This window comes from Aeromonas sp. 603404 (assembly GCF_049171775.1).
Classification (GTDB): domain Bacteria; phylum Pseudomonadota; class Gammaproteobacteria; order Enterobacterales; family Aeromonadaceae; genus Aeromonas; species Aeromonas veronii_A.
Map to the genome: position 1 here is coordinate 113357 of NZ_JAAKPE010000010.1, position 43438 is coordinate 156794.

Annotated in this window: 45 protein-coding genes and 1 pseudogene (1 of these 46 only partly in view); 29 read left to right on the forward strand and 17 right to left on the reverse strand. The window is 59.7% G+C overall.

The genetic code is table 11. The features are described 5' to 3' along the window. From G5306_RS14195 to G5306_RS14210, 4 genes are all read left to right on the forward strand, one after another. Positions 1-461 carry the 3' portion of an MIP/aquaporin family protein gene (locus tag G5306_RS14195; protein WP_005350866.1) on the forward strand. 388 nt of this gene lie to the left of the window's left edge, so the window shows 461 of its 849 coding nt (coding positions 389-849); the start codon falls outside the window, past its left edge; it ends in the stop codon at positions 459-461. A 54-nt stretch (positions 462-515) separates the two neighbouring features. Further along, entirely contained in the window at positions 516-2018 is a 1503-nt protein-coding gene (gene glpK / locus G5306_RS14200; RefSeq protein ID WP_421313034.1) for a glycerol kinase GlpK, read from the forward strand. Between the two features lie 217 nt (positions 2019-2235). Further along, entirely contained in the window at positions 2236-4212 is a 1977-nt protein-coding gene (locus G5306_RS14205; RefSeq protein WP_421313035.1) for a methyl-accepting chemotaxis protein, read from the forward strand. Between the two features lie 193 nt (positions 4213-4405). Continuing rightward, a complete protein-coding gene (locus G5306_RS14210; RefSeq protein ID WP_421249557.1) occupies positions 4406-4639 on the forward strand; it encodes a hypothetical protein in 234 nt (77 codons plus the stop codon). A gap of 170 nt (positions 4640-4809) precedes the next feature. Here G5306_RS14210 and G5306_RS14215 read toward each other — a convergent pair whose 3' ends face one another. Further along, on the reverse strand, positions 4810-5712 hold the full coding sequence (locus G5306_RS14215; protein ID WP_421313036.1) for a LysR substrate-binding domain-containing protein: 903 nt from the start codon (positions 5710-5712) through the stop codon (positions 4810-4812). Positions 5713-5907: 195 nt separating this feature from the next. On the opposite strand from G5306_RS14215, the gene G5306_RS14220 reads away from it, so the two are divergent. The 7 genes from G5306_RS14220 (at position 5908) to G5306_RS14250 (ending at position 11443) form a co-directional block, all read left to right on the forward strand. After that, positions 5908-6306: a DUF6404 family protein gene (locus tag G5306_RS14220; RefSeq protein ID WP_421313037.1), complete on the forward strand. Its 399-nt coding sequence runs from the start codon at positions 5908-5910 to the stop codon at positions 6304-6306. Further along, complete coding sequence (locus tag G5306_RS14225; RefSeq protein WP_227342406.1) at positions 6293-6655, forward strand: VOC family protein; 363 nt, start codon at positions 6293-6295, stop codon at positions 6653-6655. The genes G5306_RS14220 and G5306_RS14225 overlap by 14 nt, the downstream gene beginning before the upstream one ends. Positions 6656-6920: 265 nt before the next feature. Beyond that, complete coding sequence (locus tag G5306_RS14230) at positions 6921-7511, forward strand: HEPN domain-containing protein (protein WP_082044030.1); 591 nt, start codon at positions 6921-6923, stop codon at positions 7509-7511. 210 nt (positions 7512-7721) lie between these two features. After that, a complete protein-coding gene (locus G5306_RS14235) occupies positions 7722-8018 on the forward strand; it encodes a putative quinol monooxygenase (RefSeq protein WP_064336428.1) in 297 nt (98 codons plus the stop codon). A 65-nt stretch (positions 8019-8083) separates the two neighbouring features. Beyond that, positions 8084-8887 carry a 2,5-didehydrogluconate reductase DkgB gene (gene dkgB / locus G5306_RS14240; RefSeq protein ID WP_421313038.1) on the forward strand — a complete coding sequence of 268 codons (804 nt, stop codon included), beginning with the start codon at positions 8084-8086 and terminating at the stop codon, positions 8885-8887. A 550-nt stretch (positions 8888-9437) separates the two neighbouring features. Further along, positions 9438-10616 (forward strand): MFS transporter, encoded by a 1179-nt coding sequence (locus G5306_RS14245; protein ID WP_319919893.1) that lies wholly within the window; start codon positions 9438-9440, stop codon positions 10614-10616. A 155-nt stretch (positions 10617-10771) separates the two neighbouring features. Beyond that, the gene (locus G5306_RS14250) at positions 10772-11443 is read left to right on the forward strand and encodes an NAD(P)H-dependent oxidoreductase (protein ID WP_144715507.1); all 672 of its coding nucleotides are present in this window, start codon (positions 10772-10774) and stop codon (positions 11441-11443) included. Between the two features lie 116 nt (positions 11444-11559). On the opposite strand, the gene G5306_RS14255 is transcribed toward G5306_RS14250, so the two are convergent. From G5306_RS14255 to G5306_RS14290, 8 genes are all read right to left on the reverse strand, one after another. Beyond that, positions 11560-12168, reverse strand: a complete 609-nt coding sequence (locus tag G5306_RS14255) for a DoxX family protein (RefSeq protein WP_005337566.1) — start codon at positions 12166-12168, stop codon at positions 11560-11562. Further along, positions 12165-12959: a putative DNA-binding domain-containing protein gene (locus G5306_RS14260; RefSeq protein WP_421313039.1), complete on the reverse strand. Its 795-nt coding sequence runs from the start codon at positions 12957-12959 to the stop codon at positions 12165-12167. The genes G5306_RS14255 and G5306_RS14260 overlap by 4 nt, the downstream gene beginning before the upstream one ends. Beyond that, positions 12952-13809 carry a DUF692 domain-containing protein gene (locus tag G5306_RS14265; RefSeq protein WP_421313040.1) on the reverse strand — a complete coding sequence of 286 codons (858 nt, stop codon included), beginning with the start codon at positions 13807-13809 and terminating at the stop codon, positions 12952-12954. The genes G5306_RS14260 and G5306_RS14265 overlap by 8 nt, the downstream gene beginning before the upstream one ends. Continuing rightward, on the reverse strand, positions 13797-14126 hold the full coding sequence (locus G5306_RS14270) for a hypothetical protein (RefSeq protein WP_236367004.1): 330 nt from the start codon (positions 14124-14126) through the stop codon (positions 13797-13799). Before G5306_RS14270 ends, G5306_RS14265 begins: the two co-directional genes overlap by 13 nt. Next, positions 14119-15078 carry an MBL fold metallo-hydrolase gene (locus tag G5306_RS14275; RefSeq protein ID WP_042081514.1) on the reverse strand — a complete coding sequence of 320 codons (960 nt, stop codon included), beginning with the start codon at positions 15076-15078 and terminating at the stop codon, positions 14119-14121. The genes G5306_RS14270 and G5306_RS14275 overlap by 8 nt, the downstream gene beginning before the upstream one ends. Before the next feature lie 120 nt (positions 15079-15198). Beyond that, positions 15199-15309 carry a cytochrome bd-I oxidase subunit CydX gene (gene cydX / locus G5306_RS14280; protein ID WP_005337572.1) on the reverse strand — a complete coding sequence of 37 codons (111 nt, stop codon included), beginning with the start codon at positions 15307-15309 and terminating at the stop codon, positions 15199-15201. Positions 15310-15325: 16 nt separating this feature from the next. Beyond that, positions 15326-16465 carry a cytochrome d ubiquinol oxidase subunit II gene (cydB, locus tag G5306_RS14285; protein ID WP_421313041.1) on the reverse strand — a complete coding sequence of 380 codons (1140 nt, stop codon included), beginning with the start codon at positions 16463-16465 and terminating at the stop codon, positions 15326-15328. Next, a complete protein-coding gene (locus G5306_RS14290; protein ID WP_216978458.1) occupies positions 16465-18036 on the reverse strand; it encodes a cytochrome ubiquinol oxidase subunit I in 1572 nt (523 codons plus the stop codon). The genes cydB and G5306_RS14290 overlap by 1 nt, the downstream gene beginning before the upstream one ends. A 122-nt stretch (positions 18037-18158) precedes the next feature. Here G5306_RS14290 and G5306_RS14295 point away from each other — a divergent pair, with 122 nt between their 5' ends. Beyond that, positions 18159-19574 (forward strand): PLP-dependent aminotransferase family protein, encoded by a 1416-nt coding sequence (locus G5306_RS14295; RefSeq protein WP_337072757.1) that lies wholly within the window; start codon positions 18159-18161, stop codon positions 19572-19574. A 93-nt stretch (positions 19575-19667) separates the two neighbouring features. On the opposite strand, the gene G5306_RS14300 is transcribed toward G5306_RS14295, so the two are convergent. Beyond that, complete coding sequence (locus tag G5306_RS14300) at positions 19668-20126, reverse strand: GNAT family N-acetyltransferase (RefSeq protein ID WP_204379966.1); 459 nt, start codon at positions 20124-20126, stop codon at positions 19668-19670. Between the two features lie 154 nt (positions 20127-20280). Continuing rightward, positions 20281-20919, reverse strand: coding sequence for a tellurite resistance TerB family protein (locus G5306_RS14305; protein WP_421313042.1), 639 nt, complete (start codon positions 20917-20919; stop codon positions 20281-20283). 141 nt (positions 20920-21060) lie between these two features. Here G5306_RS14305 and G5306_RS14310 point away from each other — a divergent pair, with 141 nt between their 5' ends. The 3 genes from G5306_RS14310 (at position 21061) to rsmS (ending at position 22104) form a co-directional block, all read left to right on the forward strand. Then, positions 21061-21363: a hypothetical protein gene (locus tag G5306_RS14310; RefSeq protein ID WP_337072758.1), complete on the forward strand. Its 303-nt coding sequence runs from the start codon at positions 21061-21063 to the stop codon at positions 21361-21363. Positions 21364-21383: 20 nt separating this feature from the next. After that, entirely contained in the window at positions 21384-21854 is a 471-nt protein-coding gene (locus tag G5306_RS14315) for an acyl-CoA thioesterase (protein WP_421208725.1), read from the forward strand. A gap of 94 nt (positions 21855-21948) precedes the next feature. Continuing rightward, the gene (gene rsmS / locus G5306_RS14320) at positions 21949-22104 is read left to right on the forward strand and encodes a pleiotropic regulatory protein RsmS (RefSeq protein ID WP_005337582.1); all 156 of its coding nucleotides are present in this window, start codon (positions 21949-21951) and stop codon (positions 22102-22104) included. 77 nt (positions 22105-22181) lie between these two features. Here the strand turns inward: rsmS and G5306_RS14325 are convergent, their stop codons facing one another. Continuing rightward, complete coding sequence (locus tag G5306_RS14325) at positions 22182-23024, reverse strand: LysR family transcriptional regulator (protein ID WP_421313043.1); 843 nt, start codon at positions 23022-23024, stop codon at positions 22182-22184. Between the two features lie 109 nt (positions 23025-23133). Here G5306_RS14325 and G5306_RS14330 point away from each other — a divergent pair. Together G5306_RS14330 and G5306_RS14335 are read left to right on the forward strand one after the other, a co-directional pair. Then, positions 23134-23642 (forward strand): annotated as a pseudogene (locus G5306_RS14330) (nucleoside deaminase). Next, positions 23635-24912 (forward strand): cyanate transporter, encoded by a 1278-nt coding sequence (locus tag G5306_RS14335; protein WP_421313044.1) that lies wholly within the window; start codon positions 23635-23637, stop codon positions 24910-24912. Before G5306_RS14330 ends, G5306_RS14335 begins: the two are co-directional and overlap by 8 nt. A 65-nt stretch (positions 24913-24977) precedes the next feature. On the opposite strand, the gene rluF is transcribed toward G5306_RS14335, so the two are convergent. Together rluF and G5306_RS14345 are read right to left on the reverse strand one after the other, a co-directional pair. Beyond that, positions 24978-25997, reverse strand: a complete 1020-nt coding sequence (gene rluF / locus G5306_RS14340; protein ID WP_421313045.1) for a 23S rRNA pseudouridine(2604) synthase RluF — start codon at positions 25995-25997, stop codon at positions 24978-24980. Continuing rightward, a complete protein-coding gene (locus G5306_RS14345) occupies positions 25987-26109 on the reverse strand; it encodes a hypothetical protein (RefSeq protein WP_265783689.1) in 123 nt (40 codons plus the stop codon). Before G5306_RS14345 ends, rluF begins: the two co-directional genes overlap by 11 nt. 345 nt (positions 26110-26454) lie before the next feature. Here G5306_RS14345 and G5306_RS14350 point away from each other — a divergent pair, with 345 nt between their 5' ends. Then, positions 26455-28035 (forward strand): alpha/beta hydrolase, encoded by a 1581-nt coding sequence (locus G5306_RS14350; protein ID WP_279502453.1) that lies wholly within the window; start codon positions 26455-26457, stop codon positions 28033-28035. A 122-nt stretch (positions 28036-28157) separates the two neighbouring features. Here G5306_RS14350 and G5306_RS14355 read toward each other — a convergent pair whose 3' ends face one another. From G5306_RS14355 to G5306_RS14365, 3 genes are all read right to left on the reverse strand, one after another. Beyond that, on the reverse strand, positions 28158-28526 hold the full coding sequence (locus G5306_RS14355; RefSeq protein WP_279464708.1) for a VOC family protein: 369 nt from the start codon (positions 28524-28526) through the stop codon (positions 28158-28160). A gap of 163 nt (positions 28527-28689) precedes the next feature. Then, positions 28690-29157 (reverse strand): hypothetical protein, encoded by a 468-nt coding sequence (locus tag G5306_RS14360; RefSeq protein ID WP_421313046.1) that lies wholly within the window; start codon positions 29155-29157, stop codon positions 28690-28692. A gap of 153 nt (positions 29158-29310) precedes the next feature. Then, positions 29311-29805, reverse strand: coding sequence for a very short patch repair endonuclease (locus G5306_RS14365; protein WP_026035008.1), 495 nt, complete (start codon positions 29803-29805; stop codon positions 29311-29313). A 111-nt stretch (positions 29806-29916) separates the two neighbouring features. On the opposite strand from G5306_RS14365, the gene dcm reads away from it, so the two are divergent. The 11 genes from dcm to gloA all read left to right on the forward strand — a co-directional run bounded on the left by dcm (position 29917) and on the right by gloA (position 43201). Further along, entirely contained in the window at positions 29917-31140 is a 1224-nt protein-coding gene (gene dcm / locus G5306_RS14370; RefSeq protein WP_201998049.1) for a DNA (cytosine-5-)-methyltransferase, read from the forward strand. Next, positions 31137-33215: an McrB family protein gene (locus G5306_RS14375; protein WP_421313047.1), complete on the forward strand. Its 2079-nt coding sequence runs from the start codon at positions 31137-31139 to the stop codon at positions 33213-33215. Before dcm ends, G5306_RS14375 begins: the two co-directional genes overlap by 4 nt. 10 nt (positions 33216-33225) lie before the next feature. After that, positions 33226-35658, forward strand: coding sequence for a DUF2357 domain-containing protein (locus G5306_RS14380; protein WP_421313048.1), 2433 nt, complete (start codon positions 33226-33228; stop codon positions 35656-35658). 225 nt (positions 35659-35883) lie between these two features. Continuing rightward, positions 35884-36465, forward strand: a complete 582-nt coding sequence (gene rsxA / locus G5306_RS14385; RefSeq protein ID WP_005337600.1) for an electron transport complex subunit RsxA — start codon at positions 35884-35886, stop codon at positions 36463-36465. Between the two features lie 2 nt (positions 36466-36467). Then, complete coding sequence (gene rsxB, locus G5306_RS14390; RefSeq protein WP_335836789.1) at positions 36468-37046, forward strand: electron transport complex subunit RsxB; 579 nt, start codon at positions 36468-36470, stop codon at positions 37044-37046. 14 nt (positions 37047-37060) lie between these two features. Continuing rightward, positions 37061-39559: an electron transport complex subunit RsxC gene (gene rsxC, locus G5306_RS14395; RefSeq protein ID WP_421313049.1), complete on the forward strand. Its 2499-nt coding sequence runs from the start codon at positions 37061-37063 to the stop codon at positions 39557-39559. 11 nt (positions 39560-39570) lie between these two features. Then, positions 39571-40623 (forward strand): electron transport complex subunit RsxD, encoded by a 1053-nt coding sequence (gene rsxD / locus G5306_RS14400; RefSeq protein WP_005337606.1) that lies wholly within the window; start codon positions 39571-39573, stop codon positions 40621-40623. Positions 40624-40666: 43 nt separating this feature from the next. Then, positions 40667-41299, forward strand: a complete 633-nt coding sequence (gene rsxG, locus G5306_RS14405) for an electron transport complex subunit RsxG (protein ID WP_335862891.1) — start codon at positions 40667-40669, stop codon at positions 41297-41299. A gap of 15 nt (positions 41300-41314) precedes the next feature. Further along, positions 41315-42076, forward strand: a complete 762-nt coding sequence (locus G5306_RS14410; protein ID WP_407704662.1) for an electron transport complex subunit E — start codon at positions 41315-41317, stop codon at positions 42074-42076. Between the two features lie 13 nt (positions 42077-42089). Next, positions 42090-42731, forward strand: coding sequence for an endonuclease III (nth, locus tag G5306_RS14415; protein ID WP_005350790.1), 642 nt, complete (start codon positions 42090-42092; stop codon positions 42729-42731). Between the two features lie 56 nt (positions 42732-42787). After that, on the forward strand, positions 42788-43201 hold the full coding sequence (gene gloA, locus G5306_RS14420; protein ID WP_005337610.1) for a lactoylglutathione lyase: 414 nt from the start codon (positions 42788-42790) through the stop codon (positions 43199-43201). The last annotated feature ends 237 nt before the right edge of the window (positions 43202-43438 follow it).

Here is a 43438-nt window from a genome sequence, read left to right on the forward strand (position 1 = left end):
GCCTCGGCACCGCCGGGATCTTCTCCACCTACCCCAATGCCCTGCTGACCAACATGCAAGCTTTTGCCGTCGAGCTGGTGATCACCGCCGTCCTGATGCTGGGCATCATGGCGCTGGGTGACAACAACAACGGCGCCCCCAAGGGTTTCGCTGCCGCCCTGCTGATCGGTATCCTGATCGCGGTGATCGGTGCCTCCCTTGGCCCGTTAACCGGTTTTGCCATGAACCCGGCCCGTGACTTTGGTCCGAAACTGTTCGCGTTCTTTGCTGGCTGGGGTGATGTTGCCCTGACCGGTGGTCGTGACAACCCCTACTTCTGGGTTCCGATCCTTGGCCCCATCGTTGGCGCCCAGATTGGTACCGCTCTGTATGTCAAAGTGCTGGCTCCCTGCGTCCCGGGCAACCGTGTCGTCACCACCGAGCAAGCGACCCAAACCGCCAAAGAAGAGGCTGCCGCATAAGAGCGGCCCCCTCCAACGTATAAAAACGTGGAAAATAGAAACGTGGAGAACATCATGTCTGCTGAAAAGAAATATGTCGTCGCTCTGGACCAGGGAACCACCTCTTCCCGCGCCATCGTGTTTGATCAGGATGCCAATATTGTCGGTACCTCCCAGCGCGAATTCACCCAGCACTACCCGAAAGCGGGCTGGGTAGAGCACGACCCGATGGAGATCTGGGCGACCCAATCCTCCGTCTTTACCGAAGTGCTGGCCAAGACCGGCCTTCGCAGCGAAGAGATCGCCGCCATCGGTATCACCAACCAGCGTGAAACCACAGTGGTATGGGAAAAGGCCACCGGCAAGCCCATCTACAACGCCATCGTCTGGCAGTGCCGCCGCACCGCCGCCATCTGCGAAGAGCTGAAAGTACGCGGTCTGGAAGAGTATGTTCGCGAGAACACCGGCCTGGTGCTGGATGCCTACTTCTCCGGTACCAAGGTGAAGTGGATCCTCGACAACGTGGAAGGTGCCCGCGAGAAGGCGATGAACGGCGAGCTGCTGTTCGGCACCATCGACACCTGGCTGGTCTGGAAGATGACCAATGGCGAAGTGCACGTCACCGACCCGACCAACGCCTCCCGTACCATGCTCTACAACATCCGCGAGCTGAAGTGGGATCAGAAGATGCTGGACGAGCTGGGCATCCCCATGTCCATGCTGCCGGAAGTGAAACCCTCTTCCGAAGTGTACGGCTACACCACCCGTGGTGGCGGCTCCCGCATCCCCATCGCCGGTATCGCCGGTGACCAGCAGTCTGCCCTGTTCGGCCAGCTCTGCTTTGAAAAAGGGATGGCCAAGAACACCTACGGCACCGGCTGCTTCATGCTGATGAACACCGGCACCGAGCCGGTTCGCTCCAGCAACGGCCTGCTGACTACCGTTGCCATCGGCCCGAAAGGGGAAGTGAACTACGCGCTGGAAGGTGCGGTGTTTATGGGCGGCGCCACCATCCAGTGGCTGCGTGACGAGCTGAAGATCATTCACGATGCCCGCGATACCGACTACTTCGCCTCCAAGGTGGGTGACACCAACGGCGTTTATCTGGTACCGGCCTTCGTCGGCCTAGGCGCGCCCTACTGGGATCCCTATGCTCGCGGCACCATGGTCGGCCTGACCCGTGGCGCCAACCGCAACCACATCATCCGTGCCGCGCTGGAATCCATCGCCTATCAGAGCCGCGATGTGCTGGATGCCATGCAGCAAGACTCCGGCATCAAGCTGGCAGCGCTGAAAGTAGACGGCGGCGCCGTGGCCAACGACTTCCTGATGCAGTTCCAGGCTGACATGATGCACACCCCTGTGGTGCGTCCGACCCGCATCGAGACCACCGCCATGGGCGCCGCCTTCCTAGCGGGTCTGGCAGTCGGCTTCTGGAAGAGCTCCGACGAGCTGGAAGACAAGTTCAGCGTGGACCGCGAGTTCATCCCGCAGATGGACAGAGACGATCGCGCCAAGCGCTACAACGGCTGGAAAAAAGCGGTTGAGCGTTCACGCCGTTGGGCTGAAGAGGATTGATCGGGCTCCCGACATTCCGTTGAGATAAACACCAAGGAGGCCGACCATCACGTCGGCCTCTTTTTGTCTACCCCTTGCCGGCCCTCCCCTCCCGTTTCTCCCCCTGTTTTTATCTGGTGAATCTTGTTCTCACCAACCGTCACAACACAATTGAGTTCTCTATCTATAATCATCATCTGGGTCGCATATGCGGCCTTTCTTTATGGAGGAGAGAAATATGGAGAGGGCGATACACCGTTTTACACTGCACTCACTCTGGTCAGGGCTCGGGATCCGCACCCGGATCCTCTCCGGCGTAGCGATACTGATGGTTATCGCCATCAGTTGCATCACCCTGATCCTCGAGCAGATATCCCACACGCAGGCACAGCAGCGGGTCGAACGCTATGAGCTGCCAAGCAGTGTGGACCGCATTGCCAACCAGCTGACCGCCCAGCTGACCCAGCACCTGACCGAGGCGCAAGCGCTCGCCAGCAACAGCTTCGTCATCGACTGGCTGACCGCTGGCATGCCAGAAGCTGAGTGGCCCGAGATGGAGCGCTACTTTCAGGCTCTGCAACGACGTCTCGGCGGTAACGTCTTTATTGCCCCTCGCCAGACCAACACCTTGCTCAACTTCAGTGACGGCCCCACCGCCCAGAAAGCGCTGAGCGAGTCAGACCCGAAAGATGAGTGGTTTTACGGTTTTCTCCAGCGCAATCAACCTTACGAACTGAACCTCGACATCTCCGATTTCAACCAGCGTGCCTCCCTCTATATCAATACCGCCGTCACCCACGAGGGCAATACCCTGGCGGTGGCCGGTACCTCCATCGACATGAGCACCCTGAGCAAGCTCATCAGCAGCTATCGGATCGGCAAGAGCGGTCAGGTCTATCTGGCGGACATGGAAGGCAATATCGAGATCCACCCCGCACTGGAGCAAAAAGATGCCGCTCACCATCAACAATCCTTTCTCGATACCGTCAAACGGCTTATCCCCAAGGCTGGGGAACAGGTGGCAGTTGAGGCACTGACGCTGGAGGGAGAAACCTACCTTCTTGCTGTACGCTACATCCCCACCCTCAACCGGCTGCTGATTGGCGAGATCAACAGCGCCGAGTTGGAAGAGGGATTACATGAGTCACGCCAGCTCATCATCATGGTGTCGCTCGCCATCGGCACTCTGGCGATGCTGGCCTCCGCCTGGTTGGCTCACTCCATCAGTCGCCCGATTCGTCAGGCTGCCGATGGCATGCACCACATCACCGCCGATCGGGATCTGGCGACCCGCCTCGACTTCTCCGACGAGTCGGAGCTGGGCCAGATGGCCCAGAGCTTCAACCGGCTGATCCAGAGTCTTAACCAGAGCTTCTCCCGCTTCCAACAATCGGGGAGTGCCCTCTCCGCCCAATCCTCGCAAACCCTTCATCAGGCGCAGGCACTGGCGGGAGAAGCGTGCCAGCAGGCAAGGAGCATCCAAGAACTGACCAATGTAGTCGCTGCCATCGGCAGCAATGCCGAGCAGATCGCCAGCCGTTCCGAGGGGGTCAGCGACGTGACCCGGCGCATCGCTGACCACATGCTCAGTGTCGAACAGGATGTGATCCAGAGTGCCGATCGTCTCGATACTTTGCGCAGCAGCATCGGCACCTCGTCCGCGCTGCTTGAAGAGGTGGTCAGGGACAGCAACAACATCACCCAGATCATGAACCTCATCCGCGATGTCTCGAACCAGACCAACCTGCTGGCCCTCAATGCGGCTATCGAAGCGGCCCGTGCGGGGGATATGGGGCGGGGCTTTGCGGTGGTGGCCGACGAGGTGCGCCAACTGGCGGTGCGCACCCAGACCGCCACCAAGGATGTGCAGGATCTTATCTTGCGTCTGCAGGAGGGTACCCGGCAGGCCAGCAGCTCGATGGCAGGCTCCCACACCCTGAGCGAAGAGGGCTATAGCCGGATGAATCAGGCCAGAGAGGTGCTGGTCGATGCCACCAGCCAAATTAACCAGACAGCAAGGGAACTCAACGAAATCAGCGCGCTGGCACAAGCTCAGGATCAACAGATGGGGCAAGCCAGAGCTGCGCTTGACGAGCTCGCCATGGTGGCCGAGCATCAGCGTGAACACGCAGAGGAGAGCAATGCCGCCAGCCGCGAACTGTTCGAATTGGCCAAAGCCATCGACGAGCAGATCCGCCAATACCGGATTGGCTAGGCCCGGCGCTTCCCCCTCCTCTTCTCAATAACCAAGACGCCACCTCAGGGTGGCGTTTTCATTTTGCAAATCATTTTGCCTGCGCTCTCGAAACGGGAATGACGAGCAAGAGCACAACACATTGATTATTAACATGAAAAAATGTGGAACAGCCATTGCTTAGTGATATCAGACTCAACAGAGGGATATCGCCATGAAACCCACCACCACTCAAGCGCCCGTAGCTCACGTCGCCACTCAAAAAGAGACCCTGACCCCCCGCGAAGGCACCTTCCTGATGATGGTGGCCCAACTGGTGGTGCTCACCAGCATCGTACTGGCCGCCACCGTCGGCGGCCTCTCCTGGCAGTGGACCCTGCTGCTGGCCATTCCGCCGGTGATCGGCGGCGCCTTGCTCAGCAGGGTATGGGGCAAACTACCCCGCTAACTGCGCTTCACCTCACACACCTTCCCGAACCGGTAGCCAACTCTCAAGTCGGCCGTCTGTGTATCTGCCGCCTGGCTAATGCTGATTGACCGCAACGAAGGCGCACTTGTTCTTCAATCAGCAAACCGCAGCGACGAACCGTTCAAACAAACCGCACAAACCAACCTGCACTAAAGGGTATGGTTGCCCAGCTGCTCTTTGAGAAAATCGAGCCAGACCCGCAGCCGGATATCCCGCTGGGCATCGGAGTAGAAGACCGCATTGATGGGGCGCGAGGCGCCACTGTTGCTGCGGGCCAGCACCTCCACCAGCGCGCCGCTCTCCCGATCCGGCCCGGTCATGAAATCCGACAGACAGACGATCCCCTGCCCCGCCAGCGCCAGCTGACGCAAGGTTTCACCGCTGCTGGCACGCAGGCTGGGGGTGATGGCAAAACGATCCCCCTGCTCGGCACTTAGCAGCGGCCAGTGGTTGAGGTGATCGGGATGCAAAAAGCCGAGCAGCTCGTGACCGCTCAGCAGATCCGCCGGTTGGCGCGGGGTGCCGCGCTCGCTCAAATAAGCGGGAGAGGCCAGCAGCCGCAGCCGCGAACGGCCCAGCGGCAGCGCGCGCAGGGAGGAGTCGGTCAGCTCGCCGATGCGGATAGCCATGTCCACCCGCCGCTCCATCAGATTGATAAAGCCCTCCGAGCTGTGCAGCTGTAGCTCGATGGCGGGGTAGCGGTGGCGAAACTCGCCGATGAGCGGCACCAGCCGGTGCAGAATAAAGGGGGTAGCGGCATCGACTCTCAACACCCCTTCGGGTTGTTCCCGGCGCATCAGCAGATGCCCCTCCGCCTCGCTCATCTCGGTCAGGATCTTCACCGCCCGCTGATAGAACCAGCTCCCCTCCTCGGTCAGGCTGACACGGCGGGTGGTGCGATTGAGCAACACGGTGGAGAGCTTCTCCTCCAGCCGCTTGATGCCACGGCTCACCACCGAGTTATCCATGCCGAGGTTCTCCGCCGCTTGGCGAAAACTGCCCGCCTCCACCACCGCCACAAACAGGGTCAGTTCATCAGAATGGGTCTTCATTGCTGTTATCCGGACAAGAGTAATGAGTCTTTATAGGCGTAGCTGCTGTGGATTGGCAAGCGTGCGGTGAGGCCAGTTCTTTTTTTCTACAGAGAAAGAACGTGACCACGAGCCCACATCATGCTCGCGATTTGTCAGTACAATGCAGCCTAAAAAGCACCGTATGGCACCTTTAATTTCACAAGGATGAATAACATGACATTTGAAGAACGGCTGGCCGCCGCCCATCAGGAGCTGGCTAACAAGGGGGTATGGCATGCCAACTACAATCCCCCCTTGTTCTGGTTGTTGCGCCAACTGGGTTGGTCTGTCAAACCGCCTCAGTACGAGGGCTGGCTAACCAACTTTCTGGTATTTGGCATCGGCCTTGGCCTGATCTGGAGCATTCTGTTGTGGTTTTTCAGCTGGCAACCCATGGGGATGGATCTGCTATTTGCTCTACGTCAAACCGCCATTTTTGCGGGATTAATCGGCCTCATTATGGCGAGTGTCCTCTGGCTACGGCACAAGCAGCTTACACTGACCCCGTGGGAACAACTTGCTGAGCCCAGCGATGCTGATGATGAGGGAGACGAACTGAATGAAAGCCCATGAAAAACTGAACTATGTGGAGTTTGCTGCGCGAGATCTTGCCGCTACCAAGGCATTCTTTCAGGCCGTATTTGGCTGGCAATTTGTCGATTACGGCCCCGACTACTGCGCCTTTGCCGATGAGGGGCTGGATGGCGGCTTCTATCGGGCGGATCAGTGCAACCTGACAGATCAGGGCGGCGCCCTGCTGGTCTTCTACAGCGCAGATATTGAAGCGACCCAAGCCAAGGTGAGCCAACACGGAGGCATCATCAACCGCCCTCTTTTCGATTTTCCCGGTGGCCGTCGTTTCCACTTCGTTGAGCCCAGCGGCAATGAGTTTGCCGTCTGGGCTGAACCGGCTTGTGCGTGATGGGTTAGTGGGAGAAGCATCCACACGATGCGCCCCAACAATATCCATAATCAGCCGTGATCTCTTACAAATATCTAAAAATACTAATTAATAACTTGTTTTGTGATCTTGCCGATGCAATTCTTTGGAAACAATGAAGTATCATCGACATTCAATGCTAATGTTTGTTATTAGCATGATGCTGCTCTTGTATATATGTTTTTCATATCCATACATTGAATACCAACCATACAATATTTAAATACCGTTTTATCTGGAAGGGATTATGTCAAAAGCAATTCAAGGATTTGAATACGCAATAAAGGATGCTGAAGAGTTATTAGCCCATTTTGATAGTGTAAATGCAAACCCACCTCCACCAAACAGCGAAGTACTAAAACGAGCAGGACTTGTAATGGCACTCACTGCATGGGAAACCTATGTAGAAGATCGTGTTGTCGAAGAAATGCATAAAAAGCTTGCGATTGTTCAAGGTAGCTATCTTGGTGATTTTATATTAAAAAAACTTCATACAGATTTGAAAACATTCCACAACCCTAGCTCCGATAAAACAAAACGAATTTTTCAAGACTATTTAGGGTTTGATGTCACTGAAGGGTGGCGGTGGTCAAATTACGAGCCAGATAAAGCCAGATCAACATTGAATCAATGGATTAAGAAGCGTGGGGATGCAGCCCATCGATCAAAACCTATAAACTCAGGAATTCCATCAGCTCATTTGATTAAACGTGACGAACTTGAAAAAGTAATCAGATTTATAAAAGACTTGGTGAAGGCCACCGACAACTATGTCAATGAAAAGATAGATCAGCACCATGCTTCTGTTTTTGAGAGACAGCATCAGATATCAAGCTAAACAACTGAAAAAAAAGTGCTGTATCTTGGCTATTCCATAATAACTACGCAAGTCTATACAGCTCTAACTATCACTTGACACCGACTTTGTCGGTGTCATTTATCGGATCCCATTGCTGCTCTCCCCTCAATACTGTTTTGCAACCAGCGCCCTGTTTCCAGCAAGTCACGGCAGGCATACTGACCCTTCGTTTTTGCCAAGGAGGTTCAGATGTCATCACCCGTGATTGTGATTGCCCAGCTTGAAGCCAAACCCGAATTCGCCGCCCAGTTTCGCGCCGCCCTTGAGCCGCTGATTGCGGCCACCTTGCAAGAGGCGGGCTGCCAGCGCTATCAGCTGCATCAGGATCTGGACAATCCACACAGCTGGATGCTCTACGAGGTATGGGAGAGCGAGGCGGCCCTCACCGCCCATCAGGGCCAACCCCACTTTACCGAATTTGTCGCCAAGGCCGAGCCCTGGTTTGCCAGCAGCACCATTCGCCGCTATCAGCCGCTGGGCGCCTGACTGGCCCCTGTGCCACTTTCCACTTAGCCCATCAAGGGCCAACCACCACCCCATTGAGGAACAAGATGATCAATATGCCACCCATGGGTCTGGGCACCTTCCGCCTGAAGGGCGAGCCGCTGCTTGCCACCCTGACCAACGGTCTGGAGCTGGGCTATCGCCATATCGATACCGCCCAGATCTATGACAATGAAGCCGAGGTCGGCGCCGTGCTGACCCGCAGCACTGTTGCTCGCCACGAGATCTACCTGACCACCAAGGTGTGGACCAGTGAGTTCGGCCCGGGCAAGCTGATCCCGAGCCTTGAGGTGAGCCTGGAAAAACTGGGCACCGACTATCTGGATCTGGCGCTGATCCACTGGCCCTCCCCCAAGGATGAGGTGCCGATGGCAGTCTATCTGGAGCAGTTGGCCGAGGCCAAGGCCCGGGGCCTGACCCGGGAGATCGGGGTCTCCAACTTCACCGTGGCCCAGCTCAAACAAGCTATCGAGATTTTGGGGCCGGGGGCCATCGCCCACCAGCAAATCGAAGTTCATCCCTTGCTGCAAAACCGCAAGGTGGTCGAGTTCTGCAAAGCCAACGGTATCGCCGTCACCGCCTATATGCCGCTCGCCTATGGCAAGGTGCTGAGCGAGCCGCTGCTGATGGAGATTGGCCAGCGCCACGGGGTATCGGCTGCACAGGTGTCGCTGGCCTGGCTGCTGGCGCAGGACATGACAGTGATCCCGAGCTCCACCAAGCGGGAGAATCAGGCTGCCAATCTGGCCGCTCTCGATATCGCCTTGAGCAGCGAGGAGATGGCCGCCATCGCCACGCTGGATCGGGGCGAGCGCTGCGCCAACCCGGACTTTGCCCCGGATTGGGATTAAACGGGAAGGGAGACATGGGCTCTCTTGCTTCGACGGCGGATACCGGCAACTCTCACGAGCCTATTGCAACTGCGAACTATCCCCTCTCCCGACGGGAGAAGGTCAGAGTGAGGGGGCAAGCGACCTTCCCCTCATCCCTAACCCTTCTCCCACAAGGGGAGAAGGGTGCAAATAACGCTCAACGACATTTTTCAGCAAAATCGGGAGGTATCATGCCTCCCGCTTTTTTTGCCCTTTCATCTCACTCGTTGCTCATTCCCCCACGCACAGCAGGTTCAGCCAACCCTGTCTCCTTCCATTACCCCCGCCCCCGTTTCCTCTTTATACCCTACTCGCTCAACACGCTTTGTCTCTGCTTTCCAGTCACTTCGATCTCATCTCTCTTCCCCCCTCTTTGCGGCCACTCTTGTCTCTCCCATTCCCCTCCTACTCATCGCCATTGCTGCTTATTTGGCAAAAGTAATTTGATGTAACCATCATTTTTGCCAACAAACTGTCTCGGCATACTGGCGCCATTCTCCCGTCGGGAGTCCCTAACCAAGGAGTTGTTATGCCACTGGCGTTATTTGCCCTTACCCTGAGTGCCTTTGCGATCGGCACCACTGAATTTGTGATTGTGGGGCTTATCCCCACCATCGCCGAGCAGCTCAATGTCTCGCTCCCCTCGGCGGGCCTGCTGGTCAGCCTCTACGCCCTTGGCGTAGCCATCGGCGCCCCTGTGCTCACGGCGCTGACCGGCAAGGTGCCGCGCAAGTGGCTGCTGGTAGGGCTGATGGCGCTCTTTACCGCCGGCAACCTGCTGGCCTGGCAGGCCCCCGGTTACGAGAGCCTGATCGTGGCCCGCATCCTGACCGGATTGGCGCACGGGGTCTTCTTCTCGGTGGGTAGCACCATCGCCACGGGTCTTGTGGCCAAAGAGAAGGCGGCGAGCGCCATCGCCATCATGTTCAGCGGCCTTACCGTGGCACTGGTAACCGGCGTACCGCTCGGCACCTGGATTGGTCAGGTCTTTGGCTGGCGTGAAACCTTTCTGGTGGTGAGCCTGCTTGGCCTCGTCGCCATGGTGGGCAGCCTGCTGCTGATCCCGAGCAACCTGCCCAAGGGGGCGGCCTCGACCATCCGCGAGCAACTCTCGGTACTGACCAAGAAGCCGCTGCTGCTGGTCTACGCCAAAACCGCACTCGGTTATGGCGGCGCCTTCACGGCCTTCACCTTCCTCGCCCCCATCCTGCAGCAGGTGAGCGGCTTTAGCGCCGGTGCGGTGAGCCTGATCCTGCTGGTGTACGGGGTATCGGTTGCCGTCGGCAATATCTGGGGCGGCAAGCTGGCCGACAGGATGGGCCCATTGCCCGCACTGAAACTGCTGTTTGCCGGTCTGGCGCTGGTGCTGCTGGCCCTCACCTTCACCGCACCCCATCCGGTGCTGGCGGTGCTCACCGTGCTGGTGTGGGGCGCCTTTGCCTTCGGCAACGTGCCGGGTCTGCAGGTACTGGTGGTGAAGCAGGCCGAGCTGCACACCCCCAAGGCGGTGGATGTGGCATCGGGCCTCAATATTGCCGCCTTCAACGTCGGCATTGCGCTCGGTTCCGTAGTCGGTGGCTTGGTGGTGGAGCACCTCGGCCTGATGCACACCCCCTGGATCGGCGCCCTTATCGTGCTGCTGGCCTACGGGCTGACCCATGTCAGCGAGCGCCGCGAAGCCCTCCGGCTCGCCGCCTGTCAGGCATAAGCTGCGCCAGCAGGCGTCACGCAAGAGCGTGGCGCCTGCTGCAATCGGCGCGGCAGGCTTCTATGCTGTGACACAGCGTTAAGCTGGCAACTATTTCAGCAACTGTTTCAGTAACCAAGCCTGTCACCCTCGCATCATTTGCCACGGAGTCTGTTATGAAGGTGCTTATTGTCTATGCCCATCCTGAACCGAAAAGTTTCAGCGGAGCCCTCTTCTGCCACGCCATCAGGGCGCTGGAGCAGGCGGGTCACACAGTGATGACCAGCGATCTCTATGCCATGGGCTTTGATCCCGTCTCGGATCGGCGCAACTTCACTGCCGCCAGCGATCCCGATTTTCTCAAGCTGCAACTCGAAGAGCTGGCTGCCACCGAGCAGGGCAGCTTCGCCCCGCAGCTGGAGCAGGAGATGCAAAAGCTGGAGGCGGCCGATCTGCTGATCTTCCAGTTCCCGCTCTGGTGGTTTGGCCTGCCCGCCATTCTCAAGGGGTGGGTGGATCGGGTCTTTGCCATGGGGCGGGTCTATGGTCAAGGCCATATCTACGAGAGCGGCAAGTTTCGCGGCAAGCGGGCGCTGCTGAGCCTCACCACCGGCGGTCCCGCCGAGACTTATCTGCCCGACGGCTTCAACGGCGATATTGACGGGGTGCTGCGCCCCATCCAGCGCGGGATCCTGCAATTTGTCGGCTTTGACGTGCTGCGCCCCCATATCTGCTATGCCCCGGTGCGGGTCTCGCAAGAAGAGCGGGAAGCCTGGCTCGCCCAGTGGGCCGAGCGCCTTGGCCAGATTGAGCAGGAGTCCCCCATCGCGGTTGGCCGCTACCAGTAACGGCTGACGCAGCTGACACTCTCCCCCCCCCAAAGCACAAAAACAGCGAGCGGCCCCCGGCCGCTCGCTGTTTTTCACGCTCTGTCGTTATGGTTTTTGTTATCCGTGGGCAAGCCTTATGCCGCCTGTTGCACGCCTGCTTTGCCGGTCACGGCACGCTTGAGCCAGTAGTCGAGGCTGACGTAGCGGCCCCCGCCGTAAACCAGCAGCACCAGCAGCATCACGAAGTAGGTGGCGGCAAACTCCATCCCGTTGTTGAGCATCACGGGATCCCCGAGCTCGGTGATGTAGTTGTAGCGACCGGGGAAGTTGGCGGCCAGCCACTCGATAAAGCCGTTGAGGCGCACAGTGGCCTCCATGCTGCCGGTGGCGATGGCATCCCAGCCGTGCTTCCAGTGCACCATGGCGCTCGCCACGCTCATCAGGAAGATGGTGGGAATGGCCATGATGCGGGTAAAGAGGCCAAGGGCAATGCAGATGCAGCCCAGCACCTCGGTGCCCGCCGCCAGAAAGGCGAGCAGGGTCGGGAACGGCAGGTTGAGCCCCCCTTCCGAGACTGGCGCACCAAACCAGGCGACCGTGCCGGCAAAGCCCATCACCTTGGAGTGGGCCCCCACATAGATGACCGGAATGAGATAGAGGCGAATGGCCAGCAGGGCCAGAAAATCGAGCCGCTTGCACTGGGCCACCGCCCGCTCGTACCACTGGATCAGGGTGTTGTTCATGGGAATTCTCCTTGGTGTTTGCTAAATGGGGGCAAGGGGGTGCCGGACTGGCGCTCGCCAACGGACAAGGTCAACAGACCCAGCCGGTGAAAATGGCGTGCCCACCCTGTCAGATCAAAATCACGGCGAACCTGTTGCACCTGTTGCTTGAACGCGGCTTGAGTGATCCCCGGCTGCTGTTGCAGCAACTGGATCAGCGCCACATCCCATTCGCGCAGCCGCTGGGTCACCACCTGATGCTCCGGGCTGCGAAACAGGCCATAGAAGTGGTTGCCCTGCCGGGTCGGCACCACGCCGCTGCGACGAATGGCAAAGGGGAGTTCAAGCAGTTGCAGGGTAGGGTTGAGCACAAGCGAACTCTCCGGCGTCACCTCAACCCCCGATATAACTTGCGGCACTACCCCTTCATCAATCTCGACACAGAGGCAGGCCCACTCGTACTCCAGCAGCGCCAACCGCTGCCTGGGCCAGTTGAGAGAGCCCTCGCCGTGGCGATGCTGCACATAGCGGACAAACTCGGTGGCGATATGGTGAAACTCGGGGGCCTCGGAGCCGTGCGCGATGACAAAGCCCTCCACTAGTTGCCACCTGTCCACCGGTGCCCAGTGAGCGTGGGTGAGCGGAAACGCGCTCTCCAGCACCGACTCCACATTGGCGCGCACGCTGCGGGCATAGTGGCTGGCGATGCCATCCTGCGGCAGCCGCACCCGGCTCGCCAGCCAGGCGGTCTGCTGCTGCATCCGCTGCGGCGCCGTTTTAGGCGCAGTGATCAGGGATAACCGTCTATCCATAACGCACCTCCCGCACCTGACGGTCTATCGCCTCGCAACAGGCGCCGTGCACCCGCGCCAGCTCGGCCTCCAGCTCTGCCAGCGGTGGCAGATGGTGATCCCGCTCCAGCAGCAGGGGGCGCAGGCCGTGGGTCTGCACCGTATAACGGGCCAGCGCTACCACCGCCTCACAGACCGGACGACCATGGGTATCCAGCAAGGTGCCATCCGCCTCTTCCAGATGACCGGCAATATGGAAATAGCGGATCGCACTGCCCGGCAGCCCGGCGATCATCCGCTTGGGGCAGTAACCGTGGTTGCGGCTGTTTACAAAGACGTTGTTGATATCGAGCAACAGCTCGCAGCCGCTGCGCGCCACCAGCTCGGCGAGAAAATCCTCCTCCGGCATCTCGTGGTCATAGCCGTGGTAGTAGGAGATATTTTCCAGCACCAGCGGGCGGGCCAGCGCCTCCTGCACCTGCGCGATCCGCTCTGCCAGATAGGGGATGTTCTCCCACTGGCGCGGCACCGGTAAAAGCTCGTAAAGATACCCCTGCTGGTCGCGGGAAAAGCTCAGGTGCTCGCTATAGATCCCGATGCCGAACTCGTCCAGAAAGGTGCGGATCTGGCTGAGCAGGGTGCGATTGAGGGGCTGGCAATCGCCGAGGGAGAGGCTGAGGCCGTGGGCCACCAGCGGGTAACGCTCGGCCAGCTGATGCAGCTGCGCCCGCCTGGCGCCGCCGATAGCCATCCAGTTCTCCGGCGCCAGCTCGAGAAAGTCGATGCCGGGGCGGACGGGGCCGGCGCAGAGCGCATCCAGATGCTCCTGACGCAGCCCGATCCCCCGACTGCGGGAGCTTATTGGCCGCATACCCCCTCCGTCATCTTGCTGCCCTGGCTGGATGTATTGCCATCAATCCCCTCGCCCGCCACGCCACACTTGCCATCGCGGGCGCGCACCAGCCGCCCCTGTGGATCACTGTCGAGGGCTTGCTTTTCAAAGCGCTTCTCGGTGCCGCACTTGCCCGCCGCGCACTTGCCGCCGTGCTGTTCGCTGGGGGCGGCTTTCACCGGCGCATCGCTCGGGGTGGCCGCCAGCGCAAGTCCCGGGGTCAGGGCAATCAGGCTGGTCATGGCGATGGAGAGGGTCAGTTTGCCGGTGGTTTTGTTGCTGCTTGGGTTACTCATGGGCGGACTCCTTGACGGATGAAACGGGATAGCTGGAGAGATCGCGGGCGGCCACGATCTGGCCGTGGAACTGCTGTTTGACGATGGCCATCGCCTCTTTCTTGTGATTGAGGCCGACCCCCATCCAGTGGTTGAGCACCAGCAGCTTGGGGTTCACCTCGGCGGCAATCTTGGCCACCACAGATGGCTTGGCATGGAGCGAGGCTGAGACAGGGTCGGCCCCTTCGTGGATGGCGAGCGGCATCACCAGAATGTCGGCCCCCTTGGCAAATGGCACAAAGGCCGGGTTGCTGCCGTTCTGATCCGCCGAGATAACGATGGTCCCCTCGGCGCTCTCGATGCGATAGGCCAGACAGGGCACGTCACCGTGAGGAATGCCGAGCGCGGTGATGGTCAGCCCATCCTGCTGATAGACTGTGTGAGGCTGCGGGCTCTGGTAGGGCACATCGTGCAAGGTGATTGGGAAGAGGCCATCGGTGCCATCCTTGAAGCCGCTCAGGTAGGCATAAGCGCCCTTGTCCTTGTTGAAGAGGGCATCGAAGTAGCCGCTCATGCTGGGAAAGGCCGAGCCGGCCTCTGGCCCCGCCAGATCCAGCGGATCGCTGCGCTCGAAGAAGTAGGCCCCCTTGAGCAGGGCGGGCAGGTCGGTCACATGGTCGGTGTGAAAGTGGGTGATGCCGATAAAATCGACCTCTTCGAGCTTGGCCCCCGCCTGGCCGAAGCGCAGGTAGACGCCGCCACCGGCATCGATCAGGATGCGGGATTTCCCTTTCCACCAGATCACCTCGCTGGAGGAGGCACGCAGGTCGTCGGAGATGGGGCCGCCACTGCCGAGCACCTGCAGGGTGAAGGTTTTATCCAGTGGCGTCAGTTGTACCGGTTCGGCACAGGCCGGGGCGACGGTGAGCGCGCACCCGATGGCCAGCGCCACCGCTTTCAATCTCTGTTTCATCACAATTACCTGTCGGTTGGTTGTCGGTTGAAAGTGTGTCGTTTAAAGAGGGGGGAGAGATGGCCGATGGCGACGTGTGAACGCCAGCCACCGGCCATGGCGGGGCGCGAGCCCCCGCCGTCAGTTACCGTCCCGTTCGTCCGCCTGCCAGCGCGCTTCCAGCCAGAGCAGGTTGCACAAGCCCAGCAGCAGGGCGAATCCGAGGCCCAAAATCCAGGTGAAGTACCACATAGCAGATCCCTTGAGGTCAGTAGAGTTGATGGCTGTCGCGCTTGATGCGGGCACGGTCGAGCTTGCCGCGCACCACTCGATAGACCCAGCCGGTATAGCCCAGATTGATCGGCATCAGCACCAGCACGAGGCCGAACATAATGGCCAGGGTCTTGTAGCTGGAGGTGCTGTCCCACAGGGTCAGGCTGCTGACCGCATCGAGGGATGAAGGCAGCACGAAGGGGAACAGGGCGATGGCCACCGAGCAGAGCATGGCGGCACAGGCGATGGCGCTGGCCAGCAGCGCAATTCGGCCCCGCTCCAGCCAGGAGGCAATCCCGCTCACCAGCGGCGCCAGCGTCCCGATGATCGGCACCAGCCACAGCAGCGGATAGTCAAAGTAGTTGCGCAGCCAGCCTCCGGCGTGGGGGATCACCCCCTTCATCAGCGGGCTGATGGCGGCATTCGGGTCAAAGGGTTGTGTGCCGACACCGATCAGCTGAAACCCTTGCAGATCCACCAGATGCCAGCCGGCCAGCAGGTAGCAGAGGCTCACCAGCGGGGCCAGCAGGATGGCGATCCCCCGAGCCCGCAGCGCAGGGGTGCCGGTCACCTTGGCTTGCAGAAAACCGGCGCCGTGCAGCAGCAACAGGCTGATGGCAGTGGCCAGCACCGAGAGCAGCCAGCCCCAGTGGAAGTCGAAGGCGCCGTAGTGCAGGCGCAGCGCCGTGTCGAAGCGAAACGGCAGCCCCTCCATCACCAGACCGATAGCCGCACCGAGGATGAGCGCCGGTATCAGGCCACCGGCCACCAGCGCCCGATCCCACCAGCAGCGCCACACCGGATCGGCCAGCTTGCTGCGATAGTCAAAACCGACCGGACGCAGAAAGAGCCCGAGCAGCAGCACCACCATGGGGATGTAAAGCCCCGAGAAGGCGGCGGCATAGACCAGCGGCCAGGCGGCAAACAGGGCGCCGGCACCGGCAATCAGCCACACCTGATTACCCTCCCACACCGGCCCCACGCTGTTGATCACCAGACGGCGGTCATCGTCATCTTTCGACACCACCGGCAGCAGCATGGCGATGCCGAGATCGAAGCCATCCATCACGATAAAACCGACCATCATGAAGAGCACCAGCGCCCACCAGATGAGTTTCAGGGTTGCGTAATCCATCAGGCGATCCTCGCAAGTTCGGGTTGTTCACCGCTGTAGCGGCCGGTATGGAGAATGGCGGGCCCCTTGCGGATCACATGGCGCAACAGGAACAGCTCCACCACCAGCAACAGGGTGTAGATGGAACAGATGGCGATGAGGCTGAACCAGAGTTGGCCCGGCTGAAGCAAAGAGACCGAGGCCGAGACCGGCAGCACGTCGCTGATGGTCCAGGGTTGACGGCCAAGCTCGGCCACCAGCCAGCCCGCCTCGATGGCAATCCAGGGCAGCGGAATGCTCCAGAGCAGGGTCTTGAGCAGGCGCGGTGAGTCTTGCAGCCGGTTGCGGCAGAGCTGGACAAAGCTCACTACCATCAGCCCCAGCATGGTGACGCCAAGCCCCACCATCACCCGAAAGCCCCAGAACAGCGGTGCCACCGGCGGGATGGAGTCATCGACCGCCTTGGCAATCTCTGCCTCACCGGCCTTGGCGATATTGCTGGCATAGGGGGTCAGGAGCATGCCGTAGCCGAGATCCTTGCCGTGCTGCTCGAAGCGAGCGCGGTTGGCCGGGCTGTCATCGCCCCGACGGATCTGGTCGAGGGCCTCTGCCGCCACCATGCCGCTGCGAATGCGTGCCTCGTTCTGCACCTTGATATCCTTGAGGCCGGTCACCGCCTCGTCGATGGAGCGGGTGGCGATGATCCCCATCAGATACGGGATCTTGATGGCGGCATGGGTGGTCTGCGCCTGCTGATCCGGGAAGCCGAACAGGGTAAAGGAAGCTGGTGCCGGCTCGGTCTCCCACTCCGCCTCGATGGCGGCGAGCTTCACCTTCTGCACCTCGCCGGTGCGATAGCCCGACTCATCCCCGAGCACGATGACCGAGAGGATGGCCGCCAGTCCGAAGCCGGAGGCGATGGCAAAAGAGCGCAGGGCAAACTGCACCTCGGTCTTGCGCAGCAGATACCAGCTGCTCACCCCCATCACAAACATGGAGGCCGCCACATAGCCCGCCGCGACGGTGTGAACGAACTTCACCTGCGCCACCGGGTTGAACAGCACGGCGGCGATATCCACCAGCTCCATGCGCTGGGTCAGCAGGTTGAACTCGGCCCCCACCGGGTTTTGCATCCAGCCGTTGCCGATCAGGATCCAGAGCGCCGAGAGATTGGAGCCGAGCGCCACCAGCATGGTCACCAGCAGGTGCTTGCCGCGGGAGAGCTTGTCCCAACCGAAGAAGAAGAGCCCCACCAGGGTCGATTCGAGAAAGAAGGCCATCAGCCCCTCGATGGCCAGCGGGGTACCGAAGATGTCCCCCACATAGTGGGAGTAGTAAGCCCAGTTGGTGCCGAACTGAAACTCCATGGTGATCCCCGTGGTGACCCCCATGACGAAGTTGATGCCAAACAGTTTACCCCAGAAGCGGGTGATGTCCTGATAGATCACCTTGCCGGTCATCACATAAGCCGACTCGGCGATCACCAGGATCCAGGACAGCCCCAGCGTGAGGGGCACAAACAGGAAGTGGAACAGGGCCGTGGCGCCAAATTGCAGGCGAGACAGGCTGACCACGTCATCCGGATTGATCATGCGTCACTCTCTTTTGTTGTATTTGCCTTGCACGTTTCGTGCGTGACAAGTACATCACGGAGCATGACACCTATAACAGATGCAGTTATATTGAATTACACCTATAACAGTTGATCCAGATCATGTCCCTTTACCAGCAGTTGGCCGACCGCCTGCAAAGCCAGATTGACGATGGCATCTGGCAACCGGGGGAGCGCATCCCCTCCATTCGCCAGAGCTGCAAGACCCACGGGCTCAGCCCCATGACGGTGTTGCAGGCCTATCAACTGCTCGAAAGTCAGGGGCGGATCCTCGCCCGCCCCCAGTCCGGCTACTACGTCAAAGCCGCCTCACCACAGGTCGTGCAGCACACCCCGAGCCAGACCCACTACAGCGGCTCGGTGGATATCAACGATCTGGTGTTCGAGGTGTTGCAGGCGAGCAAATCGCGGGATCTGGTGCCCCTTGGCATGTCGGTAGCAGACCCTACCCTGTTCCCCCATCCCCAGCTCGGGCGTGCGCTGGCCAGCTGCATGCGCAAGCTAGATCCCTTCAGCACGGTGGCCGACCTGCCCCCCGGCAACGAAGCGCTGCGCCGCGCCATCGCCCAGCGCTACGCCAGTGACGGGGTGGCGGTCAATCCGCAGGAGATCATCATCACCACAGGCGCCATGGAGGCGCTCTCCCTCAGCCTGCAGGTGCTGACCGAGCCCGGTGACTGGGTGGTGGTGGAGTCCCCCACCTTCTATGGCGCCCTGCAGGCCATCGAGCGGCTGAAACTCAAGGCGGTGGAGATCCCGGTCATTCCGGGGGTAGGCATCGACCTCGACCTGCTGGCCGACGCCCTCACCCGCATTCCGGTCAAGGCGTGCTGGCTGATGGGCAATGTGCAGCACCCGCTGGGCCACACCATGCCGGATAGTCACAAAGCGCGGCTGATGGAACTGCTCAACAGCCATGGGGTGCCGCTGGTGGAGGATGACGTCTATGCGGAGGTCTACTTTGGCCGCGAGCGCCCCAAGCCGATCCGCCACTGGGATCAGCGTGGCGACAGCCTGCTCTGCAGCTCCTTTTCCAAATGCCTGGCGCCGGGTTTTCGGGTCGGCTGGGTGGTGGCGGGACCCCATGCCGAGCGGGTGCAGCGGCTGCAACTGATGTCCACCCTCTCCACCAATGTGCCGAGCCAGCTGGCGCTGGCCGAGATGCTGCGCCAGGGCGGGGTCGATGCCCACTTTCGCCGTCTGCGCCACACCCTGGCCCAGCGCCAGCAGCAGATGCGAGCGACCCTGCAGCGCTTGCTTCCGGACGAGGTGCGGATCTCCTCCCCCGATGGCGGCTACTTTCTCTGGTTGGAGTTTCCGCCCCGCCTCGACAGCCGCGCCCTGCACGCCAAGGCTCTGGGCAGCGGTTTTTCAGTGGCCCCCGGCGCGCTCTTTTCCAGTCAGGGGCAACACAACCACTGCCTGCGCCTCAACAGCTCCCATCCCTGGAGCGAACAGCTGGAGCAGGCCCTCACCCGACTGGCCGCGCTGATTGCCGCACAACTCGGTGAAAAGTAACGTGGCAAAGAGCCGCTGACGAAACGAACAAAGGCCCGTAACGGGCCTTTGTGGTTGGGGAGTGACGCGCCTTGGCTCGCCATCAAAAACTGATCATCTGGCCATGATCTGCGACTGCACCTTGAAGCCCAGCGCCTCGTAGAGGGCTTGGGCGCGCTCGTTGAAGGCCATCACCTCCAGCCGGATTTGCTGAGCATCACGGGCCTTGGCCCACTCATCACAATGGGCGATCAGCGCCTTGCCAATCCCGCGAGAGCGGTGCTGCTCATCCACCACCACCGAGCCGATACGGCAAATCGGCGCACGGGTGAGAAACGGCACAGAGTCATTGATGTCGATCCGCGCAGTCAAAAAGCCCACCACCCTGCCATCCTGCTCGGCAACGCAGAACAGACGCCCTTCCGCGCCGATGGCGCTCAATAAGAACCCCCGTTCCTCTGGTGAAGGGGGGCAGAACACTTCGGGATAGTGCTGATGGTGGATCTCTCCTATCTGCCGGTTCAGCTCGACAATGGCGTCGATATCCAGTTCGCTTGCCTTGCGTATCTCCAACGGTTGCTCCTTGCAAAAAAGGTGATGGTCCTGCGCCATCTTAGGGGCTGTGCCCCGCAATCCAAATAGGCTCATCCGCATCTTTTGACGAGCCTCAGAAACAACAACGCCCCTTGAGCGGGGCGTTATCGGCAATCCATGGCGGTGAGGAGTATCAGGCGGGGGCGTTAAGCTGGGCCACCTGCCGCTCGATGCTGCCTTTGAGGTTGTGATCGAGTTTGAGGGCGCGTGCCAGCTCGTCGAGATAGCCTCGCTCCATAAAGTGATCCACCTCGATGGCGAGCAGGGAGGCGAGATAGACCTCGGTGGCCAGCTCCATGTCGGTCACTTCCCGTGCCAGCGCGTGGGGATCGAGGGGGCGGGCCAGCTCGGCGTCAATCCAGCGGGCGACATCGCTCTGGCCCTGTTCGGTCAGGTACTCCTGAATTTTCTGGCGCTCGGCGCCGTCGATATGGCCATCGGCCCGGGCTGCTGCCACCATGGCGCGCACCAAAAGCGCCGCGCGGGCATCCAGCGCATTGCCTTCCAGAGTGCTGACGGGATGGGTCGGCTGGGCGGGCGCCGCCTGCTGGGCCTGCCAATCCTGATAGAGCTTGTAGGCCAGCCCGCCAAGGGCCGCAGCGCCGCCCACGGCAGCGGCCTTGCCGCCATATTTGCGCATCTTCTTGTTCCCCAGCAGCAGACCGAGCGCACCGCCGGCCAACGCTCCCTGCATCTGCCCCTTGCGCTTGTCTCCGCCTTCGTTGAGCCAGCCTTTGCCAGCCCCCAGCAACTGTTCCAGCATCTGTTTCATCGTGACACCTCGCTATTGTTCGCCCCATGCTGGCGCTGGCGTCATGAACCAAGAGTGAATGGGCCCCATTATTGCGCCGTCCCCTGTGCATCCTGCCGCCATTCGCGGTATACCTGAAACAGGTCAACAAGGAGCATCAGGATGCGCATCATCACCCCTTTCGTGGTTCTGCTGTTGTGCGGCACTGCCAGTGCCGCCAGCGAGCTGGATCGCTCAGCCCAGCAGGCCAAGCTGGATGCCGCCTGCCAGCAAGCTCAGCAGCAACTGGTCGAGCAGGGCAAGCAACAGCGGATCGACGCCTGCATCAAGGAGGGCGGCAAGGCCGACAAGTGTCAGCAGGAGTTCGCCAACTTCGGCCAGCGCGAGGGCAACAAGCGGCCAGACCTCAACAACCTGCCCCCCTGCCAACAGGCTGACGCCTACCGCAAGAGCTACCGCCAATGACCCCGAACCAAGGAGAGAGCATGATCCCCCCCCGCGAACTGACCCTGCAATTTCTGGCCGAACCCTCCGACGTCAATTTCGGCGGCAAGGTCCACGGCGGCATGGTGATGAAGTGGATCGATCAGGCGGGCTATGCCTGCGCCGCCGGCTGGTGCGGCGGCTATGCGGTGACCGTCTATGTGGGGGGGATCCGCTTTTTGCGCCCCATCCAGATTGGCCAGCTGGTAGAGGTGCACGCTCAGGTGATCCACACCGGCACCACCAGCATGCATCTGGCGGTGGATGTCTACAGCCGCCACCCCACCGACACCGAGCGCCACAAAACCACCCACTGCATCATCATCTTTGTGGCGATGGACGAGCGGGGCAAACCGACCCCGGTGCCCCAGTGGCAGCCGATGAGCGAGAGCGATCTGCAGTTGCAGCAGTACGCCAAAAAGCTGATTGCCCTGCGCGAGGAGATCGACAAGGAGATGCGCCAGCACCTCTGACCTTCATGCCTCATAGCCCGATACACCGGGCGCTTTCTGCCTACGGCGGCGCCCCTGTATAATCCCCCCTCTTCCCGCAACCGGAACCCTGCCCATGTCACTGGAAACTGCCCCGCCCGAGGTAAAACTCGCGGTGGATCTTATCGAACTGCTGGAGACCAATGAGCTGGCCCCCGAGCTGGTGCTGGCGGCGCTGGCCATCGTAAAAAATGACTACGAGCGCAAGCTGGCGGAGGGGAAGGATCACTGATCCCTCCCCGCACTTTTTCCGCCTTATCTTTCCGACGCCAGTTTTTCCCCACAGAAGTTTTTCCCCCACATAGCCACTCACTGCGGCCCCATCACCTCGTCACAGAGGGCGATTAGGGCCGCACTCAAGCGGGTGAGCGGCTCGCTCACGCTTACCCCGGCATGGAGCGCCAGCTCCACCGGCGCCACCTTGGGCCACTGGGTCAGGGCCAGCTGATCGGCGGGCATCAGCCGTTTGGGCAGCAAGCTCACCCCGATACCCGCGCTCACCGCCCCCTGCAAACTGGCGAGGCTGGCGCTGACATAGGCGATACGCCAACGCCGCCCCAGACCATCGAGCGCCTCGGTCATCTGGCGCCGATAGAGCCCTTCGCTCGGGAACACCACCAGCGGCAGCGGATCCCGTTCCCGGGCGGGCCAGTCGCGGCTGTCGACCCACACCAGCGGCTCACGCCAGCTGGCGAGCGGCGAGCCCTGTCCACGCACCTGCTTGACCAGCGCCAGATCCAGCTCTCCCGCCTCGAAGCGCTGCCAGATCTCGTGGCTCAGGCCGCTCTCCACCTCCAGCCGCACCTCGGGGTAATCGCGGGCAAAGGCGGCCAGTACCGGGGTGATGGCACCGGCGGCGAAATCCTCCGGCACCCCGAGGCTGAGCGCCACGCTCCCTTCCGTCACTTGTTCTTCGGCCTGCGCCAGCAGCGCCAGAATGCGGCGGGCCAGCCCCAGCAATTTTTCCCCCTCCGCCGTCGCCACCACCCTTCGGCCAGCGCGATCGAGCAGCGGGCAGCCGAGCTGCTGCTCAAGGCGGCGGATCTGCTGGCTGATGGTGGATTGGGTCAGATGAACCCGTTCACCGGCGCGGGTAAAACTGCCGGTGTCGATAATGGCGACAAAACTGCGCAGCAACAGGGGATCCAGCATGGGGCACTCCATTTACAAAACCACTGAAACTCATTCTATCATTTAATTTCCAAATGACTTTTTTCGCCGCTAGGCTGGCATTTGTTCTGTCAAATCAGGGTTTTTCATCATGTCACAGCCTCTTGTAGCGTCTACCCCTCTTCGCTCGCTCACCCCATCAACCTCACTCCAGACTCACCGACAATGGCTGGAGCAGGCGGTGCAACTGCCAGAGCAAATCACCGGCAGGGCGGTCGCCCCTTCGCCGCCCTGCTGGTGCGCGATGACCAGCTGGTGGCGAGCGCGGTCAACGGCATTCATCTGGATGGCGATCCCACCCGTCACGCCGAGCTGGAGGCGCTGCGCAAGGCAAGCCAGAGCGCGCCGCTCGCGGGCAGCATCGTCTATGCCAGCGGTCACCCCTGCCCCATGTGCCTCGGCGCGCTGGTGATGAACGGTATAGCCGCCGTCTATTACGCCTTTGATAACGCCGATGCGGCCCCGTTCGGCTTTGACAGCACTGCCGCCTATCAAACGCTGGGACTGCCGCTGGTCAAACTGGCCGTCAGCATTACGGCCGCCGAACTCTATGGCCCCCAATTGCAACAACCCCAGCAAGCAGAGCCTGAACATGAATAAGAGGACAAGCAAACTCCCGGCAGAGGCGCGCCGCCAGCAGTTTGCCCTGCTGGTGCTGGTGATCCTGACTGGCCTGAATCTGCGCCCCTTTCTTACCGCCATCGGCCCGCTGAGCGGCGAGATTGGCCGCGCCCTGTCGCTGGGGATGGACACCCTCGCCTGGCTTACCCTGCTGCCGCTCTGGCTCATCGGGATTGGCGTGCTGCTCACTCCCAGCCTGCGTCGGCGCGCCAGTGCGTGCCAACTATTGGGGGCGGCCCTGCTGCTGCTCGGCATTGGCAGCGCCATGCGCTTCGATGCCCAGAGCGGCGCCCTGCTGATCGCCAGCGCGGCGCTTTGTGGATTGGGGTCGGCACTGGTGCAGGGGGTACTGCCCGCCCTTATCAAGCAGGCCTTCGCCCACAAGGTGCCGCTGGTGATGGGGATCTTCTCTGCCTGCATGATGGGGGGCGGGGCGCTGGGGGCCAGCCTCACCCCAAGGCTGGCGGCGAGCCTCGACTGGTCGCGGGCGCTGGCGCTCTGGAGCCTGCCGGTGCTGCTGGCCCTCGTCTGGCTAAGGTGGAAAGTGCGTCTGCCACGGGCCGCCGCGGTCGCCATTCTCCACGGCGAACAGCGGCTGATCACCCTGCCCCGCAGCTGGTTGCTGATCATCTGCTTTGGCATCATCAACAGTGGCTACGGCATCGTGGTAGCCTGGCTGGCCCCCGCCTATATGGCGCAAGGGTGGAGCGCCGCACAGGCGGGTGAGCTGGTCGCCTGGCTGGCACTAGCGCAGACCGCCAGCGGCCTCGGCTTGCCGCTGCTGGCGGCACGCAAGATGGACCGGCGGCCGTGGATGGGCCTTGCCATCGCCATGCAGCTGGCGGGATTTGCCGGCCTCTGGCTGGCGCCAGCCAGTGCCCCCATTCTCTGGTGCATGCTGTGCGGTGCCGGTCTTGGCGGCAGTTTTTCGCTGATCATGGTGATTGCGCTCGATCACCTGCCAAACCCGCGCCGCGCCGGCACCCTGAGCGCCCTGATGCAGGGCTTTGGCTTTATGCTGGCGGCCACCGGCCCCTGGGTCGCCGCCCGCCTCTATCACCTGTTTGGCGACTTCGCGGCCGCCTGGCAGTGGCAACAGGGAGGATTGCTGCTGATGAGCCTGCTGGTAGTGCGCCTCGACCCGCGCCACTACCCCAGCGTCATGGGGTTACCACCGACCGCCAGCGAGCCGACCATCTCGGCCCCCCTCCCAACCAGCTCTGCGACCCAAAGCAACACACCGGCCTGAGGCCGGTGTGTTGGGGATAACCGTATTGGAGATGACTGGCGGCTGATGCCACTCAAAGGGGCAACTCAGCGCCCCTTCTTCTGCCGTCCGGTGTTAGCGGTGCGCGACTTGCCTGCGGCTGGTTTGCCACCCTTGCCGGGGGCCCCTTTGCCAGCACCGCCCTTGTTGGCTGCACCTTTGCCCGCGCCACCTTTGCCCACCGGCAGCTTCTTCTCGAAGGCTTCCGGACCCGGCACATTCGGGCGACCGCCGATCTCGTGATCGTCATCGCGGCGCGGCTTCTTGCCCTGCCCCGGTTTGGCGCTTTGCGCCGCAGGAGCCTTGGTCGCCTTGGGCTTGTCGCCTTTGGCCGGTTTCACCTCGGAGGAGGAGTCCTCAATCAGCTTGAACAGATCGATCAGCTCGTCGTCGGTGAGATCGCGCCACTCCCCCACTGGCAGCCCCTTGAGGCTGACGTTCATGATGCGGATGCGCTCCAGCTTGGTCACTTCAAAACCGAAGTACTCACACATGCGGCGGATCTGGCGATTAAGCCCCTGCACCAGGGTGATGCGAAAGACGAACGGTGCCTCTTTCTTCACCTTGCACTTCTTGGTCACAGTACCGAGGATCGGCACCCCGGCTGCCATGCCGCGCACAAACTCGTCGGTCACCGGCTTGTCAACGGTCACCAGATACTCTTTCTCGTGATCGTTGCCCGCCCGCAGGATCTTGTTGACCAGATCGCCGTGGTTGGTGAGGAAGATCAGCCCCTGCGAATCCTTGTCGAGCCGCCCGATGGGGAAGACCCGGGTGCTGTGGTTGACGAAATCGACGATGTTGTCCTTCTCGCCCGCCTCTGTGGTACTGACGATGCCCACCGGCTTGTTGAGGGCGATCAGCACCAGACTGTCCGCCTCGCGCGGCTCGATCACCTGACCGTTCACCTTGACCAGATCGCCAACCTGCACCTGATCGCCAATCCCGGCCCGCTTGCCGTTGATAAAGACGTGGCCCTGCTCGATAAAGCGATCGGCCTCGCGGCGCGAGCAGATGCCGCTCTCGCTGATGTATTTGTTCAGGCGCATGGATTCATTAGCCAGCATGGGTCACCTGCCACAGGATCTGGGCCGCGCCCGGTTGTGCCATCGCCTGTTCCGGCTGCGCCGGGGAGGCTGTCTGCTGCATCAGCCAATTCACTACGTCAAAGTTCTGCATACCATTCCATCTTCAAAAAAGGCCAATGCCAGCTTATCCATCAAAAAACGCCGCTACAGTAGCATAATTGCCCCCTCTCAGGGGCAGATAGTTGCAAGGTCGCAGCGCCCAAGCGGGCATCCGCGAACAAGTTCACGCCGCCAGATGGCCCGCGATGCAGCCTTCGAACGGCCAGCCTGATGCCAACGGCGGGATCAGGCGCCCACAGCCTGCGCGGCCAAACGCCATCAACTATACATATCACCTTGTTTCCATTAGGCTTTAAGCCGGTTGGCTGCGCCCAATGTGCTGCGCCAAACTCGCCCGCCCAGAGGCGGCCCCATCTCTATCGCCAAGGATTGCACCATGCTGGCTCACACTCGCCGCCTTGTTCGCCGTGCTCTGCTGACCCTGTTGCTGCTGTTGCTGACCGCATGGGCGGTGATCGCCTACTTCGCCTGGCAGGCAGCGCCGCTGCAACTGTGGCACACGGTGGTGCCCCCCGAACTCAGTGCCGATGAGCTCGATCGCAGCGACTGGCAAGCCTATCTGGCCCGCGAAGCAGAGCTGTTCGAGCTGGTGGCCACCGAGGTAGTCGCCAAGACGCCGCCCGAGCAGCAACTGGCCAGCAATCGCTACTATCAGGACGCCCCCATCAATCCCGCCCGCTTTCAGCAGAACTGGAACCGCTCCTACCTGCTGCGCCCCGAGGGGGAAGTCAAAGGGGTGGCGGTGCTGCTGCACGGCCTGACCGACTCTCCCTACAGCCTGCGCCATCTGGCCAGACGCTATCAGCAGCAGGGCTTTATCGCGCTGGGGCTGAGGATCCCCGGCCACGGCACCGTGCCCGCTGGCCTCGTGGATGTGGATTGGGAGACCTGGCTGGCCGCCACCCGACTGGCGGTGCGGGAGGCCAGATTGCTGGCACCGGGCAAGCGGCCGCTGCATCTGGTGGGCTTTTCCAACGGCGGCGCGCTGGCGGTGAAATATGCGCTCGATGCGCTGGCCGACCCGAGCGGCACGCTGGCAAAACCGGATCGGCTGGTGCTGATCTCCCCGATGATCGGGGTGACCCGTTTTGCCCGCTTCGCCGGGCTCAAGGCCGTGCCGGCCCTGCTGCCCGCCTTTGCCAACGCCGCCTGGCTCGACACCATGCCGGAGTTCAACCCGTTCAAGTACAACTCGTTTCCGGTCAACGGCGCGCGCCAGTCCTACCGCCTGACCCACGCCATCCAGCAGCAGGTGCGCCAGCTGGCCGCCAGTGGCGAGCTGGCGGCATTTCCCCCTGCCCTCACCTTCCAATCGGTGATGGACTACACCGTCAGCACCCGCTCCATCATTGCCGATCTCTACCACTACCTGCCGGCCAACGGCAGCGAACTGGTGCTGTTTGATATCAACCGCAGTACCCTGTTTGGCCCGCTGATGAGCTCGGCCTCCGAGCTGGCGCTGCACCGCTTGCTGCCAAACGCCCCCGGGCACTATCGCCTCACCGTGGTGGGCAATGTCGACCCCGCCTCTCCCACGACGCAGGCCAGAACGCTGGCCAGCGCAGACCAGCCTGAGCAGCTCCGCCCGCTGGGTATCGATTATCCCAAGGAGATCTACTCCCTCTCCCACGTCGCGCTCCCCTTCCCGATGGACGACCCCCTCTATGGCATGGCAGCGCGCCCGGAGCAGCGGGAGCAATACGGCATCAATCTCGGCGGTCTGGCCCTGCGTGGTGAGCGCGGCGTGCTGATCGTCAACCCCGGCGCCCTCACCCGCACCTCCTCCAACCCCTTCTACCCCTATCTGCAGCAGCGGGTGATGGAGACCCTCACCGCCCCTCCCGTCGTCCGGCCTGCCGCCGTAATCCCTGCCAGCAGCAGTCAATATGATGCGGCCTATCAGGCCGAACTGGAGCAGTTTTTACAGGAGAGCGATGAGAGCAGCGCGCCTTTCTAGGGCGTTTCTGGAGTATCGGCAAAGAGCCACTGGCGCTGGGTCGATGGCGATACAAGAAAGGGGCCGTCAATTGACGGCCCCTTTCTATTGATGATGGCGATGGGACTGATGGCTTGGTGGGCTCAGGGATAGATGCTCACTTCTATCAGGTTCTGGTCAGGGTCGAGGAAGTAGATGGATTCTATCGGCCCGCAGGCACCGCTTTTGGTCACCGGCCCCTCGACAATCGCCACCCCGTGGCAGGCAAGCTGGGCCATCACCTGCTCCAGCGGCCAGCGGGTGATAAGGCAGACATCCCCCGACCCCACCTGCGCCCGATTACGCGGCTCCTGCCCCAGCAGTTGCAGATTGATCTTCTGGTTGCCAAACCCTACCGCCCGGCGCCCCGCACCGAAGGTGATGGCCTCCATATTGAGCACCGAACTGTAAAACGCCACGGCCCGTTCGATATCACTGACCGTCAATACCAGATGGTCGATATGGCTGATCATGGTTACCTCCTGGTGGTGATCTGGCTGATGTGACCGACATATGCCCGCAAACATCCGACTGCTGCCGCCACGGCGGGCAACCCCATCATACCCGGCAAGGGTAAGCCCATGTGTGCCTTGGCGCGCAAAGCGAGCGCAAATGACCTGGTCAGATAAATTCGCGTTACTGCACCGCTGCGCACGCTTTGTCACGCTGGGCCAGCAGGGCTTCATCGTCACTGTCCATTGCTGCCAGAATCGCCTGATTGCAGGCGCGCTCCGCCAGCTTGGCCGGACTCTGTTTGGCATCCCCAATCTCTGCAATCATCGGCCGATAACTGACGGCAGCCGAGCAGTACATGGTGCGAAATTTGGGCAGTTGCCAGCTGCTGTCATCCTGCCGGGTCAGGTCATCGCACAGCTTGTGAAACAGAGCCGAAGCCTTGACCGTGCACTGGCTAAAGCGCCGCACATCCTGCTCATAAGGACGACAGACGCTCAGCTGCTGGATCTGCCACAGCTGAAAAGAGAACGGGACCGACTCCCCCTCATACTGCACCACCAGCGTCTTGGCCTCGGTGCCATAGATATCCGCAACCTGCTGCTGTACCAGATTGAGATAAGCCGAAAAAAGATAGGAAACCGGATCCATCACCACCTCCCTGTGGTTGTTACTGCCGCGCTCTCTTACCGAAAACCGGGGTGATCTTCAAACGAGTAACAGGCGACAACAGCTTACTGATTTGGCAACAAAAAATAATTACTTTTCACACGCGGTAGAAGCTGGGCCGAGAGTGCTATCCGGTCAGTTATATGGACGGGAATGATCCATGGCGATCTGCAGTTCACGGCCACCGGCAATCTCGCCATGACTGATGCCGCTGGTCAGCCACCAGCTGATAACCAGAAGCAGTCGTTCCGGATCATGGCGCAGACGCCCTTTCAGGGCACACTCCCAGATGATCAGACGGCGGATACCCAGTTGGTCCAGCTCGGCCAGATGACGGGCATCACGCGCACGATTGCTGGCGATCTTGGCTTGCCAGAAGTCGGTTCTGCTCGATGGCAGCTTGAAGAGATGACAATCATGACCATGCCAGAAGCAGCCATTCACCTCGATCACCGCACGGTAGCGCGCCAGCCAGAGATCCGGCGTACCCGGCAAGGCGGTATTGTGCAGGCGATAGCGAAACCCGGCATGATGCAACATGGCGCGCACCCGCTTCTCGGGACGGGTATCCCGGTTACGAATACCGGCCATCATCTCGCTGCGCTTTTGGGGCTTCACGATATCTGTCACAATGTCGCCTCGCTTGTGATGTCGCATTAAATACTGTATAAAAAACCAGTTCAATCACTGACTATTGATGATTATGCCTACAAATGGCTAAGAAATAAGTGAGTTATCTCTGTGAAAACCTTCTTGAAAAAATATGAAGATGCATTAAGCGCCCTGGCACATGAACATACCCCCACAGGAAGTGACCCACGAGCATTAATTCATCAATGGCTGCACGCCATTGCATCTGACACTGAACTGGCATGCCAATCAGCAAAAATCAACAAAGAAATCATCATCTCGGAACTCACCAAGCATGATTTGATTGCGAGCCCGTCCGAGCTGAAAAAAACTCTGCATTCTCTTGTGGTAAGTCCACCATCAGATAAAAACGTTTTTACTTTTATAGATTTGTTTGCTGGCATTGGTGGTTTTAGAACAGCCCTGCAAAGCCTGGGGGGAGTTTGTACATTTAGCAGTGAATGGGATAAATCTGCACAGCAAACATATCTCAATAATTATGGCGAACTGCCATTTGGTGATATCACAGCTTTCACAAATGATAATATTAGTGACAAGCAGTTGAATACACTGGTCCCTTCACATGATATTCTTGCTGCAGGTTTCCCCTGCCAACCGTTCAGTGGTGCAGGTGTATCAGCTAGAAATGCTGTCGGCAAAGAACATGGTTTCAAATGTGAAACTCAAGGCACTCTTTTCTTTGATGTGATGCGTATTGCATCAGTAAAAAAACCTAAAGTTCTCTTTCTGGAGAATGTTAGAAATATTACCAGACATGATAAAGGTCGAACCTTTGATGTAATCAAAAGGTCCGTAGAGGAAATCGGTTATACATTCAAATATGAACTAATCGATTCATCATCGCTAGTACCACAACGTAGAGTACGTTGCTACATGGTATGCACTCGCAATGATCTGAATATCGACTTCAAATTCCCTGAATTTGACGGTCAACCTCTACCACTCAGGTCTATTCTGGAGCCGACTCCAGACGCAAGATTCACTATTTCTGATGCTCTCTGGCAAGGACATATAAAAAGAACAGAGAGAAACCTTGATAGAGGAACAGGCTTTACAGCCTTTACAGCAAATCTGGATAAGCCATCAAACACACTGGTCGCAAGATATGGTAAAGATGGTAAAGAATGCCTAATTCCTCAGGAAGGTAAAAACCCAAGGCTATTGACACCCAGAGAATGTGCAAGATTACAGGGATATCCTGAAAATTTTGTTATTCCTACAGCAAAAACTCCAGCCTACAAGCAATTTGGTAATTCAGTCGCGGTACCCGTTATCAGGAAGATTGCTGAAAACATAGTAGAGGCCATCATATGAGCTTTGAGGATTTCTGCACAAAATCAATGCGTTATGATAAGCAAAGGGTTCAATGTCAAGAATCCTTTGTCATCAGTTTCAATAATGAGAAAGATGAATGCTTTACCATAAAACCTGAGACGCTGATTGCATTTCTTCAATTCATGTTGGAAAACTACAATCAGATTAAAAATGCTTGGGGCTCTGTCCCAAGCAAAAAAAATAGCTTAAATATATACGAAGAAAAATCATATCGCGCAATTTATGGAAAAGCTTCAGACATCGATGAGTTGAAAAGCATCAGTTCTATAGGTCGCAGCCAAACGAAAGCAATAACAAAAGTAATATCTAAATTCATAGCTTATCTATTAGATGAAGAGTACATCGGCGTTGAATCAAACACTTTTTTTGTTGACTCATATTTAAAGTCGGCATTAGAAAAAGTCGCATCGGGATTCAAAGAATATGAAAATAAAAAATCGCCCTCTTCTTCTACCCCTCAACTAAAAGTGCTTTTCGAAAACTGGCTTGCGAAACAAAACCTTAGCACTAGCACTATAAAAAAATACTCGGAGCAGAGTATTACTAAAGCTGATGAAGTAGTGTCATCTATTGATGAATCACTCCCCAGATTTTATTCTGTTTCAGATGTTGGTATTTGTGAAAAACTAATAAACACCTTACTTAAAAGCGATGTTTGGAAAGATTTAAACACTGCGGGAAATGGGATGTACTCCTCGGGAGTGAAAAAATACGAATTATTTCTCAATCAGTATTTCATAAATAAACCCATCTCCTGTCATAAACCATTTTTACTTTTTGCCGGTATATCTGGCACAGGAAAAACCCGTTTTATTCGTGAGCAGGTCAAGGACTATCCAGGCCAGAAAAATTACTGCCTGGTACCTGTACGACCTGACTGGCACGAACCCTCTGACCTGCTGGGCTATATCTCCAGGATCAGTGGTAAAAAAGAGTATGTATCGACCCCGGTACTGCATTTTATTACCCAAGCCTGGATCCATATTTTCGAGCATATTGGCGAAGTCAGAACCGATGGCAAGATTGGTCTGAGCCAGGAACAACTGGACCATATCCCCCCCTTCTGGCTCTGCCTCGACGAGATGAACCTGGCGCCGGTTGAACAATATTTCGCCGACTATCTCTCGGTACTGGAGACCCGCCACTGGTATACCTCACCCGAACTGACTGCATTTAACGACAAAGAAGGGGTGGACTACGGCTATGTCTACCAGTGCGATCCCCTGCTCAAAGCTGATACGCTTAGCCAGCAACTGGATCAGAACGCGCGTATGGAACTGGCGGAAAAACTGGGACTGGACCTCGATGTTTCACTGCATCAGCAGATCTGGGCCAGCTTCTGCCAGCACGGTATCGCTATCCCCTTCAACCTGATGGTGGCCGGTACCGTCAATATGGACGAAACCACCCACGGCTTTTCCCGCAAGGTGATCGACAGGGCCCTCACCTTCGACTTTAACGAGTTCTTCCCCAACGATTTCGATGCCTACTTTTCACCGGCATTGCAGCCAAAACGGCTGGGTTATCCGACCTGGTCAGACGGACGCGCCATTACTGAAGTCTCCGCACTGGAGCAATACAGTAAAGAGAGCGTCACCTTCCTGAAGGCAGTCAACGGGGTGCTGCAACAGAGCCCGTTCGAACTGGCATATCGCGCCCTGAACGAGCTGATGCTGGCCCTGCTGGCCCATCGCCCCGCCAATACCGCAGAACTGGTCGCCATCTGGGATGACTTTATGATGTGCAAGGTATTACCGCGCATTGAGGGAGATAGCAACAAGTTGCGCAGCCATCAGACTGCTGATAGCGACAAGTCGACTGAGAGCAGCCAGACAGAGTCCAATCTGTTGACAGATCTGGAAAAGGCTTTGGCAGCACAATTTGGTAGTCACTGGGATGGCACACGCCCTGACCTGTTTAACAGCAAGGTGGCTGCCGCCGGTGAAGATTCCGTCCCCGCAGAACCGCCGCACGTCCCCTGCCGCAGCAAGAAGAAACTGGCCTGGATGAAAGAGCGGCTGGCACGGCAGTGCTTTACCAGCTTCTGGCCGTAAGGGGGTTGTGATGGAGTGCCTGTTTACCCTGCAGAGCCGTGACTGGATTTTACGGATCTACGCCAATGAGAAGACGGTTCGGGAACGTTGTCAGCAGTTACAAGCCACCCGCGCCCATCATCAACAAGAGCGTGATAAATCGGGCCTGCTGGCGAGCGCTGGCAGCGATGAGCCTCCTATTGTGCGTTTCTCACAGCCTCTGTCGATTACCCGCGCTGAAGTTGCAGGCGAACCACAGGATCTGGCCGTTGGCAAGGAATTCACCTCTTTAGTTCTGCCCGCGCCTTTGCTGTTTGAAAACTGCTTTTATGAGTTTGAGTGGGATTTTCTTACCCCTGTGAGCGACGACAACGATGCACCTCGACTGGAGCATCATCTGCAGCGGATCTGCGAGTCGTTTCGCTTCAAAAGCAGGCCTGGATCGCAGGAGCAGCAGGGATCGCAGGAGCTGCTGGGGGGATTCAATACCGGCAACGAAGTAGGCACACTTGCACTCCCCTTCTCTTATCAGCCGAAATCGGCTGCAGGAAAAGCCGCTCGCGTTCAGCTGACGCTCTGGTTCGAGGTCTACCCGGTCAAGCTGGATATCCGCCGGGATGTGCCGCTGATCTATCGGGTGCTGGATGAGCATTACCCCTACTGGCGTTTTACCCTGAACAGCGCGACCAGTCAGCAAGGTGGCCGCAGCCAGCGCAAGGCAGAGCCTTTTCCCCTGCTCTGGCTTGCCCATTTTGAAGCCCTGCACAAGGACCTTGAGCGGGGGATCCGCCAGATCATCAATGCGCCCCACAGCAGGCTGCAAAGCAAGACCGAATATCTGCTGGCCGCCAGAATGAAGCGCCCGCCACGCCCGAAGCAGGCCGAACAGATCCGCCAGGATCTGGATAACGGTATCGAGCGCAGATACCGGGTGGAACGTAAACAACTGACCACGGATACCCCGGAAAACCGCTTTATCAAGTTTGTGCTGGAGCGCACCGGAAGGATGCTGCAACAGCTGACCCAACAGGGCGATCGCACCCTGCTGTCCAGGGCCTTTTTTGACCGTCTGAAGGCGTGGAACAAACCGCTGGATCAGGCGCTGGCTCACCCCCTGATGCAGGAGATAGGTCCGGCAGCGGTGTTACAACGCGAGTCTCTGGTACTGCAGCAAAAGAGCGGCTATAGCACGGTTTACCGGGTCTGGCAGCAACTGCGCCTCTATCTCGATGCGTTGGGAAATGATGCCGTGGCCGGCGTGCGCAGCATGGATCAGCTCTACGAGCTCTGGTGCGTGATCGAGGTGCGCCGGATTATCCTGACGCTGGGATTTACCGAGGTGAAAACACCTGCATTTAACTTCACCCGCGATGGCTGGGATACCCGGCTGGCCGAGGGGATGAAGTACTGCTGGGAGTACCTTCGTGCAGCAGACGGTGTAAAGCTCAAGCTGGCCCATGAACCAAGATTTCACAAGACCAACAGGCCGGTTCACTCCCTGCTGGTTCCCCAGAAGCCGGACATTCTGATCGAAGCCACCACTGGCAGCGGCGACACTTTTATCTGGCTGTTTGATGCCAAATACCGGGTCGATAATGGCACTCTCGATGACCCGAGAGACAGGGTGCCCGATGATGCCATCAACCAGATGCACCGTTATCGCGATGCCCTGCTCTATCAGCAACAGGATGACCCGATACCAAGCCGCCCCACCTTTGGCGCTTTTGCGCTCTATCCGGGCTTTATGAGCCAGCAACCCGGAACGAAAAATCCCTATCAGGAGGAGATCGACCGGATTGGTATCGGTGCCTTTGCCCTGTTGCCAGCAGAGGATCACAGCGGCTCTTGCTGGCTGCAAACCTTCCTTGAGCAAAAGCTGGGTAAATCGGGGGAAGAGTTCCGCTATCCAGCCATCCGCTCGGGCCACTTCTATCTGGAAGAGCCCAGCCGGATTGCCACCCTGGGGATGCAACAGGTCCGCCACCATGATCTCACCCTGATCATTCCGACCGCACCGGAAAACAGCCGCTCGGCGAGTTACTTCGATGCATTTCGTGATGGCTCTGCCCGCTGGTATCACACCCCTGCAGAAACTATCGCCACTCGTTACGATGATCAGCTGATGAACGAAATCAGCTATCTGGCCGTAGCTACCCTTGCGGCCGATGGCCTGACGCGTGAGGTAACCCGGGTCTGGCCTGTGCTGACATGCCGGAAGCTAAGAAGGGAACAACTGACCGAAGAGCAGACTGGTACACCGCTGGCCGGGGGGAATGTGAATCTTTACTGGTTGCTGGAGCTGGGGCCCTCTAGTTCATTGCTCCACCCTCTGACACAGCTGAATGCGGCAAGTTTCAGAGCGGCCATGAAACTGACCAGACTGGCAGAATTGCAAGGTGAATTGACCGGGTTTGCGGCACTGCCGGATTATTACGGGGAATTATTGCGCACGCATCCAGCCTGAACACCTTACGGCTATCCCGGCCTGGCCATCGCTCTGCTGGCCAGACCGGGATTACAGCCTCGCATAACCATGAGTAAAAGTGCCGCGATCTGACCCCAAAACCCCGGCTAAATTATCCAGTTGCATAATAACCATGCGGCCTTGCGGTTGTTTAACTGGCCCTAACGTCAGATAATACCGCCCGCCTTCAAACCCCGATAACCCGACTTTCAGTGACGGTAATTGATGACTGAGTACCTGCTTTTATTGATCGGCACCGTGCTGGTTAACAACTTCGTGCTGGTGAAATTCCTCGGCCTCTGCCCCTTTATGGGGGTCTCCGGCAAGCTGGAAACCGCCATCGGCATGGGGCTGGCGACCACCTTCGTGATGACCCTCGCCAGTGCCAGCTCCTATCTGGTGGAGCACTATATCCTGCTGCCGCTGGATATCGCCTATCTGCGCACCCTCGCCTTTATTCTGGTGATCGCCGTGGTGGTGCAGTTTACCGAGATGGTGGTGCGCAAGAGCAGCCCGACCCTCTATCGCCTGCTGGGGATCTTCCTGCCCCTCATCACCACCAACTGCGCGGTGCTCGGGGTGGCGCTGCTCAGCATCAATGAGCGACACGACTTTATCCAGAGCGTGATCTACGGCTTTGGCGCCGCCACCGGCTTCTCGCTGGTGTTGATCCTGTTTGCCGCCATGCGCGAGCGTCTGGTCGCCGCCGATGTGCCCGCCCCATTTCGCGGGGTGTCGATTGCCATGATCACCGCCGGTCTGATGTCGCTGGCCTTTATGGGCTTTACCGGCCTTATCAAGATATAACCATGATCCATATTCTCTTTGCCATTCTGGTGCTCACCCTGCTGGCGCTGGCGTTCGGGATTATCCTGGGCTTTGCCGCCGTCAAGTTTCATGTGGAAGCAGACCCCATCGTCGATCAGCTCGATGCCCTGCTGCCCCAGACCCAGTGTGGCCAGTGCGGCTATCCCGGCTGCAAACCCTACGCCGAGGCGCTCGCCAACGGCGATCAGATCAACAAGTGCGTGCCCGGTGGCGAGGCCACCATGCGCAAGATTGCCGATCTGATGGGGGTCGAGCCCCAGCCGCTGGGGGGCAATGACGAGGCCGCCGTGCCGGTCAAGAAGGTCGCCTTTATCCACGAAGATCAGTGCATCGGCTGCACCAAGTGCATTCAGGCCTGCCCGGTGGATGCCATCGTCGGAGCTACCAAGGCGATGCATACCGTGATTGCCAACGAGTGCACCGGTTGCGATCTCTGTGTCGATCCCTGCCCGACCGACTGCATCGAGATGATCCCGGTGCCCACCACGGTCGATAACTGGAAGTGGGATCTCAATAACGTGCATGTTCCGGGCAAGATTCCGGTCAAGATAGTGGAATAAACAGCGGAGCAACCATGCATTCCTTACTCGAACGTATCAAAGCCGGCACGCTCTGGGACTTTCACGGTGGCATTCACCCCGCCGACAACAAGCTGCAATCAAGCCAGAGCCCGGTGGTAGACGCCGGTCTGCCGCCGCGCCTCATTATTCCGCTGCGCCAGCACGCAGGCCCCGCCGGCGATCTGCTGGTGCAGGTGGGCGACAAGGTCAAGAAGGGTCAGCCGCTGACCCGTTATGCCAAGGGGCGGGTCGTCCCTGTCCATGCCTCCACCTCCGGCACCATCACCGAGATTGGCAACCACACGGTTGCCCACCCCTCCGGACTCGGCGATCTCTGCGTCATTCTCACCCCCGATGGGGAGGATGAGTGGGGCGAGCGCAATGGCAAAGCCGATTACTGGAATCTGGAGCGGGGCGAGCTGCTCGAGCGCATCCAGCAGGCGGGAGTTGCGGGCCTTGGCGGCGCCGTGTTCCCCACTCACAGCAAACTCGACGGCCGCGGCCAACTCACCGAGATCCTGATCGTCAACGGGCTGGAGTGCGAGCCCTATATCACCACCGATGATCGGCTGATGCAGCAATACGCTGACGAGATCATGGATGGCATCCGGGTGCTCAAGCACCTGCTCAAACCGAAACTCACCCTGATCGGGGTGGAAGACAACAAACCCGAGGCGATCGAGCAGCTGACCCGCCACGCCACCGATGAGGATGTGCTGGTCAAGACGGTACCGACCAAGTACCCCTCGGGCGGTGCCAAGCAGACCATCGAACTGCTCACCGGCCGTCAGGTGCCCAAAGGGGGCCGCGCGGTCGATATCGGCATCATGGTGCTCAACGTCGCCACCGTGTTTGCCATCAAGCGCGCCATTATCGACGGCGAGCCGCTGATCGAGCGGATCGTCACCCTCACCGGCGACAGCTTCAAAAAGCCCGGCAACGCCTGGGTACGCCTCGGTACGCCGGTACGCTGGCTGTTGCAGCGTTTCGAGCTGCAACCGGAAGCGGAGCAGCGGGTGATCATGGGGGGGCCCATGATGGGCTTTACCCTGCCCCACGCCATGGTACCGGTGGTCAAGGCAACCAACTGTCTGTTGGCACCGACGCAAGCAGAACTGCCCGCACCCGGCCCGGAGCAGGCCTGCATCCGTTGCAGCGCCTGTGCCGATGCCTGCCCGGCCAGCCTGCTGCCGCAAGAGCTCTACTGGTACAGCCGGGCCAAGGAGTATGACAAGGCCGAGAAGCTCAACCTGATGGACTGCATCGAGTGCGGCGCCTGCGCCTGGGTCTGCCCGAGCGAAATCCCGCTGGTGCAGTACTACAAGATCGCCAAAGACGACATTCGCGAAGCCCGTGCCGAGGCCGAAAAAGCCGAACGCGCCAAGCAGCGTTTCGAGGCCAAGCAGGCCCGTTTCGAGCGGGAGAAAGCAGCCCGCGAAGCGCGCCACGCCGAAGCCGCCGCCCAGCGCCGTCAGACCATGACGGCCGCAGGCGGCGAAGATCCGGTGGCAGCCGCCCTCGCCCGCCTCAAGGCCAAGCAGGATGCGCCCATCACAGCCATTACCGCCACCGCCGAGGGCTTGCCTGACAACAGCGCCGTGATTGCCGCCCGCGAAGCCCGCAAACGGGAAGCGGAGGCGCGCCGCGCCGCTAAACTGGCGGAGAGCGCAAACAGCGAAACAGCCGCTGCGGCGCAACCCGCCGAGGCGGTTGACCTCGCCAGCGATCCCAAGAAAGCGGCCATCGCCGCCGCACTGGCCCGCGCCAAGGCCAAGAAAGCCGCTCAGGCTGGCGAGAGCGCCGAGCCTGTGACTGCCGAAGCCGTTGCTGCCCCTGCGGTAGATGCTGATCAGCAAAAAGCAGAGGTTGATCCGAAAAAGGCGGCGATTGCTGCCGCCATCGCCCGTGCCAAGGCCAAAAAGGCCGAGGCGAATGGCGAGCCGGTAAGCGCAGCCAACGGCACGGTAGCCGACGCAGGCTCGCAAGGCGATGCACCTGTCGATCCCAAGAAAGCCGCAATTGCTGCCGCCATTGCGCGGGCCAAAGCCAAAAAGGCTGCCCAGCTGGATGAGAGCTCTGAGGGCGATCTGACTGCAAATGCTGGCACCAGCGAAGCGGTAGCTACGGAAAACGAAGCGGTCGATCCCAAGAAAGCCGCTATCGCCGCGGCCATCGCCCGGGCCAAGGCCAAAAAACTGGCCCAGCAGAGCGCAAGTACCAGTGCTGAGGTAGAGAGTGCCGCTACTCAGGTAGACAGGGCCGAAACTGAGGGTGAGCGCGTATCGGCTGAGCCGATGCAAAGCGATGCCGCCAGCAGTGAGCAACCACTTGCCGTCGCAGAGGCTCCTGAAGCGAACGCCCCTGCAGCTGATGCCCCGGTTGATCCGAAAAAAGCGGCCATTGCAGCCGCCGTGGCCCGCGCCAAGGCGAAGAAGCTGGCGGCCGAGGCGGCCAGAGCCGCCGGGACCGCCGCTGAAGATGCCCCGTCAGCCGACCGAACAACCACAAGGTAATCGACAGACTCATGTTCAATATTGCGACTGCGCCGTTTGCCCATAACCGCAAACAGACCCGAACCCTGATGCTGCTGGTGATCCTGGCCTGCGTGCCGGGCTTGCTGGCCCAGACCTGGTTCTTCGGCTGGGGCTCCTTTATCCAGATCCTGCTGGCGTTGGTGACCGCGCTGCTGTGCGAGGCGCTGGTGCTCAAGCTCCGTGGCCGCGCCATCAAGCCGGCCCTGATGGATGGCAGTGCGGCGCTCACCGCCGTGTTGATCGGTCTCTCCCTGCCGCCACTGCTGCCGTGGTGGATGCTGGTGGTGGGCACGGCCTTTGCCATCATTGTCGCCAAACACCTTTACGGCGGACTGGGGCAGAACCTGTTCAACCCGGCCATGGTCGCCTATGTGCTGCTGCTGGTCTCCTTCCCGGTGCAGATGACCAGCTGGCTGCCGCCGGAGAGCGTGCGCGCCTACAGCCTCGGCTTTGGTGATGCGGCGTCGGTCATCTTCACCGGCTTTAGCCTCGACGGCTACAGCATGGCCCAGCTCAAGCAGGGGGTGGATGGTCTCACCATGGCAACTCCCCTCGATACCCTGAAAACCGGCCTGACTCAGGGGCTCACCACCGGCGAGATCCTGAGCGGCCCGCTGTTTGAGGGTTGGGGCGGAATCGGCTGGAGCTGGGTCAACCTCGGCTATCTGCTGGGCGGCCTGTTCCTGCTGCAACAGAAGGTGATCAACTGGCGCATTCCCACCGCCATTCTCGGTGCCCTGCTGGCGGCCTCCACCATCGGCTATCTGGTGAGCCCGGATGCGACTGCCACGCCCATGTTCCATCTATTCAGCGGCGCGACTATGCTGGGAGCCTTCTTTATCGCCACCGATCCGGTCAGTGCCTGCACCACGCCGCGTGGCCGACTGGTCTATGGCGTGCTGATCGGGGTGCTGGTCTACATCATTCGCCGCTTTGGCGGCTATCCGGATGCGTTCGCCTTCGCCGTGCTGCTGGCCAACCTTTGTGTGCCGTTTATAGACAGCCTGACTCGCCCGAAAGTGTATGGAGCTCGTCGCCAATGATGTTTCTGCCCTTTTCCCCCATCACAGCAGACGGAGCCCGGACATGTTAAAGAGCATGCGCAAGAACGGCCTTATTCTGGCGATGTTTGCGCTGGGCTGTACCGCGCTGGTGGTACTGACCAACGAGTTGACCAAGGATAAAATCGCCCACCAGCAGCAGCTGGAGAAACAGCAGATCCTCTCGGTATTGCTGCCGGAGGGAAGCTATGACAACGATCTGGTGGCCAGCTGCAAGCAGGTGACCAGCAGGAAATATCTCGGCAGCGATCAGCCGCAGGCCCTCTATACCGCCAGCAAAAATGGCGTGGTAACCGGCTATGCGCTGGAGGCGATCGCGCCGGATGGCTACAGCGGGGCGATCCGCATCGTGGCGGGCTTTGATGCCAAGGGCACCATCACAGCCGTGCGCGTGCTCGCTCACAACGAGACCCCGGGCCTCGGTGACAAGATCGAGCTGAAGAAATCGGACTGGATCAACAGCTTTGCCGGAAAATTCCTGACCCATGACAACGAGCCCCAGTGGGCGGTGAAGAAGGATGGCGGCGAGTTCGATGCCTTTACCGGCGCCACCATCACCCCGCGAGCCGTGGTCAAGGCGGTGAAGAACCTGCTTAAACTGCAGCAGGAGCAACCCGAACTGCTCAGCAACGCCCCGGCTTGTCCGGCGGCGAACTAACGGAGTCGAGCCATCATGAACCAGATGGAACAGATTGAAACGGGCGCAACCCCGCTTGCCGAGCTGGAAAGCCGCAAGGGCGAGCTCAAGGAGCTGATGAGTCAGGGGCTGTGGAAGAACAACCCCTCGCTGGTGCAGGTGCTGGGGCTCTGCCCGACCCTCGCCGTCTCCTCCACCTTTACCAATGCGCTAGGGCTGGGCCTTGCCACCATGGCAGTGCTGGTCTGCTCAAACCTCGCCGTCTCGCTGGTGCGCAACTGGGTGCCGAAGGATATTCGCATCCCGGTCTATGTGATGATCATCGCCTCGCTGGTGACCAGCGTACAGCTGCTGATGAACGCCTACACCTATGGCCTCTATCAGGCGCTCGGCATCTTTATCGCCCTCATCGTCACCAACTGCGTCATCATCGGCCGCGCCGAGGCCTATGCCTCCAAGAACCCGCCGCTGCTGGCGGCACTCGATGGCCTGATGATGGGCCTTGGCTTTACCCTGGTGCTGCTGGTACTGGGCGGCATGCGCGAGATCATCGGCATGGGCACCCTGTTTGATGGCGCCGAGCTGCTGCTGGGCGAGTGGGCCAAATCCCTGCGCGTCGAGCTGTTCCACGCCGATGCCAGCCTGCTGCTGGCGATTTTGCCGCCGGGCGGCTTTATCGGGCTGGGGCTGCTGATCGCCGCCAAGAACGCCATCAACGACTGGCGGGACCGCAAACAAGCCGCTACCGTGGCCCACTGCAACGTTGCCCCGGCTCGCGTCCGGGCGACCGAACTCTGATCGGACGCAAGGCATGAACAACCAGAAACGCAGAGAGATACTGGAGCGGCTGCGGGCAAACAACCCCCACCCCACCACAGAGCTCAACTTCAACTCGCCGTTTGAACTCCTGATCGCCGTGCTGCTCTCGGCGCAGGCGACCGATGTCAGCGTCAACAAGGCGACCGACAAGCTTTATCCGGTGGCCAACACCCCGCAGGCGATGCTGGATCTCGGGGTGGACGGGCTCAAGGAGTACATCAAGACCATTGGCCTCTTCAACACCAAGGCCGAGAACGTCATCAAGACCTGCGCCATCTTGCTGGAGCGCCACGGCGGCGAGGTGCCGGAGAACCGCGAAGCGCTGGAAGCCCTGCCGGGAGTCGGCCGCAAGACCGCCAACGTGGTGCTCAACACCGCCTTTGGCTGGCCCACCATCGCCGTCGATACCCATATCTTTCGGGTCTCCAACCGTACCGGTTTTGCGGTGGGCAAGAACGTGGATCAGGTGGAGGAGAAGCTGCTCAAAGTGGTACCCGCCGAGTTCAAGCTGGATGTCCACCACTGGCTGATCCTGCACGGGCGTTACACCTGTCTGGCTCGCAAGCCCCGTTGTGGTTCCTGTATCATCGAGGACTTGTGCGAATACAAAGAGAAGGTCTATCCAGAAAGCTGATAGCCTCGCAACCGAGATTGAAAGCAGTACACATCACCAACCCGGAGAACTGAGCAATGAGAATTCTGCATACCATGCTGCGTGTCGGCGATCTGCAACGCTCCATCGACTTCTACACCCGCGTCCTTGGCATGAAGCTGCTGCGCAAGAGCGAGAACAGCGAGTACAAGTACACCCTGGCCTTCGTCGGCTACGGTGACGAGAAGGATGAAGCGGTGATCGAGCTGACCTACAACTGGGGGGTGAGCGAGTACGAACTGGGCTCTGCCTACGGCCACATCGCGCTGGAAGCGGACGACATCTATGCCACCTGCGAAGCACTGCGCGCCGCCGGTGCCAAGATCACTCGTGAGCCGGGCCCGGTCAAAGGCGGCACCACCGTCATCGCCTTCGTCGAAGATCCGGACGGTTACAAGATTGAACTGATTGCCAAGAAAGATGCCGGTACTGGCCTCGGTGACAGCTTCTAAGCTGCCCTAATCCCGCTGCTGAATAGCAGGATCAAAAAAGAGCGCATCTGCGCTCTTTTTTATGCCTCTGTCCCGTCCTGAATATGGTTTACACCTTTCCCCCCAATACATGGAGAACCCGATGGGACAAGGGGTGAAACGAACACAGCGCGATTACTCACTGACTTTTAAACTGGCACTGGTCGAGCAGATTGAAAAAGGCGAGCTCAGTTGCCAGCAAGCACAAGCCCGATATGG

What these genes read in the sequence shown, in the direction of transcription:
- rsxB (WP_335836789.1), top strand. Translation starts at nt 36,468, where the DNA reads ATGATCCATATTCTCTTTGCCATTCTGGTGCTCACCCTGCTGGCGCTG.
- rsxD (WP_005337606.1), top strand. Translation starts at nt 39,571, where the DNA reads ATGTTCAATATTGCGACTGCGCCGTTTGCCCATAACCGCAAACAGACC.
- G5306_RS14305 (WP_421313042.1), bottom strand. Translation starts at nt 20,919, where the DNA reads ATGAAACAGATGCTGGAACAGTTGCTGGGGGCTGGCAAAGGCTGGCTC.
- G5306_RS14215 (WP_421313036.1), bottom strand. Translation starts at nt 5,712, where the DNA reads ATGAAGACCCATTCTGATGAACTGACCCTGTTTGTGGCGGTGGTGGAG.
- G5306_RS14275 (WP_042081514.1), bottom strand. Translation starts at nt 15,078, where the DNA reads ATGAAACAGAGATTGAAAGCGGTGGCGCTGGCCATCGGGTGCGCGCTC.
- G5306_RS14210 (WP_421249557.1), top strand. Translation starts at nt 4,406, where the DNA reads ATGAAACCCACCACCACTCAAGCGCCCGTAGCTCACGTCGCCACTCAA.
- G5306_RS14265 (WP_421313040.1), bottom strand. Translation starts at nt 13,809, where the DNA reads ATGCGGCCAATAAGCTCCCGCAGTCGGGGGATCGGGCTGCGTCAGGAG.
- G5306_RS14380 (WP_421313048.1), top strand. Translation starts at nt 33,226, where the DNA reads ATGGAGTGCCTGTTTACCCTGCAGAGCCGTGACTGGATTTTACGGATC.
- G5306_RS14260 (WP_421313039.1), bottom strand. Translation starts at nt 12,959, where the DNA reads ATGGATAGACGGTTATCCCTGATCACTGCGCCTAAAACGGCGCCGCAG.
- rsxA (WP_005337600.1), top strand. Translation starts at nt 35,884, where the DNA reads ATGACTGAGTACCTGCTTTTATTGATCGGCACCGTGCTGGTTAACAAC.
- rsxG (WP_335862891.1), top strand. Translation starts at nt 40,667, where the DNA reads ATGTTAAAGAGCATGCGCAAGAACGGCCTTATTCTGGCGATGTTTGCG.
- G5306_RS14235 (WP_064336428.1), top strand. Translation starts at nt 7,722, where the DNA reads ATGTCATCACCCGTGATTGTGATTGCCCAGCTTGAAGCCAAACCCGAA.
- G5306_RS14335 (WP_421313044.1), top strand. Translation starts at nt 23,635, where the DNA reads ATGAATAAGAGGACAAGCAAACTCCCGGCAGAGGCGCGCCGCCAGCAG.
- G5306_RS14255 (WP_005337566.1), bottom strand. Translation starts at nt 12,168, where the DNA reads ATGAACAACACCCTGATCCAGTGGTACGAGCGGGCGGTGGCCCAGTGC.
- G5306_RS14350 (WP_279502453.1), top strand. Translation starts at nt 26,455, where the DNA reads ATGCTGGCTCACACTCGCCGCCTTGTTCGCCGTGCTCTGCTGACCCTG.
- G5306_RS14375 (WP_421313047.1), top strand. Translation starts at nt 31,137, where the DNA reads ATGAGCTTTGAGGATTTCTGCACAAAATCAATGCGTTATGATAAGCAA.
- G5306_RS14205 (WP_421313035.1), top strand. Translation starts at nt 2,236, where the DNA reads ATGGAGAGGGCGATACACCGTTTTACACTGCACTCACTCTGGTCAGGG.
- nth (WP_005350790.1), top strand. Translation starts at nt 42,090, where the DNA reads ATGAACAACCAGAAACGCAGAGAGATACTGGAGCGGCTGCGGGCAAAC.
- cydB (WP_421313041.1), bottom strand. Translation starts at nt 16,465, where the DNA reads ATGGATTACGCAACCCTGAAACTCATCTGGTGGGCGCTGGTGCTCTTC.
- G5306_RS14315 (WP_421208725.1), top strand. Translation starts at nt 21,384, where the DNA reads ATGATCCCCCCCCGCGAACTGACCCTGCAATTTCTGGCCGAACCCTCC.
- G5306_RS14295 (WP_337072757.1), top strand. Translation starts at nt 18,159, where the DNA reads ATGTCCCTTTACCAGCAGTTGGCCGACCGCCTGCAAAGCCAGATTGAC.
- G5306_RS14360 (WP_421313046.1), bottom strand. Translation starts at nt 29,157, where the DNA reads ATGGATCCGGTTTCCTATCTTTTTTCGGCTTATCTCAATCTGGTACAG.
- G5306_RS14225 (WP_227342406.1), top strand. Translation starts at nt 6,293, where the DNA reads ATGAAAGCCCATGAAAAACTGAACTATGTGGAGTTTGCTGCGCGAGAT.
- rsmS (WP_005337582.1), top strand. Translation starts at nt 21,949, where the DNA reads ATGTCACTGGAAACTGCCCCGCCCGAGGTAAAACTCGCGGTGGATCTT.
- G5306_RS14310 (WP_337072758.1), top strand. Translation starts at nt 21,061, where the DNA reads ATGCGCATCATCACCCCTTTCGTGGTTCTGCTGTTGTGCGGCACTGCC.
- G5306_RS14325 (WP_421313043.1), bottom strand. Translation starts at nt 23,024, where the DNA reads ATGCTGGATCCCCTGTTGCTGCGCAGTTTTGTCGCCATTATCGACACC.
- rluF (WP_421313045.1), bottom strand. Translation starts at nt 25,997, where the DNA reads ATGCTGGCTAATGAATCCATGCGCCTGAACAAATACATCAGCGAGAGC.
- glpK (WP_421313034.1), top strand. Translation starts at nt 516, where the DNA reads ATGTCTGCTGAAAAGAAATATGTCGTCGCTCTGGACCAGGGAACCACC.
- dkgB (WP_421313038.1), top strand. Translation starts at nt 8,084, where the DNA reads ATGATCAATATGCCACCCATGGGTCTGGGCACCTTCCGCCTGAAGGGC.
- gloA (WP_005337610.1), top strand. Translation starts at nt 42,788, where the DNA reads ATGAGAATTCTGCATACCATGCTGCGTGTCGGCGATCTGCAACGCTCC.
- G5306_RS14220 (WP_421313037.1), top strand. Translation starts at nt 5,908, where the DNA reads ATGACATTTGAAGAACGGCTGGCCGCCGCCCATCAGGAGCTGGCTAAC.
- G5306_RS14410 (WP_407704662.1), top strand. Translation starts at nt 41,315, where the DNA reads ATGAACCAGATGGAACAGATTGAAACGGGCGCAACCCCGCTTGCCGAG.
- cydX (WP_005337572.1), bottom strand. Translation starts at nt 15,309, where the DNA reads ATGTGGTACTTCACCTGGATTTTGGGCCTCGGATTCGCCCTGCTGCTG.
- G5306_RS14250 (WP_144715507.1), top strand. Translation starts at nt 10,772, where the DNA reads ATGAAGGTGCTTATTGTCTATGCCCATCCTGAACCGAAAAGTTTCAGC.
- G5306_RS14230 (WP_082044030.1), top strand. Translation starts at nt 6,921, where the DNA reads ATGTCAAAAGCAATTCAAGGATTTGAATACGCAATAAAGGATGCTGAA.
- G5306_RS14270 (WP_236367004.1), bottom strand. Translation starts at nt 14,126, where the DNA reads ATGAGTAACCCAAGCAGCAACAAAACCACCGGCAAACTGACCCTCTCC.
- G5306_RS14345 (WP_265783689.1), bottom strand. Translation starts at nt 26,109, where the DNA reads ATGCAGAACTTTGACGTAGTGAATTGGCTGATGCAGCAGACAGCCTCC.
- G5306_RS14355 (WP_279464708.1), bottom strand. Translation starts at nt 28,526, where the DNA reads ATGATCAGCCATATCGACCATCTGGTATTGACGGTCAGTGATATCGAA.
- G5306_RS14290 (WP_216978458.1), bottom strand. Translation starts at nt 18,036, where the DNA reads ATGATCAATCCGGATGACGTGGTCAGCCTGTCTCGCCTGCAATTTGGC.
- rsxC (WP_421313049.1), top strand. Translation starts at nt 37,061, where the DNA reads ATGCATTCCTTACTCGAACGTATCAAAGCCGGCACGCTCTGGGACTTT.
- G5306_RS14245 (WP_319919893.1), top strand. Translation starts at nt 9,438, where the DNA reads ATGCCACTGGCGTTATTTGCCCTTACCCTGAGTGCCTTTGCGATCGGC.